This is a genomic window from Massilia eurypsychrophila (assembly GCF_002760655.1).
In the GTDB taxonomy this organism is placed as follows: domain Bacteria; phylum Pseudomonadota; class Gammaproteobacteria; order Burkholderiales; family Burkholderiaceae_D; genus JAFCUW01.
Genome location: NZ_PDOC01000018.1, coordinates 1 through 55014, shown reverse-complemented (window position 1 = coordinate 55014; position 55014 = coordinate 1). Strand labels below are relative to the sequence as shown.

Genomic DNA, 55014 nt, shown 5'->3' with positions numbered 1-55014 from the left:
GCTCGGCGTCGGCGTACTGTCGGCGGCGCTGAAAAAAGACGCGCTCGGCGCGGACGGCTACGCCGCGATGATCGCCAACACCACCAAGCTCAACAAGCCGGGCATGGCGCTGGCAAAGCTGGATGGCGTGCACGCGCTGACCGATGTAACCGGCTTCGGCCTGCTCGGCCACCTGCTCGAACTGGCGCGCGGCGCCAAACTGACGGCGCAGCTGGACATGTCGACCATTCCGCTGCTGCCTGGCGTCGAGCAACTGGCGCACGACGGCTTCTTTACCGGCGCGTCCGGCCGCAACTGGGATGCGTACGGCAAGGACGTCGAGCTCGCCGCCGGCATCAGCCCGGCGCAGCAGGCATTGCTGACCGATCCGCAGACGTCCGGCGGCTTGCTCGTCGCGTGCGATCCGGGCAGCGTCGACGAAGTGCTGGCGCTGTTCGCGCAAGGCGGCTTCGGCGACGCCGCGGTCATCGGCCGCATGCATGCTGGCGCGCCCAAAGTCACCGTCCGCGCCTGACGCTAACGAGTGAGCTCGTGATATACTCGCCCGCATGAAAACCCCACGTTCAATCACACATCGTTGGTGGCGCGCCTGACCTTGGCGGCCCGTTTTCATACGCACGATTTTTAACGTGATGCCGCCGGTCCAGGCGGCATTGTTGTTTCTACGACATGCACGCAACACCGGCGACGTCCAGGCCCTTACTCGGAGTCACGATGTCCAACGCTTCCCCGCAACCGATCATCCTCACCGGCGACCGCCCTACCGGTCCGCTGCACCTCGGCCACTACCTCGGCTCGCTGCGCGCGCGCGTCCAGCTGCAGCACGAAGCGAAGCAATACCTGCTGCTGGCCGACGCCCAGGCCATGACCGACAACGTCGGCAAGCACCAGAAAGTGACCGACAACGTCATCGAAGTCGCGCTTGACTACCTGGCAGCCGGCATCGATCCCGAGAAGTCGACCATCTTCATCCAGTCGCAGGTGATCGAACTGGCCGAGCTGACCCAGTACCTGATGAACCTGGTGACGGTGGCGCGCCTCGAACGCAATCCCACCATCAAGCAGGAAATCGTGCTGCGCGGCTTCGAGCGCGACATTCCGGCCGGCTTCCTGGTCTACCCGGTCAGCCAGGCGGCCGACATCACCGCCTTCAAGGCGACCTTGGTGCCGGTAGGCGACGACCAGTTGCCGATGATCGAGCAGACCAACGAGCTGGTGCGTAAATTCAACGCCACCGTCGACCGCCAGGTGCTGGTCGAATGCAAGGCCGTGCTGTCGGCCGTGACGCGCCTGCCCGGCATCGACGGCAAGGCCAAGATGAGCAAGTCGCTCGGCAATTCGATCGCCCTCGGCGCCACTCCGGACGAGATCAACAAAGCCATCAAGATGATGTACACCGATCCGAACCACCTGCGCGTGGACGACCCGGGCCAGGTCGAAGGCAACGTCGTGTTCTCGTTCCTCGACGTGTTCGAGCCGGACACGGCCAAGCTCGACGACCTGAAGGCGCACTACCGCCGCGGCGGCCTGGGCGACAGCGTGCTGAAAAAGATGCTCAACGAACGGCTGCAGGAAGTGCTGGCGCCGATCCGCAGCGAGCGCGAGCGGCTGGCCAAAGATCGCGGCGAGATGCTCAGCGTCATCAAACGCGGCACCTACAAGGCGCGCGAAGCGGCAGCGCAGACGCTGTCGGAAGTGAAAGCGGCGTTGGGATTGAACTACTTCGGTTGAGTGCGCAACGAACTGCTAGACGCGCCGCTTGGGGCGCCGCAACCGCACGCGCGAATGTGGCCGCGGTTCGGTCTCGATATCGTCGGGACCGTGCGGCATGTAGCCACCAGCCGCGCGCACCTTGTGGAACCCTTCACCATTCGGTGTGTGCTTGAGTCTGTACCAGATCAGGCCGACAGCGACGAGCAAGGTCAGATACAAGATGAAGAGCACCAGCTTGATTGTGTCGGTGTCCATTGATCGGCCCTTCGGGATATTTTCTTCGTAGCAACGGATTGTAGCAACGTCAAGGGTCGCCGTCTACAGTGTTGCTACTTAGCTACCATTTATCATTGGCACTGCCAATCCTTTTTTCGACGCCCATGACCGCACCACTGACCAGCCCCATCCCCCTCGCCGATCCCGGCGTCTACCGTACCTTGCTCGAATCGACACGCGCGATTCCCTGGCGAATCGACTGGGCCACGATGCGTTTCACCTACATTGGCCCTCAGATTGAAGAGCTGCTCGGCTGGAGCCCGTCCAGTTGGCTGTCGGTGAACGACTGGGCCGACCGCATCCATGAGGAAGACCGCCAGAAAACGGTCGATTACTGCGTTGCGCAGTCGCAGCAAGGGATCGACCATGAGGCCGACTACCGCGCCCTGACGCGCGATGGCGACCATGTGTGGATCCGCGACGTCGTGCATGTAGTGCGTGGCGAGGTTGGCAGCGTCGATTCGCTGGTCGGCTTCATGTTCGACATCACCGCGCGCAAACACAGCGAGGACAAGATCCTGCAGTTGCAGCGCGAACTGGAGGTGCTGTCCTACCGCGACAGCCTGACCAACGTGGCCAACCGCCGCATGTTCGACACGCTGTATCCGGTCGAATGGGCGAAGGCGCGCGTGACCGCCGAGCCGCTGTCGATCGTGGTCATCGACATCGATTACTTCAAGCAGTACAACGACCACTACGGCCACATGCAAGGTGACGAATGTCTGCGCCGCGTCGCCCAGGCATTGGATGCTGGCGCCTCCCGCTCACGCGACTTGTGCGCCCGCCTCGGCGGTGAAGAGTTCGTGCTGCTGCTGCCGGCCACGGACGAGGAAGCGGCCCGCAACGTGGCCGAACGCTGCCGCAAGCTGCTCGGTCAAAGCGCCATTCCGCATGCCCGTTCCGGCGTTGGCCGCCTGGTCACCGTCAGCATGGGCGTGGGCACCATCGTCCCCGGCGCCGAAGACAATCCCGACGTGTTCATGGATCGGATCGACCGGCGCCTGTACCAGGCCAAGTCCGCCGGACGCGACCGGATCTGCGACGCCGAAGCCTGAAGATCACCTCTCGCACGGGTATTTTCGACCACCTTTGTAATTACGGCAGGCGATCGTGAACTATCCAACGTCAAGCGTTTCATGCCGCGCGCATATTTGTTTATCTAGTGCAATTCTTCGATGCCTTACGGTAAGATCGAACGAAAAGCTGGTTTAACAAACAAAAACGTTCGGAGACGACAGAATGATGGTTTTAGGGCCGCTCAAGTCGCAGATCAATGCGTTCGCGACACAATTGCACACACAACTGCCGGGCGCCATCACGGTTGACCACGCGGCCACTGTCGCCATCAACGGTACGCCGACCCCGGTACTGCGCAGCGGCAGGACGGCCGGCATCTGGGGCTTGAGCGCGCACGCACCTGCGGCCGACGTCGCGGGGCTGCGCTGGCGCTACCTGCTCGGCATGCTTGGCTCGCTGGTGGTGCTCGGCGCCGTCATCGACCAATGCATGCGACGCCTGGTGACCCAGCCGCTAACCGTTGCCCGCGAAGCAGCCACACTGATGGCGTCGGGCGACCTTTCCGCGCAAATGCACGTGGCGCGCCGCGACGAGATCGGCCAGCTGATGCAGGCGATGAATGGCGTCAGCCAGGGTCTAGCCGACCTGGTCGGCAAGGTGCGCAACGGCTCCGACAGCATCACCATTGCGACCCGCGAGATCGCCTCCGGCAACGCCGACCTGGCCACGCGCACCGAAACGCAGGCGGCCTCGCTGGAAGAAATCGCCGCCAACGTCGAAACGATCGTGGCGGCAGGCCGCGCCAACGCCGAGCGCTCGGCCCACGTGACGACATTGTCGACCTCGGCCTCCGACGAGGCGGCCGCCGGCGGCAAGGCAGTCTCCGAGGTGGTGGGCAAGATGACGGCGATCCGCGAGGCATCGTCGAAGATTGCCGACATGATCGGCACCATCGAAGCGATCGCGTTCCAGACCAACCTGCTGGCCTTGAACGCCGCGGTCGAAGCGGCGCGCGCCGGCGAACACGGCCGCGGCTTCGCGGTTGTGGCATCCGAGGTGCGCGCTTTGGCGCAGCGCAGCGCCACGGCCGCGCGCGATATCGGCGCCGTCATCGGCGTGTCGGTCGCCGAGGTCGACGGCGGCAGCAAGCTGGCCGACCAGGCCGGCGCCGCGATGACCAACTTGCTGACGTCAATCAGCAGCGTGGCGGGCGTCATGGCCGAAATGAGCGGCGACAGCCGCAGCCAAAGCCTCGTCATCGACGAACTGAATCAGTCGATCGGCAACCTCGACGACATGACCCAGCAGAACGCTGCGCTGGTCGAGGAAGCGGCCGCAGCGGCCGAGAACGTCCACCGCCGCGCCGACGAGCTATCCAGCGTCGTGCAGGTGTTCAAGCTGAGCCGCTGACGTTCGACGCGTCAGCTGTTGGCCGCATGCCGGTGGCACACCACTTCGATGTTGTGCCCGTCCGGGCCGATAACGAAAGCCGCATAGTAATTGGCGTGATACTGCGGACGAAGCCCTGGCGCGCCGTTGTCGGTGCCGCCCGCCTCCAGCGCCGCCTGGTGGAACGCCGCCACTTGCTGGCGAGTATCGGCGACGAAGTCCAAGTGAAGGTGCGCCGGCTTTTCTTGTGTCTCGAACAGGCACAATGAAACTTTGCCGTCCTGACTAAGCTCGACGCCGTAAGACGGCTCGCCCTCCGATACAATGGCAACGCCGAGCGGACCGAGCGCCTTCAGGAAGAAGGCTTTGCTCGCCTGATAGTTGCTGACGCCGAATTTGACGTGGTCAAACATGGGGGACTCCAACGGTGCGCTGGCCTGCTCGCCCGTCTCTCTGGGGTGGCGTCCGTGCCAGCTAGCGCGAAGCACCACAGGTAGTGGATTACTTGGACTTGCGGCGACGCGCGGCGGCAAAGCCGAGCAGGCCCAGGCCAACCAGCAGAGCGCTGGCCGGCTCAGGCACTTCGGCAGCCCGGACAGCTTCAAAGTTAAACGTCGTCGACTCGCCATTAAAACCGAATGTGACGTTGTCGACGAAGCCGTTGAAGGAGCCGCCCCAGCCCGACCCGATGCCGAACTCGATTCCCAGAACTGCGGAGTTCGCGGTCAGCAGGTCCGAGGTGGCAGGACGCCCAGCGCTCATCCATTCCTGCAACGGAATGTAATTATCGACGTTGGCACCAGGGCTGAACTGACGCTGCCAGTAGTTGCCTGCAAGGATATTGCTGCTGTTCCATGTGTCCAGCACCATGCCGCCGCCGTTATAGACTTGTTCCCAGATCAGGTAGCCACGGTCGCCCAGCGTACTGGCGTCGCCGTCGGCATCATAGGTCAAGCGCATCGCCGGCTGCAGGTGAGTGTCGGAGGTGCCGCCGCTGCTGCGATACCAGTCATAGCTGAGCGCGCTGAGCGTACCGAGCGTACGGGTCGAATCGAAGCCCCAGGCATAGGCGAAGTCGGCCTTGCCACTGGCGTCAGTGAGCGACATTTGCACCGAGCCGTTGCCGCTGCGCGGATTGACCGTGTTGATGGCGGCAACGGTGGTCGAAGTGTGGCCGGTGCTAAGGCCTCGATAGTTGGCGAGAGTCCACGAATTGACGCCGGCGTTCATGTCCGCCGGGGTGACGACGACGACACCCGCACTGGCGTGACCAGCGGCCGCGATCACGGCGAGTGCGAGGCTCTTGAGCAAAAGCTGTTTCATTGGATACCTTTGTAGGGTTTTAGCTGAGAACCGACTTATAAGCAACTTTTGTGCCCAACTAACCACTAACTAACATATTGAGCGTAATCAATCAGTTACACTCAGCGTAGATGTAACACGCGGACTAGGTGTAAAGGTGCTCGACAGGAAGGGCATCGTCGAAGATCGCCGACATGATCGGCACCACCGAATCCATTGCGTTCCAGACCAACCTGTTGGCGTTGAACGCCGCGGTCGAAGCGGCGCGTCGGCGAACACGGCCGCGGATTCAGTTCGACGACGAGGCTCTGGTAGCGGCCGACGCCGCTCATCTCGGCGATGATGCCGGTCACACTGAACCCGGTTGAGCAGCTCGTCATCGCAGCACAGGCCTGGTCCGCTAGCTTGCTGCCGCCCTCGACCTCCGCGTATTGTACGCTGGGGGGGGTGGACTTCCACGCAGCTAAACTTCGCTCACTGACTCCTTTGCAGCGATGGACTAAACCGCACGCCTTCGGTTAAGTCTGGGAATCCGCCAATCCGTCCCCATCTGATAAGGTCCCTGCACTACAACGGAACCGACATGCGATTTTTTCTACGCGCCCTCGTGGTCGCCGTCGTGCTGACGGTGGGCTACATTTTTCTGGAGCCGACCATCGACCGGGCGCTGTACACGATGCGCCTGGCCGCGATGCCCAAGCCGGAGGCACTCCCGGTTCCGGTCGAGGGCGTGAAAACGCGCGCGCTGCGCGACACCTGGAACGGTGCCCGCAGCGAAGGTCGCAAGCACCAGGGCATCGACATCTTCGCCAAGCGCGGCACGCCAGTGATATCGAGTACCGAAGGCATCGTCATGCAGGTGGGCACCAACCGACTCGGTGGCTTGGTGGTGTGGGTCATGGGTCCCGGCCGCCAGCGTCATTACTACGCCCACCTCGATGGCTATGCGGAAGACGTGGAAGTCGGCATGCGCATCGAGGCTGGCCGGGTGCTGGGTTACGTTGGCGACACTGGCAATGCAAAGGGAACGCCGCCGCACCTGCACTACGGCGTGTACGACATTGGCGGTGCGATCAATCCATTTCCGCTGCTGCGCGCCAATACGGATGCCGTGGCGGCGGCGAACAAGGAAAAGCCCAAAAGTTAAGCCTGCACTTCAATGAAGCTGCGCTCGGCCGACAGAGCCTGCGCAGTTTCGGCAGAACCACTGTCATTCAATGCGGCTTGGCTTCCGCCTCGCTCAAGTTGCGCAACACATACTGCGTCATGCTGTTTGCCAGCTCGTGCTCGCCGACAAACACCTTGCCAGCATGCTCGCCGCGCAACAGCTCAGCCTCGCTCTCGCTATGCGTGCGCACCACCGTCTTGATCGACGGATTGAGCGCGCGCGCCGTCTCGATCATGGCGCGCACCCGGAACGTGTCCGGCGTCGCGACCACCAGCATCGAGGCGCGCGCGATGTGCGCCTGGATCAGCACGGCCGGCTCGCCAGCATCGCCCGCCACTGCCGCAAAGCCCTGCTTGCGCAGTTCCTCGACCAGCTCGCGGTTCTGCTCGGCCACGACGAAGTGCACGCCCTGATTGGTCAGGTCGTGCGCGATGCGCCGGCCGACGCGGCCGTAGCCGACCAGCACTACCTGCCCGCTCAGCTTGGCGTGATCGGTACTCATCGGCAGCTCGGCGAGCGGGTCTTCGGCACGTTCCATGCGCCGCGCCAGTTCGGACTTCGAGCGGATCCAATTCTGCAGCGGCTCGACGGCCTTGAACAGCAGCGGGTTGACGGCGATCGAAATGATGGCGCCGGCCAGGATCAGGCTCTGCCCTTCGGCCGGCAGCAGCTTGAGTTGCATGCCCATGCCGGCCAGGATGAACGAGAATTCGCCGATCTGCGCCAGGCTGGCCGACACCGTCAGCGCCGTGTTCAGCGGGTAGCGCAGCATCAGCACGAGGGCGAACGCGGCGAGCGACTTGCCAAAGATGATGACGGCCACCACCGCCAGCAGTTGCAGCGGGCTTTCCACAATGACCATCGGATCGAACAGCATGCCGACCGAGACGAAGAACAGCACGGAAAACGCGTCGCGCAGCGGCAGCGATTCTTGGGCGGCGCGGTGGCTCAGCTCGGACTCGCGCAGCACCATGCCGGCGAAGAACGCGCCCAGCGCGAATGACACGCCGAAAATTTCGGATGAGCCATACGCGATGCCGACCGCCGCCGCAATCACGCACAGCGTGAACATTTCGCGCGAGCCGGTCTTGGCCACGCGCCACAGCAGCCAGGGAAACAGCTTGCGCCCGACGATCAGCATAAAGGCGACGAAAGCGCCGACCTGGCCGAACGTGATCGCCAGCGTCTGCCACAGCGGCCGGTTGGTGTCGGCGCCGGCGCCGCCGAGCGAACCGGCCACTGCCGGCAACAACACCAGCACCAGCACGGTCACGAGGTCCTCCACCACCAGCCAGCCGACCGCGATGCGCCCGTTCAGCGAATCGAGAATGCCGCGGTCTTCCAGCGCGCGCAGCAACACGACGGTGCTGGCCACCGACAACGCCAGGCCGAACACCAGGCCGGCGCCAAGACTCCAGCCCCACCAGTGCGCCAGGCCAACGCCCATCGCGGTTGCCACCGCGATCTGCAAGACCGCGCCGGGCAGTGCGATGCGCTTCACATCCATCAGGTCCTTGATCGAGAAATGCAAGCCGACACCGAACATCAGCAACATGACGCCAATTTCCGCCAGCTGGGCCGAGATGGCCGCGTCGGCAACGAAGCCCGGTGTGGCCGGCCCGATCAGCACGCCGGCGGCCAGGTAACCGACCAGTGCGGGCAGGCGCAGCTTCAGCGCGAGCATGCCGAACAGCAGCCCGAAACCCAGGGCGGCAGCGAAAGTGGTGATCAGGCTGATGTTATGGGGCATGCTGGACGTGTCCTCCGTGTGAATTATCGATGAGTCAAGTCCCTGATTTTACAGGCGATTCGCCGTAACCGTACGACTCTGGCAATGACCAGGCCGGCGTTTCCAACTTTTCTATGCTGAAACAAAACAGATGGTTATAATTCAACGCAATTAATTGAACACCTTCCATACCAAGGCACACATGGCAGACCAGGAAATAGCAAAGCACACTAAATCGCTGTGGCGAATCATGACCGCCGAGCATGGCTTCTGGCATAAGGCGGGCGAGATGCTGCTTGAAATTGTCATCATTGTCTTCGCGGTGAGCCTGAGCATCTGGCTGCACTCGGTCGGCGAGCACCGGCACGAGCAAAAGCAGGTGAAGACCTTCTTGCTCGGCCTGAAGCGCGACATCCAGAGCGATCAGGCGCAGGTCAAGCAGATCGTCGCATTTCACCGCGCGTCCGACCAGCGCTACGCCTACCTGGCGGCGGGCGATCCGAAGGAGTCGCCGGACGGCGAAAAGTTCGACGAAGCGTACCGCCACCTGCCAATGAACAACTTCCTGGTGCCCCGACTCGGGCGCTACGAGGGCTTCAAGTCGAGCGGCAAGCTGACCAATATCGAGAACGAGGCGCTGCTCGAGAAGATCGTCAACCTGTACCAGTACGACCTCCCGAAGGCGGACCTGTCCTCGGATGGGTGGAAGGGACACCAAAAGAAGCTGCTCGCCTATGCTGAGCAGCAGACGGAGGAGGACGACGGCCTGGCCGCGCGCTACAAGATGGCCACCTCCGCCGCCGGCAAGCGACACCTGCGGCAGATGGTGACGTATCCCCAGCTCTACGATCGCTATCAGAGCATCGTCGATGGCGGCAATGCCATCATCAAGGACATCGACCAGGCGTATCCGGACCAGGCGCAGCCGTTGTAGGAATAGGGCCCGCGCGTTCGCGAGGGCGACAGTTTTTCGGTCAACATTGCACACCGGCGCAACGCGATGCTTGACAAGCCGGCGCCGTGTCCCTTACAGTAAGTCCATGTCTTTCCCCTTGCATCTGTCCACTTCCCTACCGCTCGCTCGCGCACTATCGCTAGCGACGCTACTAGCTGCACGCGCGTAATCCACCCGCAGTGCGCCGCCCGGCAACCCGCCCAGGCGTTGGTAATACCCAGGAAAGTTAGGCCCAAGATGTTTTCTACCGCTCAATCCGCAATGTTCGTCGTGTCGACCCCGCCATCCATGGCCGGCGGTGTTCCCGCGCTTGCGCTACTGCTGCTATCGCTACCGACCGGTTGCCTGGCCTAGCGCAACGTGGCCGCCCGGCAGCCTGCAGCCACACCGCGCCGACCCCGGCCATTTCCCATTCGAATCCAGGAGCACCCCATGATGTTGCAGAATCCAGCCGCCAAATACCGCGCTTTCCCGCCCGTCCAATTGACCGACCGCACCTGGCCGGACCGCGCCATTACTCACCCGCCAATCTGGATGAGCACCGACCTGCGCGACGGCAACCAGGCGCTGATCGAGCCGATGAGCCCGGAAAAGAAGCTGCGTTTCTTCGAGATGCTGGTCAAGATCGGCATCAAGGAAATCGAAGTCGGCTTCCCGTCGGCGTCGCAGACCGACTTCGATTTCGTCCGCAAGCTGGTCGATGAGAACCGCATTCCGGACGACGTCACCATCATCGTGCTGACCCAGTCGCGCGACGAACTGATCCGCCGCACGGTGGAGTCGGCGGTCGGCGCCAAGCGCGCCATCGTGCACCTGTACAACTCGGTGGCGCCGGTGTTCCGCCGCGTGGTGTTCAACATGTCGCGCGAGGAAATCATTCAGATCGCCGTCACCGGCACCGCGCTCGTCAAGGAACTGGTCAAGCAACATCCGCAAACCGAATGGGGTTTCGAGTATTCGCCGGAATCGTTCTCGACCACCGAGCTCGATTTTTCGCGCGACATCTGCGACGCCGTCAGCGCCGTGTGGCAACCGACGCCGGACAACAAGATGATCTTCAACCTGCCCTCCACCGTCGAGTGCAGCACGCCGAACGTATATGCCGACCAGATCGAGTGGATGTGCCGCAACCTCGCGCGGCGCGATTCGCTGGTCATCAGCGTACACCCGCACAATGACCGCGGCACCGCGATCGCCTCGGCCGAGCTGGCCGTGATGGCCGGCGCCGACCGCGTCGAAGGCTGCCTGTTCGGCAACGGCGAGCGCACCGGCAATGTCGACCTCGTCACGTTGGCGATGAACCTGTACACCCAAGGCGTGCATCCGGGCCTGGATTTCTCCGACATCGACGCGGTGCGCCAGGTCGTCGAGGAATGCAATCAGTTGCCGGTTCACCCACGCCATCCGTATGCCGGCGACCTGGTGTTTACTGCGTTTTCCGGCTCGCACCAGGATGCGATCAAAAAGGGTTTTGCCAAGCAGAAGGCCGATGAAATCTGGGAAGTGCCGTACCTGCCGATCGATCCGGCCGACCTCGGCCGCAGCTACGACGCCGTGATTCGCGTCAACAGCCAGTCCGGCAAGGGCGGCATGGCGTACCTGCTCGAGCAGGAATTTGGCTTGCAGTTGCCGCGCCGCTTGCAGATCGAGTTCAGCCGCGCGGTGCAGGCGGTGGCCGACGCCAGCGGACGCGAGATTGCCGCGCGCGACATCCACGACATTTTCTGCCGCGAGTATTTCGACCAAGTGGCGCCGTATGCCTACAGTTCGCACAAGATGGTCGAAGACACCAGCAGCGACGAGCCGGTGCAGATCGACATCGCCCTGACCCACCGCCAGCAGCGGATGCAGCTGCAAGGCGGCGGTAACGGGCCGATCGACGCGTTCGTCAATGCGCTCGGGCTCGATATCAAGCTGATGGATTATCACGAGCACTCGATCGGCTCGGGCGCGAATGCGCGCGCGGCCTGCTATGTCGAGCTGCGCCTGGCCAACGGGCCGACGTTGTTTGGCGCCGGCATCGACAGCAACATCGTCACGGCGTCGTTCAAGGCGGTGCTCAGCGCGGTGAACCGGCAGCTGGCGTTGGTCAAGAGCGAGCCGGTATCGGCTGTCGTGGCATAGCGACTCAATCGCGGCCAGACCAACTTCAATCGGGGTCAGACCTGGGTCTGGCCCCGATGCCCTTGCGCCAGTTTGCATAATCACCCCCTACCAACCTTGCAACGCCAATTCCACTACAATCGATCCCATCGATAAATTGGCAAGGAAGCGCATGCAAGCGGTCATCTCAGTCCAGAAACTCTCGAAAACCTATTCGGGCGGCTACCACGCCCTCAAATCGGTCGACCTCGAGATCCGCCGCGGCGAAATCTTTGCCCTGCTCGGCCCGAACGGCGCCGGCAAGACCACGCTGATCAACGCCATCTGCGGCATCGTCAATCCCACCAGCGGCACCATCCTTGCCGACGGCCACGATGTCGTCAAGGACTACCGCGCCGCGCGCGCCAAGATCGGCCTCGTGCCGCAGGAGCTCGCCACCGACGCCTTCGAAAGCGTGTGGGCCACCGTCAGCCTGTCGCGCGGCATCTTCGGCAAGCCGCCAAATCCCGCCCACATCGAAAAACTGCTGCGCCAGCTGTCGCTGTGGGACAAGAAGGACGCCCGCATCATGGCGCTGTCGGGCGGCATGAAGCGGCGCGTGATGATTGCCAAGGCGCTGTCGCACGAGCCGCAAATCCTGTTCCTCGATGAGCCGACCGCCGGCGTCGACGTCGTGCTGCGGCGCGACATGTGGGAAATGGTGCGCGGCTTGCGCGACCAGGGCGTGACGATCATCCTGACCACCCACTACATCGAGGAAGCCGAAGAGATGGCCGACCGCATCGGCGTCATCCGCAAGGGAGAGATCATCCTGGTCGAGGACAAGTCGGCGCTGATGGAAAAGCTCGGCAAGAAGCAGCTGACCCTGCACCTGCAACACCCGCTGGCGGCGATTCCGCCGGCGCTGGCCGGCATGCCATTGGCGCTATCGGCCGACGGCACCGAGCTGGTCTACACCTTCGACGCCCAGAGCGAACAGACCGGCATCGCCGACCTGCTGCGCCGGCTCGGCGAGCACGGCATCGACTTCAAGGACTTGCAGTCGAGCCAGAGCTCGCTCGAGGACATCTTCGTCAACCTGGTAGGGTAAGCAGACATGAACTTTTACGCAATCCGCTCCATCTACATGTTCGAGATGGCGCGCACCTGGCGCACGCTGATGCAGAGCATTGCCTCGCCGGTGATTTCGACGTCGCTGTATTTCGTCGTGTTCGGCGCCGCGATCGGCTCGCGCATGGTGCAGGTCGACGGCGTGCCGTACGGCGCCTTCATCGTGCCAGGCCTTATCATGATGTCGCTGATGACCCAGAGCGTGGCCAACGCCTCGTTCGGCATCTACATGCCCAAGTTTTCCGGCACCATCTACGAGATCTTGTCGGCGCCCATTTCCGCCACCGAGATCGTGCTCGGCTATGTCGGCGCGGCTGCCAGCAAGTCGGTCATCCTCGGCCTGCTGATATTACTGACGGCACGCCTGTTCGTGCCGTTCGAAATCGTCCATCCGGTGTGGATGCTGCTGTTCCTGGTGCTGACCTCGGTTGCCTTCAGCATGCTCGGTTTCATCATCGGCATCTGGGCTGACGGTTTCGAAAAGATCCAGATCGTGCCGATGCTCATCATCACGCCGTTGTCCTTCCTCGGCGGCAGTTTCTATTCGCTGAGCATGTTGCCGCCGTTCTGGCAAAAGGTCGCGCTATTCAACCCCGTGGTGTACCTGATCAGTGGCTTTCGCTGGAGTTTCTACGGCGTTTCCGACGTCAGCGTCGCGCTCAGCGCCGCGGTGGCAATCGCCTTGCTGGCCGTGTGCATGGGTCTGATCTGGTGGATCTTCAAAACCGGCTACCGCCTCCGCGCCTAAAAAATATCAAAAGGGGTCTGACCCGGTCTTGGGGTCAGACTCCGGTTTAGCCGGCGTCCGCAACCCGTGGTCCGGCGCCTCACCTAAGTATCTTCATGAGCATCTCCCCCGCCATAAACCCAACCCCCGCCGCACCAGTCACCGTCATGCGCATCCTCGGCGCAGTCGCCTTCGTCCACCTCCTCAACGACCTGATCCAGGCGGTGCTGCCGGCCATCTACCCGATGCTCAAGGAGCAGTTCGGCCTGACCTTCACCCAGGTCGGCCTGATCACGCTGACGTTCCAGTGCACCGCGTCGCTGCTGCAACCGTGGATCGGCCTGTACACCGACCGCCGTCCGATCCCGTTCCTGCTGCCGATCGGCATGTGCTTCACCTTGCTAGGCGTGCTCATGCTGGCGGTGGTCGATACCTTCCCTACCCTGTTGATGGCCGCGGGGCTGATCGGCATCGGCTCCTCGGCCTTCCACCCGGAGGCCTCGCGCGTGGCGCGCATGGCGTCCGGTACGCGCTACGGTTTTGCGCAGTCGCTGTTCCAGGTCGGCGGCAATGCCGGCAGCGCGCTCGGCCCGCTGCTGGCGGCCGCCATCGTCGTCGGCCGCGGCCAGGGCAATATCGCCTGGTTCGCGCTGGTGGCGGTACTGGCGATCAGCGTGCTGTATGGCGTGTCGCGCTGGTACAAGAATCACCTGCTGACGTTCCAGCGCAAGACCGGCGCGGGCCACGGACCTCAGCTGTCGCGCAAGCAGATCGTCCGCGCGCTCATGGTGCTGGCATTCCTGGTGTTCTCGAAGTACCTGTACATGTCCAGCCTGACCAGCTACTACACGTTCTACCTGATCGAGAAATTCTCGCTGTCGGTCGCCAGTGCGCAGATCTATCTGTTCCTGTTCCTTGCCGCGGTGGCGGCCGGCACCTTCCTCGGCGGGCCGATCGGCGACCGCATCGGGCGCAAGCGCGTCATCTGGATTTCGATCCTCGGGGCCGCGCCGTTCACCCTGGCGCTGCCGTATGCGAACTTGTTCTGGAGCGCCGCGCTGACCGTGATCATCGGCTTCGTGATTTCGTCGGCGTTCTCGGCGATCGTGGTGTTTGCGCAGGAACTGGTGCCCGGCAACGTCGGCATGATCGCCGGCATCTTCTTCGGCCTGATGTTCGGCATCAGCGGCATCGGCGCCGCGGCGATGGGAAAAATGGCGGACGTCTACGGCATCGCCTTCGTCTACCAGATCTGCTCGTACCTGCCGCTGCTGGGCATGTTGACTGTCCTGTTGCCCAATATCGAAAGACGTGCAGCGAAATAGGAAACCCGCTTGACTTTTACTTCGCTACGCTTAGTCTGGATACACCGTTAAAACGATGTGTATCGAATCACTCCAGGAGGCAGAATGCAAGTTGCGAAGTGGGGTAACAGTCTCGCGGTACGTCTTCCGTCGAGCGTGGTGCAGGCTTTGGATCTGAAAGAAGGCGACACTATTTCTATCGAGATCGCCGGCGAGCGTACTTTCGAAGTCATCAAGAGCCCAACACGCTCTGAACTTATTGCTCGTCTGCGGGCTCTGCGCGGTACGATCCCAAGCGACTTTAAGTTTGATCGCATTGAAGCGAATGAGCGCTAAGTGCTTTCTAGATACAAACACGCTAGTCTATATTCTCCAAGGGAAGGAGCCGCTGCCCGGCGCGAAATTATCGCAAGCTGAAGCGGAGGCCAATCGCAAAGGGGAAATCACTCTTCGCCTGCTTCAGAGCAGCGACATTGCCATAGGAGTACAAGTCTGTAACGAGCTTTGCAATATCGCCTTGCGTAAAGGATTCAACTGGCTGAAAACAAAGGAGATGCTGTCGGCTCTTCAATTGCTAAGTGCCGATATTCTGCCTTTGACGTTAGCTGTCCACAAGCGAGGAATTTTTCTGCACGATAAGTATCGGTTTCACTTTTACGACGCGTTGTTGCTGGCTGCGGCCATCGAAAGTGGGTGTGCTGTCTTCTATTCTGAGGATATGCAGCATGGTCAAATCATAGAGAACCGGCTGACGATACAAAACCCCTTCAAGGTGTAGCGATCCTTAAGCATCGGGACGCGTCGCCGCGTCCCCGGCTGCATCGCCTTCAGAAATCTCCGGAATCCCGTCCCAATCCTCCAGCACCCAGTCCGCCATCGCGGTCAGGTTCTCGGTCACCACCGTCGGCGTCGCGCCCAGCACGTCGAAGGCGCCGAGCGTGCGGTTGACCCAGCAAGTCGGATAGCCGAACAGGCTGGCGCCGCTCGCGTCCCAGCCGTTGGCCGAGACGAACAAAATGTGCTCGCGCGAATGCCCCATGCGCCGCGCGGCCAGTTCGTACACTTTCGGATGCGGCTTGAACACCTGCACATCCTCCACGCTGATCAGCTCGTCAAAGGCCCAGCCCATGCTCGAATTGTTCACCACCTGGGCAATCGATTTATGCGACCCGTTCGAGATGATCCCGAGCGGGATGCCGGCATCTTTCAGACGGTGCAGCGTCGCCGGCATTTCCTCGTGCGGCAGCAACTGCAGGTACAGGTCGCCGAGCACGCGCGCCATGTCTTCTTCCAGCGTCAATCCGAGCGCGGTGCAGGTGAAGCGCAGCGCGTCGTCGGTCAGCGCTTCGAAGTTGACGTAGCGATCCATCAAGCTGCGCAGCCAGGTGTATTCGAGCTGCTTCTGGCGCCACAACTGGGAGATCGCCGCGCCCTTGCCGGGAAACGCCTGGTCGCAGATGCCAGCGACGGAATGGACATCGTACAGAGTACCGTACAGGTCGAAGACAATGCTGCGGAAGGGTTTCATGGCTACTTTGCTAAGTGGAATTAGTGGCGACTTTAACATCACCGCCGCGAAGCGCGCGCACAAACCGTTCAGGCGAAAAAAAAGCTCGCCGAAGCGAGCTCTGTTCCAATGTATTACCAATGCTTTAATCGTGTCTCAGGCGCCCATGCTATCTGCGTGGTGCGTTGATATGTAAATCGACCAACGTATTCGGAATTACAAACCCAGTCTTTTGCGACTATCTACGAATCACAGCATTACACGTGCCGTTATCGAGGCGCAGCGCCTGGGGCGTGGTGCAAATCGCGAACGAACTGCAGCACAAAACGAAGTGTATCACTATTTTGTGCGCCGCAGCAAATTATTTTTCGGGATAGGTCTGCATCGGCTCCGGCTCCTCGTCCATCTGGTCCTTCCCTGCCCGCTCGTATTCGGAGATCACCTGGGCGCCGAGCAGCAGCAAGGTGGCGCCGATTTCCAGGCTGAACATGACGACGATGGCCGTCGTCATCGAGCCGTACACCACGTTCACCTGCGACAAGGTGGAGAAATACCAGACCAGCACGCGCCGCGCCACTTCCCACAGCAGCGCCGCGGTGATGCCGCCGATCAGCGCGTGCGACAGCGACAGCCGGCCCACCGGCATCACCATGTAGATTGACGTGAGCACGAGGATTTCGCCGCCCAGCCCCAGCAGGTACAGCAGCGCGCCGGACACGCCGCCGAGCGACCAGTTGTAGCCGAACAGACGCACGCTCTCCGTCCCCATCACCTGCAGACTGCCGGCCACCAGGGTGACGAGCATGATGCCGGCGCCGAGCGCGACGATGTAGCAGTAAGGCAGCACCGCCGACACCAGGAAGTGACGGCGCCGGATCGCCACCCGATGGATGAAGATCACGCTCATCGCGTTTTCCAGCACCGTGAAGGCGAGCGAACTGAAAAACAGCATGGTGCCGCCGAGCACCCAGGTAATCAGGTTGCGGTTCTCGAGGAAGTGCGCCACCTCGGCGGTGATCGACTCCGACTGTCCCGGCACCAGGTACTCGAGATAGCGGCGCAGCGTGAGCAGCAGTTCGGCCTGGTCGATGAAGTGCGACAGCGCCACCACCACCAGCATCAGGAACGGCACGATCGACAGCAAGGCGTAATACGCCACCGCGCCGGCCAGCAGCAAACCCTGGTTGGCGCGGAAGCCCTTCAGGACCTGCCACACGAACGCGAGCGGATGGGCGAGGATGTAGGCGTTGGCGCGGCGGTTGAGAATCTCGATCTGCGGCAGGTGGACGGTCATTATTTAGCGAGTCGGATGCCGGTAAATTGCCAGCGTGCGCCGGCAGGGAAAAAGTTGCGGTAACTCGCGCGCGCATGGCCCGGCGGCGTTGCCTTGGAGGAGCCACGCAGCACGTACTGGTTGAGCATGAACTTGCCATTGTATTCCCCCAGCGCGCCAGGGGCCGTCGCGTAGCCTGGATAGGGGGAATAACTGCTGCTGGTCCACTGCCAGCAATGGCCGAACATCTGATGCAAGCCCCTGTCTGCGCCGCGCGCGGCCAGTTCCCATTCCGCTTCCGTGGGCAGGCGCGCGCCGCGCCAGTGGGCGTAGGCGTTCGCTTCGTACAGCGACAGGTGCACCGCCGGCAGATCGGGCGCCAGCGGCCCCATGCCGTGCAAGGTGAATTCGTGCCACGATCCGTGCGCGTCGCGCCGCCAGTACAGCGGATGGGCAAGCGACAGCGCGCACACCTGGTCCCAGCCTTCGGACAGCCACAGGGCCGGGTCGCGGTAGCCGCCGGCGTCGATGAATTCGAGGTATTCGGCGTTGGTCACCAGCCGCGCCGCCAGTGCGAACGGCAACACGTACTGGCGGTGGCGCGGCAGCTCGTTGTCGAAGCAGAAGCCGTCGCCGTCGTGGCCGATCTCGGTCAGGGCGCCGGCAAAATCGACCCAGCCGGCGGCCGGCGGCGTGTCCGGCGCCGCCGGCGACGCCGACGAATATGTCGGATACAGCGCGTTTTGCGCCAGCATGTGCTTGACGTCGGTGAGGATCAGCTCCTGGTGCTGCTGCTCATGCTGCAGGCCCAGTTCGATCAGCGCGGCGAGCGCCTCGTCGTCGGCATGTTCGGCCAGCAGGCGGGCGATGCGCTGGTCGACGTTGGCGCGGTAGGCGCGCACTTCCTGCAGCGACGGTCGCGTGAGCAGGCCGCGCTGGGCGCGCGGGTGGCGCTCGCCGATGCCGTTGTAGTAGGAGTTGAACAGCACCCGGAAGGCCGGATGAAACGGCGCGAACTGCGCCTCCATCGGCTCGAGGATGAAGGTCTCGAAAAACCAGGTGGTATGCGCCAGGTGCCACTTGACCGGACTGGCGTCGGGCATCGACTGGGCGCCGCAATCTTCGCTCGACAAGGGCTCGGCCAGCATCAGCGAGCGTTTGCGCACGGTCTCGTAATGACGGCGCCAGGTGAACTCGTTGGTCGGCTTCATCGCGGCCTGCGCTTCAGTCGGCAATGGCGCGCGCGTGGATCACCGCGAACCAGCCGGCGGCGTCGGTCCACACGCGGGTGGCCTGGAAGCCGCCCTGCTCGAGCAGACCGACCGCATCGCTCTGGCGGTACTTGTAGCTGTTCTCGGTGTGGATACGCTCGCCGCGGGCAAACGCGCGCTCGCCGCCGTGCCAGCGCACCGACAGCGCCTCGCGCGCTTCGAGGTGCATTTCGATGCGCTGCTCGGCGCCGTTGTAGGCGCCGCTGTGGCGCCATTGCCGCACGTCGAAGTCGGCGCCGGCCAGGTGGTTTATGTGGCGCAGCATGTTCAGGTTGAACGCGGCCGTGACGCCCAGCGCGTCGTCGTAGGCCGCGTCCAGGGTGGCGCTGTCCTTGACCAGGTCGATGCCGATCAGCAGGCCGCCATCGTCGTCGCATTCGGCGCGCGCGCGGCGCAAAAAGGCGCGCGCCTGTTCGGGCGCGAAATTGCCGATCGACGAACCGGGGTAGAAGAACAGCCGCTTTTGCTGGCGCACGGTGTCGGGCAGTTCGAGTGCGGTGGAAAAATCGAGACCGAGGCCGGTCATTTCAATATGCGGGAAGCGCTGCTGCAGGCGCTCGATCGACTCGCGCAAAAAGTCGGCCGAAATGTCGATCGCCACGTACTGCGACGGGTGCAGCAGCGGGAACAGGCGCGCCGCCTTGGCGCAGTTGCCGGCGCCAAGGTCGATCAGGGTGGCGCCGGCGCCGATCGCGCGCGCCATCTCGGCGCCATGGCGCTCGAAGATAGTTGCCTCGGTGCGGGTCGGATAATATTCAGGCAGTTCGCAGATCGCCTCGAACAGGCGCGAGCCGAGTGCGTCGTACAGGAATTTGGGCGAGATGCAGGCGCTGGTGGCGCGCAGGCCGGCATCGAGTTCGGCTAATACAGCCGCGCTGGCGTGGGGGCGTTTCGATTCGGTCAGGCATGACGTCGACATGGTTTTTCATTCGCGCGCGGGCAAGGCGCAGTAATCGAGCTGTCTGAATGGGATGGCTGTGTTTTTGTTATGATATCTGAATATTCAAATTTTCAGCGCCACCATAGTCTTCAGCGTGGCGCCCGAATCCTGTCAACTTCCCAATGAAAGGCCATATGCGCCACTTCTCACCGCTTCGCATGTTCAAAACGATTCTTGGCGCCACCGCCGCTGCTGGCCTGATGTTTGCGGCCATCACCGCTGCAGCCCAGAATACGCCTGGCGTGCTGCGCGTGTCGGCCATTCCGGACGAAGCGCCAACTGAACTGCAGCGCAAATTCAAGCCGCTCGGCGATTACCTCGCCAAAGCCACCGGCCTGAAAGTCGAATTCACGCCCGTCACCGACTACGCCGCGTCGGTCGAGGGCCTGATCAACAAGAAGATCGACATGGTCTGGTTCGGCGGCTTCACCTTCGTGCAGGCCAACGTGCGCAGCAAAGGCCAGGTCACCCCACTGGTGCAGCGCGCCGAAGACGAGAAATTCCGCTCGGTGTTCATCACCACCAACAAGGACATCAGCAAACTGGAAGACCTGAAGGGCAAGACGCTGTCGTTCGGCTCCGAGTCGTCGACGTCGGGCCACCTGATGCCGCGCTCGTTCCTGCTGGGCGCCAAGGTCGATCCGGACACCGACCTGAAACGCATCGCTTTCTCCGGCGCGCACGATGCCACGGTGGCAGCGGTCGCCGGCGGCAAGGTCGATGCGGGCGCGCTGAATATCTCGGTGTGGGAAAAGCTGGTCGCCGAAAAGAAGGTCGACCCGGCCGTCGTGCGCGTGTTCTACACCACACCTGGCTACTTCGACTACAACTGGAGCGTGCGCTCGGACATGAACCCGGCGCTGAAGAAGAAGATCGCCGATGCCTTCCTGGCACTGGACAAGTCCACGCCTGAAGGCAAGGAAATTCTCGACCTGCAGCGCGCCACCAGGTTCATCCCGACCAAGGTCGGCAACTACGCCGACATCGAGAAGGCCGCAACCAGCGCCGGTCTGCTGAAAGAAGGCAAGTAAGCACTGCCATGACGTATCAGCTCGACAAACTGACGGTGCGCCACCATGCTTCCGGTGGCGGCGCGCCCGCACTGCACGAGATCGACCTGGTTGTCGCACAAGGCGAGCAGCTTGCCATCATCGGCCCGTCGGGCGCCGGCAAGACCACCTTGCTGGCCACGCTGGCGCTGACGCAGCGCCCGTCCGGCGGCGTGTTCCACGCCTTCGGCCAGGATCCGTGGGCGCTGCCGGACGCGCAGCGCCACCTGCTGCGCGCGCGCCAGTGCCTGGCGCCGCAAACGCCGCCGCTGCCGCCGCGCCAGCGCGTGGTGACGGCGGTGCTGGCGGCGCGCCTGCCGCAATGGACGCTGTGGCAGGCGCTGGTGTCGCTGGTAAAACCGGCCAATCCCGAGGCGGCCTACGGCGCGCTGCTGCGCTTTGGCCTGGGCGACAAGCTGTATGCGCGGGTCGACCGGCTGTCCGGCGGCGAGCGCCAGCGCTGCGGCCTGGCGCGCCTGCTGCTGTCGTCGGCGCAGGCGTTCCTGGTCGACGAGCCGCTGTCGGCGCTCGATCCGGCGCTGTCGCAGCTGACCTTGTCGACCTTGCAGCAGGAAGCTGCCACCCGCAACGCCACCCTCATTTGCAGTCTTCACCAGGTCGACATCGCGCGGGCAAACTTTGCCCGCATCGTCGGCCTGCGCGCCGGGCGCATCGTGTTCGACCTGCCGCGCGAGCAGGTCACCGACGCCATGATCGAGGCGCTGTACCAGAACGAATCGGTACCGCCGGTCGTGCCGGTGCTGCACGAAACGCCGGAACGGCTCGCCGTCGGCGCCTGCTTCTAACCCATGAAGAGCACGCCCCGCATTCCCGCCGACCCGGCCTGGCGCACGCGCGTCACCGCCACCATCGTCGGCCTGGCGATCCTGTGGCCGGCGCTGGTGTTCAGCGAATTCAAGCCGTGGATCCTGTTCGACATGCAGAGCCTGAGCGCGGCCGGCCGCTTCCTGTCGGACTTCCTCACGCCGGCCCATTCGCCCGATTTTTTGCTGATGGTGCTGCGCGAGACGTGGCAGACGGTGGCCATTGCCACCGCCGGCCTCACGCTCGCGCTGCTGGGCGCCATTCCCGCTACCTTGATCGTCACCGAACGACTGTCGATCTCGCGCCTGGGCAGCGGGCGCATGCGCCCTGCCGCGCGCCTGCTGAGGCAAAGCGTGCGCTGGATCCTGGTACTGCTGCGCAGCGTGCCCGAGCTGGTATGGGCGCTGCTGTTTGTGCGCGTGGTCGGCCTCGGCCCCACCGCCGGCGTGCTGGCCATCGCCCTCACCTACTGCGGCATGCTCGGCAAGGTGTACGCCGAGATCCTCGAATCGTCCGACGCGCACGCCACCGACAGCCTGCTGGCCAACGGCAGCGGGCGCCTTCCCGCCCTGCTATACGGCGCGCTGCCGGAATCGGCCTCGGAGCTGGTGTCGTACACGGTGTACCGCTGGGAGTGCGCGATCCGCGGCTCGGCGGTGATGGGCTTTGTCGGCGCCGGCGGGCTTGGCCAGCGCATGGACGAGTCGACCCGCATGATGGCCGGCGGCGAGGTGTCGACCATGCTGATCATGTTCGTCGTGCTGGTGGCGCTGGCCGACGTGGTGTCGAAACTGCTGCGCCGGAGGCTCGGATGATGCCCGTCGCGCCGCCGCGCTCGAAGTCCGGCTGGCTGCTGGCGCTGGCCCTGGTGGCGCTGGTGGTTGCCAGCTTCGCCTCGATGCCGCTGCAGCTGGCGGCGTTTTTCAGCGCCGAGGCGCTCGCCACCACCAGCGAATTCCTGCAAGGTTTCGCGCCGCCCGAACTGGGCACGAAATTCCTGCTCAAGTGCCTCAACGCGACCGCCGAGACGCTGTCGATGTCGGCGCTGGGCACCTTGCTGGCGGTGTTCGGCGGCCTGGCGCTGGCGCTGCCGGCGGCCGGCCGCTTCGGCCGCGCGCCGCGGGCGCTGACGCGCGCCGTGCTCAACGTGCTGCGCTCGATTCCCGAACTGGTATGGGCGTCGCTGCTGCTGGTGGCCGCCGGCCTGGGCCCGTTCGCCGGCACGCTGGCGCTGGCCGCGCACACCAGCGGCGTGCTCGGACGGCTGTTCGCCGACGCGCTGGAAAACGCCGAACCGCTGCCGGAACAGACCTTGCGCACCAACGGCGCGGCGCCGATGGCGGCGTTCTTCTACGCGACCTTGCCGCAAACGCTGCCGCAGATGATGTCGTACACGCTGTACCGCTGGGAGAACAATATCCGCGCGGCGGCGGTGCTGGGCGTGGTCGGCGCCGGCGGGTTGGGCCAGATGCTGAAATACCACCTGTCGCTGTTCCAGATGCAGAACGCCGCCACCGTCGTGCTGTGCATGCTGCTGCTGGTGGCGATGGTCGACGCCATCAGCTTCGCCATGCGGCGCGCACTAACCCGATAGGACACCATGCTCGAACTGCGCAACCTGACCAAATCGTACAACGGCCGCACGGTGCTGCATGCGCTGTCGCACCAGTTCGCGGCCGGCGAATTCGTCGCCATCATGGGCGAATCCGGGGTCGGCAAATCGACCTTGCTGAACCTCGTCGCCGGGCTCGACGCGCCCGACAGCGGCGAGGTGATCGTCGACGGCCAGCCGATGTCGGCGCTCGACGACGACGCCGCCACCGGCCTGCGGCGCACCCGCATGGGCTTCATCTTCCAGGCGTTCCACGTGCTGCCGCACCTGACCTTGCTGCAGAACGTGGCGCTGCCGCTGCTGCTCAATCGCGCGGGCCTGGCGCGCGCCGGCGAGATGCTGGCGGCGGTCGGCCTGGCCGGGCGCGGCGACGACTTCCCGCGCCAGCTGTCGGGCGGCGAAATGCAGCGCGTCGCCATCGCGCGCGCCCTGGTGCACCGCCCTGCGCTGGTACTGGCCGATGAACCGACCGGCAACCTCGACCCCGAAACCGCCGCCGGCGTGCTCGAACTGCTGCGCGCCGAAATCAAGGCCAGTGGTGCTTCTGCCATCATGGTCACACATTCTCACGCCGCCGCCGCCCAAGCCGACAAAATCTATGTGTTGACGCGCTCAGGACTGAAACTGTCGCAAAAAGGCGTCTAGACAGCTTTATTGTGGGAATATTTACAGTTGATGGCGCAATTACGGTGTCAACGTAGTATTATTTCAACTAACCCAATTTGCATACATTGTCACTAAAAGTAACAGATTGGGCCGAGATGGCGACACAATCGATCAGCACCCAACCTCCGTGGAGGACCAGATGAACGTACGGCTAAAGAAACTCGAGATGATCGAGGCCATGAATCGCGCGCGGGCGCTCGAACCCTCGAGCTTCGTTCCGAACAAGCTGCTCGACACGCTCATCGAGAAGATGAACCTCAAGAATGACGCGGAGCTATGCCGGGTGCTGGAAGTGCAGCCACCCATCGTTAGCAAGATCCGACACCGCAAGCTGGCCGTCGGCGCCACAATCTTGCTGCGCATGCATGAAAAATCAGAGCTCAGCATCCGCGATCTGAAGGAACTGGCAAGCGCATCCATGCATTGATGGTGGCTGGCTGAATTGTTGGCGCCGCCGGCGAGAGCCGCGCGGCGTTGTCATTTGCGCTACGCACTATTGCAACATTCTCACACAAGCTCACGCATAAGCTTTAGAGATTGCTGGCGGGCTCGCTCAGGTCTTGCGCGGGCGGCCGGTTTTCAGTTGCGGCAGGCTGGCCAGCACGTTCTGCAGCGTCGCCAGGTCGAGCTGGCTGATCAGCGCGACGCCGATCCGCAGCAACTCGCTCTTCTTGATATCGAAACCGGCCTTCAGGCACGACTTCTTCACCTGGCCCAGCACCTCGTATTCGTGTTCCGGCATGGTGAAGCTGTCGCGCACCAGGCGTGACTTGCGCGCTTTCTCCCTGACCTGCTCTTCCGGCACCGCCGCCTTGGCGGCCGCCTTGCGCGGCGCTTTCGGCTTGACGGCGCTGGCCGGCGCGCTGCGCGCCGCAACCGGCGCGGCAGCTTTCTTCAGCGCCGGTTTGACTGCCGGTTTGGGCGCCGCTTTCGCCACTGGCGTCGCCGCCGCCTCGACCGCGGGCTTGGCGGCCGGCTTCACGTCCGGCTTCACGTCCGGCTTCTTGACAGCGGCCTTGGCGGCCGGCTTCACTGCTGGTTTCGCAGCCGCTGGCGCGGCCCGTTTGGCCGGTGCGGCCTTGCTTGTGCTTGTTGTTTTCACGGCTGCGGGTTTGCGCATCGATTACTCCAAAAATTAACAGGTTAAACAATATATACCATTAAAACCATCCGTGCGGTTCAGGCGCTCGTTTTGACGCTGAAGTCGACGCCCACCTCGTCCCACCACTCCTGCTCCTTTTCGATCCAGTAGGAGACGGTCGGATGGTGCGCTACCCACTCGCGCTTGATATCGAGTTCGATGCGGTTCTTCATGCGCAGTTTGAGTTCGCCGAAATCGGCCTCGATGCGGGCATGCATCAGCAGGATTGCCAGCCGCAGCGCCAGCACCGCCTTGGCGAAGTCGGCGTCCGGCAGCGAATCGGCGATCTTGCGCAGGTTGCCCTTCTGGCCGAGGATCAGCCTGGCCATCGCCTTCTGCTCGCGCGCCGTAAACCCGGGCAGGTCGGCGTTTTCGATCATGTAGGCGGCATGCTTGTGGTAGCCGGTGTGCGACACCACCATCCCTATCTCGTGCAGCTGGGCGCTCCAGTACAGCAGCTTGGCGTAGGCGTCGCCGGCCGGCTTGAGCATGGCGTACAGCGCCGCCGATTCGTTGGCGACGCGGCTGGCGCGCGCCTGGTCGACGTGGAACTTCTCGCCCAGCAGGCGCACCGATTCCTCGCGCCGGTCGCGCTGCATCGAGCGCGCGTACAGGTCCCACATGACGCCCATGCGCAGCCCCGCCTCGACCGGCATCAGGCGCTCGATGCCCAGTTCGGCCAGCAGCGCAATCAGGATCGCCAGGCCGCCGATGACGGTGGAGGCGCGGTCGGCCTTCAGGCCCGGCATGTCGATGCGGCTGACGTGGCCCAGTTCAATGAAGCGGCGCTTGACAGCGTCGAGCGCGGCCGGCGTGATGCCGTCGCCAAAGCCGTTGCGCTCGACGACTTCGCCGATCGCGCGGATCGTGCCGGACGAGCCGTAGGCGGTGCGCCAGTGCTGCGGATGGTACGGCGGCGCGGCGTCCTCGAAGTGACTGCGCGCCGACAAAATGGCCGCTTCGAACGAGCCGGCGTCGATGCGCCCGCCGACAAAGAACGACAGGCTTTGCTTGACGGTGCCGACGCTGAACGATTCGACCCGCTCGATGTCCAGGCCGCGCCCGAGTATCAGTTCGGTCGAGCCGCCGCCGATGTCGAGCACCAGGCGCCGCTCGCCCGGGGTGGCAAGCGCATTGGCCACGCCCATGTAGATCAGGCGGCCTTCTTCTTCGCCGGAGATGATCTCGATCGGGTAGCCGAGCGCCTGCTCGCAAGCAGGAAGGAATGCGTCGGCGTTGCGGGCGACCCGCATGGCCGAGGTGGCGACCACGCGCACCGCGTCGAGCCGGTACAGCGCCAGCGCGGCGCGAAAGCTGCGCAGGCAGGCCAGCGCCGACTGCATCGCCGCCTCGGTCAGGTTGCCGGCGGTGTCGAGACCGGCGGCGAGCCGGATCGGCTCGCGCATGCTTTTAACGACCCGGATCGCTTCGCCGTCGTGTTTGCCCACGTGCAGGCGAAAGCTGTTCGATCCCAGGTCTACCGCAGCATACATAGCTTCTTTCTCGTTGATTGTCATGTCGCTCCAGCGCCGAAAAAATCGTACCACAATAGCGCCGCGGTATTACACGCGAATGACATGCGCCCTGTGGCCGCCAGGTTAAGGCGCCGCGCTGACAGCGTGCGCTTCGACGACGCGATTGCGCCCGCCCGCCTTGGCCGCCTGCAGAGCGTCGTCGGCGCGCTTGAACAGGCTGACGGTGGTGTCGTCGGCGCGGATGGTGGTCACGCCGAAGCTGGCGGTCATGCCGATCATCGCGCGCTCGCCCTTGACCGGGCTCGACTCGATGGCGATGCGCATGCGCTCGGCCACCAGCGCCGCTTCCGGCAAGGCGGTGCGCGGCAGCAGGATGGCAAACTCAACGCCGACCATGCGGCCGAGCTGGTCGCTGTCGCGCATGTGGCGCTTGCATACCTCGACGACGGCGCGCAGCACGTTGTCGCCGGCCGGATGGCCATAGCTGTCGTTGACGCGCTTGAACTGGTCGAGCTCGAACAGCACCAGCGCGGTCGGCAGGCCGGGCCGGCGCGCCAGCGACAGCCAGGGCGCCAGCGCGATGAAGAAGCCGCGCCGGTTGGGGCAGTCGGTGAGCGCGTCGACCACCGCCAGGCGCTCGATCTCGGACTGCACCTGCTCGCGCGTGAGCAGCAGGTAGCCGAAGCCGTTCCCCAGCATCAGCAGGTAGAAGGCGGCCGAGGACCACAGCTGCAAGATGGTGTTGCTGATCCAGCCCCAGCCGCCCGGCATGGTCAGCACCATCACGCCGCGCGCGGCCACCAGCAGCGCCAGCAGCGCGGTGGCGATGGCGACGAAACGGCGCAGCATCGTCGCGTCGCGCCAGCCCAGCGCCAGCGCGGCGGCGCCGGACAGGTAGAAGGCGCCGAGGATCAGCGAACTGGCCACCGTGCGCAGGCCCGTCTCGTCGATGATGTAGCAGGCGATGAACACGCCGATGGCCAAAATCAGCAGCCACAGGGTGGGCCGGCGCCAGCGCGTGCGCTCGGCCGCTTCCCACATCGCGCCCGCTTCGAGCGCCACGCCGACGAACAGGATCGAATAGCCGAGCGGGATCGAGATCGGGTCGGGCACCACGCCGCTGCCGCGGAAGTACAGCAGCAGCCAGGCCGCTGCCTGGCACTGCTTGGCGACCGACCAGGTCGACAAGGTCAGCGATTTTTTGCGCTCGTACTCGAAGAAGAACAGCGCGGCGCACAGCGACAGGTTACCCAGCGCCAGCGCAAACACCATGGTAGTGATATCCATCCGGGCGCTCGCCTCAGACTTCGTGTTCGACGTTGCTGCTGCCGTCGCCGATCTTGCTGGCCCAGGCGTGAACGAAATACCCCTTTTCGGCGTCGCTCGGGGCGTCGCTCCAGAACACGATCAGCGTGCCCTTGTGGTCGTGAATCTGGGAGACCTTCTCGACGAAGCGCTCGCAGGCGCCGCCGTCAGCCAGCGCCATCACGTACCCATACACGCGGCTGAGCCGGTCGAGGCGGTCCGGTTCGGTCAGGCTGTTGGTCGCGGTAATGGTGGGGTGATCTAAAAACATGGGGTCTCCGTGAGCGATGGATCAGCTTATCAGAAACCTGTGCTGGGAAACAAGGTATCTGCCCGCGCGACAACGCTCGCCTATACTGGCGCCATGCCCGCGATTCCTGCCCCGTCATCCGCCCAGTCGCTTTGCTCGCCGCCATCGCCGCCCCTGGTGCGCACGCACGGCGACGTGCGCACGCTCGAATTCACGCCGGGCAACGTGCAAAGCGAGATGCGGCTGTCGCGCCCCAGCCGGCTGATGCTGGCCTATTCGCGCGCGATGATGTGCTTTGCGCTGTTCGTGCCGCGCCCGCGCCACATCGTGCTGGTCGGCCTGGGCGGCGGCTCGCTGGCCAAGTTCTGCTACCGCCACTTCCCAGGCGCGCGCATCAGCGTCATCGAACTGCGCGCCGACGTCATCGCGCTGCGAGCGCAGTTCAGCGTGCCGGCCGACGACGATCGCTTTCGGGTGGTGCATGCCGACGCCGCCGTCTGGATCGCGCAGGCCGGCGCCGGCAGCGTCGACGTGCTGGTGGTCGACGGCTTCGACGAGGCGGGCCTGCCGCCGGCGCTGGGCAGCTCGCGCTTCTATGCCCACTGCCGGCGCGCGCTGCGCCACGGCGGCGTGCTGGTGGCGAACATCTTCAGCTACGATCCGCAGTACCAGGCAATGCTGGGGCGGCTGCGCCTGATGTTCGGCGGCCAGGTGTGCTGGCTCGACCGGGTAGCGGGCAACAACTGCATCCTGTTTGCCGTCAAGGCGCCGCTCGACCTTGATGCCGGCGCCACTGCGGACACGGCGGCGGCGCGGCGCGCGCTGCGGCTGCGCCGGCTGACGGGCCGCCGCCACGGCACTGGCATCGGCGCCTTCAACCGGCTACTGGTGCGCGCGCTGGTCGCTTACCTCTCGCTGCGGCACAATGTTTCAAAGTGACAACGTATTCCGCACTATCTGTTGCTACCAAACAATTTATTTGCGCAATAGAACGAGGATGTGACACACTACCGTCTCCATGAGAAGCCAACCCGGCTTCTTGCCACCAAAGGAATGCCCGGGACAATGCCGCGCCGCCCGCAGTTTTCGCTCGCTGTCGCCACTGCCCTCACGCTGGGCGGCGGGCTGGCCGCGACCGCCGCGTTGTTCATCGCCGTCAGCCATCTCGAGTACGACAAGATCAACCTGGCGTTCGAACAGCGCGCCAACGTGCGCATCGGCGCCATTCGCGCCGGCCTCGACGCTGCCGTCGAAGTGGTGCAGGTGACCAACCAGCTGTTCGCCACGGTCGAACCGGTCACGCGCCACCAGTTCCACGACTACACCACGCCGCTGCTGCAGCGCTACCCGTTCATCCGCGCCTTCAATTACCACCGCGTCGTCAGCGACGCCGAGCGCGCCGGCTTCGAGTCCAGCCTGCAGACGGTGCGTCCGGGCAGCGGCATCGTCGACATCGTCGACGGCAAGCCGGTGCCGGCGCCGCGCCGCGCGCGCCACGTCGCCGTCGAGTTCGTCGAGCCGCTGGCCGGCAACGAATTCACCTTTGGCCTGGACGCCTCCGCCAGCCGCGCCATCGTCGATACGCTCGAGCGGGCCATCGACAGCGGCCGCCCCGGCGCCACGCGACTGATCAGCCTGCTGCGCGACAAGCAGCCGCAGGCCGGCTTCATGGTGATCATGCCGGTGTATCGCCATGCAAGGCCGACGGCGACGGCGGCCGAACGGCGCGCCGCGCTGGTGGGCGACACCGCCGTCATCATCCGCGCCGAAGAGCTGGTGCACAGCATCCTGATCAGCAACGGCTTGCTCGACGACGACAAGCTGCGTCTGGTCGCGTATGCGGGCGGCCCCGGCGGCGCGCTCATTTCCGTGTTCGACAGCGCCGGCGGCGGCTCGCCGGCGGCGCCAGCAACGCTGGTGGCGGCGCCGGCGGCCGACTCGTTGCTCGCCAGCATGGCGCGCTGGGTGGCGCTCGATCAGCACCCCAGCTTGGCGCGCAACCTCGACATCGCCGGCCAGCCGTGGCGCATCGACGTGCGCGAGCAGCCGCGCCCGTTCCTGGGCGAACATTTCGGCTCGCTGCTGGTACTGGTCGGCGGCCTGCTGATGACGTTTCTGATGAGCGCGCTGGTGCAGGGCATGGTGCAGCGCTCGCGGCGGGTGCAGCGGCTGGTGCAGGAGCGCACCGCCGACCTCGAGTTGTCGAACCAGCGCCTGATCCACGACGTGCTCGACCGCCGGCGCACCGAAAAGGCGCTGCAGGAAAGCGAGCAGCGCTTCCGCCAGCTGGTGTCGATGTCGTCCGACTGGTACTGGGAGCAGGACGAGCAGTTCCTCTACACGGCCATTACCGGCGGCTTCGGCGAAAAGGCCGGCGTCGCCGCCGAGCGGCTGCTGGGCAAGACGCGCTGGGACGGCGTGCCCAGCATGGAAGAATCGGAGTGGGGCCAGGCCCACATTGCGCAGCTGCGCGCGCACAAAAATTTCACCGACCTCGAGTACCCGATGGTCGACGACCAGGGCGGCGTGCGCTGGTTCTGCGTCAACGGCGAGCCGGTGTTCGACGAGCTCGGCGTGTTTCGCGGCTACCGCGGCACCGGCACCGACATCACCGCGCGCAAGCTGTCCGAGCAGCGCATCCACCACGTCGCCCAGCACGATGTGCTGACCGGCTTGCCCAACCGCAGCCTGCTGCAGGACCGCCTCGGCCAGGCGATCGCCTATTCGATGCGCTCGCTGCACCCGGTGTGGGTGATGCTGATCGACCTGGACCGCTTCAAGTTCGTCAACGACAGCATGGGCCACAAGGCCGGCGACGTGCTGTTGATGACGGTGGCGGCGCGGCTGCGGGGGGCGCTGCGCGACACCGACACGGTGGCGCGCTTGTCGGGCGACGAATTCGTCGTCATCCTTTCCGAACACGTCGACCAGAGGCTGTCGGTCGACATCGTGCAGCGCCTGATGGATTCGGTGGCGCAGCCGGTCATGCTGGGCAGCAAAGAATTCTTCGTCACCTGCAGCATCGGCGTGGCGGTGTACCCGACCGACGGCGCCCCGGCCGACAGCCTGATCGAGCACGCCGACATTGCGATGTACCGCGCCAAGAAGCTCGGGCGCAACAACTTCCAGTTCTACACGCCGTCGATGAACGAGGACGCGATGGAGCGGGTGCGCATCGAAGGGGCGCTGCGCAACGCGCTCGAGCGCGACGAATTCGTGCTGCACTACCAGCCGCAGGTGGACCTGGCGACGGGCGAAATTGTCGGCATGGAAGCGCTGCTGCGCTGGCAGCATCCAGAGATGGGCATGGTGGCGCCTTCCCGCTTCATCGGCGTGGCCGAAGAAACCGGCCTGATCGTGCAGATCGGCGCCTGGGTGATGCGCGCGGCGTGCCAGCAGAACCAGACCTGGCAGGACGAGGGACTGGGCAAGCTGCGGGTGGCCGTCAACCTGTCGGCGCGCCAGTTCGGCGCCGCCAACCTGATCGCCGACATTCGCCGTGTGCTGGCCGAGACGGGACTGGCGCCGGCCTGCCTCGAGATCGAGCTGACCGAGAGCCTGTTCATGAGCGACGTCACTCTGGCGGTCGAACTGCTGCACGGCATGAAGGCGCTTGGCGTGAACCTGTCGATCGACGACTTCGGCACGGGCTACTCGAGCCTGTCGTACCTGTCGCGCTTCCCGATCGACGTGCTCAAGATCGACCGCTCGTTTGTTGCCGAGATCACGCGCGACTCGAACGACGCCGCCATCGTGGCGTCGATCATCGCGCTGGCGCACAACCTGAAGCTGGCGGTCATTGCCGAAGGCGTCGAGACCGAGGAGCAGCTCGACTACCTGCGCCGCCACGGCTGCGACGAGATGCAGGGCTACTACTTCAGCCGGCCGCTGCCCGCTGAAGAATTCGAGCAACTGGTGCGCCAGCAACGGCGCCTGCCGCTGCTCGACGCGATGGCGCCCGAGATCCTCGTCGCCTGAGCCCGCTTAAACAATTGGGGTCAGACCCGTTTGTTGTTCGGCCAAATCGCAAACAATGTCTATAAAGTCGGGGTCTGACCCCAATTTTAGTGCAGCCGACATGTGCGCCTTGAGAGCTTCTCCTCCCGCTATGAAGGTCGCACTATCGCCGCTCGATTGGGGTGCCGCGCCGGGGCATCCACGCGGCGCGTAATTGTTCGGTGGGAGCCGGCGAATGGCGGCGAAAAAACGGGTCTGACCCCAATTGTTGAAGTGTGTCCAAATAGCAAATTTTCTTATGGTGAAATCGACATCATTCGATGTTTTTGGTTTATCATCCTTGCATAACGCAAAATGATCCGTCAGAGACATTCCAGCGCAGTCCACCATGGAAAAACTAGAGAAACTATGAACCATCCTCGCGCACAACTTAACCGGCACGACATCAAGCATCCGCGCACCGATTTCCGGACCCGCGATGTCGTCAACCAGGCCATCGCATCCATTCCGTCGGTCGGCCTGCAGCGCGCCGCTGAATTCCTGTCGGCGATGAACGTGCCGGCGGAAGTGGCGATCCGCACCCTGGTCTACCCGAACCGCCGCCGCCCGTAAGCACCGGCGTCCCGGCCGACCATGGCCGGGACGCCCCTACCCGCACTCCGCGGGCGCCACACGGCGCGCCGCGGCGCTGGCGTCGACACCGTCGGCGGTGCGGATGATGGTCGATTCGGGACACGACCGCCAAACAAAAAACCGGGCATCGCCCGGTTTTTTTCGTCCATTACTTCAGTTTATCCTGGGCCTCGATATCGGCCAGCGATTCGCGCCCCTTGTCGGTGACGTCGTAACCGCCCTCTTCGCGCGCAATAATGTGCGACTTCTTGCCGAGGAACGCGGCGACATCGGCATCGAGCTTGGCAGCCGGATCGGCCGACACGGCGCGCAGGCCGCCGATGCAGCGGCGCAGGAACAAGGTCTGCTGCCCCTTGTCGGTCAATGTCAGCCGGCCATCTTTGCCGTACTGGATCATCTTCAGGCCCGACAGCCGCTTGACATTGCGCCCGACGCAGGCGTTTACCTTGTCGTGCGCGGCGCCGCGCTCGACGTGGCCGAGTGCGTCATATTCATCCGTAGTCAATTTCTCGTTCTTCATTACCGCTTTCATGGTTAGCCGTTGCGGCGCCCATGGTACCTGCCCATTCCCGACAGGGCAACCGGCAATCGCCGTCGCGGCATCCTTATTTGAAGCTGCGCACCGCCAGCCAGGCCAGGCCGATGCTGGCGGCCAGCGTCAGCGCGAGGATCACGCGCATCCGCCGCGAGGCGTAGAACGGGGTGCGGCCGAGGTAAATCTTGTTGTGTAACGAATTGCCCATGACGCTCTCCCGAACAAATAAGACTCTGATGAAGCAGTATAGAAAGCTTACGACATTCAACTATGTGACGGCAAACACATTAGCAATATATGTAGAACGGAAGCAACACAATGGCAACGTCATACTGCGCGACAGCGGCCGAGCGACGCTGATACGATCCACCGATCGCACCACAGCCCCCAGGAGACGCAGCATGAACCAGACACCCGCCCCAAACGACCCTAGAACCGCCCGTCCGATGCTCGACGAAGCCGACATCGGCAGCGGCGAGAAAACCCCGGCGCAGAAAGAGACCGAGGAAATCATCCGCCAGATCCCGCCGCTGCCGGCCGACAAGTCCGGCGCCGACGACAATGCCAAGCCGGCCGCGCCAAACCGGCCATAACGCTTTTTACATCATCAGGCCCGGGCCTGGTGCCGCTGCCGCCTTGATCGGCGGCTCCGGCAAGGTCGGTTCCTTGACCGGTGAATGGGCTGGCGGCGGCACATCGTCCGGGTTCGGATTCGGCCCCGGCGGCTGCGACCCCGGATCATCCGGGTCCGGCGTCGAATGCGCACCGATGCTGCTGATGCCGCGATCCCATGCCTGCTCGTTGTTCGGATCGATGGTGCTCATGCTGTGCCTTTTCTGCCCAATGTTTTGGGCCAAATAAATATCGTAGCGATTTGCGCCGCTGCAATTTTGTCTAAAATCAAGCGCCGGCGGCGTCTGCCCGACGGCAGTCGCGCCGGCGCCACGCTCGCTGTCGCCGGGCGCGTCAGGAGGCCAGCAGGTTGTCGATCTCGGTGCGCGCCACTGCGATGCCGGCAAAGCGCGCCACGTCCGCGGTCGCATAGCCGCCCACCGTTTTCGAGCGCGCCCGCGGCTCGCCGCCGGCCAGGCTGGTGATGGTGTACTCGAAATCCCACAGGTCGCTGCAGTCCTTGATGGGCTCGACGTCGATGCGGTAGCCACGGTATTCTTCTGCTGCTTGCTGCATAACATTTCTCCAATAGTTTTTGGCAGACTAGCATGAAGGCCATGAATGCCCTGCCGCCCCCGCTTCAATCGTGCGGGCCCAAAGCGGCGCTTGCCGCATACCGCCCACCTTGTATATAGTTCAGCGCTAATCCTTGACGAGATGCCAATATGAAACCCCGCCTGCGCACCCTGCTAGCCGCCCTGCTGTGTTCTTTCGGTGGCGCCGCCACCGCCGCCGCGCCGATGAAGCTGGCCGACTACCTGGCGTTGAGCGGGCCGGCGCCGACGGCAAAGATTGCCTACGGCAGCGCGCCGTCGCAGTATGTCGAGCTGTTCCGTCCGGCCGGCGACGGGCCGTTTCCGGTCGTCGTGCTGGTACATGGCGGCTGCTGGACCATCAAGTTCGGCGGCATCGAGCAGATGCGCAACCTGGCCGGCGCGCTGGCCGCGCAAGGCATCGCCGTCTGGAACGTCGAATACCGACGGGTCGACGAAGACGGCGGCGGCTACCCGGGCACCTATCAGGACATGCATGGCGCGCTCGAGCTGCTGGGCGAACACGCCGGCCGTCACAAGCTCGACCTTGAACGCATCGTCGCGGTCGGCCATTCGGCCGGCGGCCAGCTGGTGCAGTGGATCGCCGGGCGCGCCAGGATTGCCCCGTCGAGCCCGCTGTTCCGGACCCAGATCCTGCCGGTGCGCCAGATCATCAGCCTGGGCGGCCTGGCCGACCTGCGCCACGAGGCAGCCCTGATCAAATCGAGCTGCGGGCGCGACACAGTCCAGCTGGCCGGCGTGGCCAGCAGCGCCAGGCCGGACATCTTTTCCGACACCAACGCCGCCGACCTGATGCCCAACGGCAGCAACACCGTGCTCATCACGGGCGAATTCGACACCGTCTCGCCGCCGCGCGTGGCCACCGACTATGCCGCCCGCGCCCGCGCCGCCGGCGACAGCGCCAGCGTCATCGTGCTGCCCGGCGCCAGCCACTATGACGAAGTGGCCGCCGGCTCGCCGGCGTTCCAACTGGTGCTGCCGGCAATCCGCAAGGCGCTCGGCCTGCCCTAATTCAGCTGGCCGCGGCAAAGCCGGTCTGCGCGGCCCACAGGACAGTCGCGCGCGCCAGCAACACCGCCTCGGCGTCGGCCAGCCAGTCGTCGGCGTCGGCGATCGACCACATCGCCTTGAGCAGGTGACGGCGCAACTGCGGATCGGCAATCTCGCCGAGCACGCCATCGATCAGCCGCGCATCGATCCGGACGTCGCCGTGCTCCGCCGTCGTCAGCAGGTCCTCGCACAGTTCCTGCAACAACTGGTGGAAGTCGTCACGCTCAAGGTCGACGTAACGCAAAATCCGCGTGCGGTCCATGGCAATCAATTCGCTTTGCGCCAGATTGCCGTCCACTACCATTGTCAGCGCCAGCACGCGAGCCGCTGCCTGTCCACTATTGAGTTCATACGAGCGCATTCCAGTTCCCCTTTACGTTGCGGTGAGTGATACATGTTGCGATGTTGCCAATGACGCGCGACCCGAACGCCGGGCCACGCGCTTGCTTACTTCGTTGCGTCGTCCTTGCGGGCAACCACCAGGCTGGCGATACAGCTGGCCGCGATCAGCACCGCCACCACCGTCAGCGACGCCTGCACCGGCACGTGGTACCACGGCATGATCAGCATCTTGACGCCGATGAAGGTGAGCACCATCGCCAGGCCATACTTGAGCAGGTGGAAGCGATCGGCCACATCGACCAGCAGGAAGTACAGCGCCCGCAGTCCCAGGATGGCGAACAGGTTCGACGTGAACACGATGAACGGATCGGTCGTGATGGCAAAGATGGCCGGGATCGAGTCGACCGCGAACACCAGGTCGGTCACCTCGATCAGGATCAGCACCAGGAACAGCGGCGTCACGTAACGCACGCCATCCTTGAGCACGAAAAAGCGCTCCTGGTGGTCGCCCTCGGCGACCCGCAAGTGGCGCCGCGCAAAGCGCAGCACAGGATTGTTGGCCACGTCGGGCTCCTGGTCGGCTGCAACGAGCATGCGCATGCCGGTGAACAGCAGGAACGCGCCGAACACGTACAGCACCCAGCTAAATTCGCTCACCACCCAGGCGCCGGCCATGATCATCACGGCGCGCATCACGATGGCGCCCAGCACGCCGTAAATGAGCACGCGGCGCTGGTACTGCTGCGGCACCTGGAAGGCGGTGAAGATCAGCAGGAACACGAACACGTTATCGACCGACAGCGTCTTCTCGATCAGGTAGCCGGACAGGAACTCGAGCGCCTTCTGGTCGGCCACCTCGGCGCCCATCGTGCCTTTCAGGTACCACCACAAGCCGCCGTTAAACAGCAGCGCCAGGCTGACCCAGATCAGCGACCAGATGCCGGCTTCCTTGACGCTGACCTTGTGCGCCTTGTTGCCGCCGAAAACGAACAAGTCCAGCGCCAGCATCAGCAGCACAAAGGCGATGAAGCCGGCCCACATCGGTCCGGTGGCGATACTTTCTAAACTATTCATGTGAATCTCCTTGTCACGAAGCTGTTTGGTGAAATCATCATAAAGAGGATGAAAGCATCGAACAACTCGAATATAATTGCCTATCTAATCGAAAAACTCGATGCTTCACGGAGCTGTCAATGGCCGCACTCAATTTCAAGCACCTGCGCTACTTCTGGATGGTGGCGAAGACCGGCAGCATCGCCAGGGCCGCCGCGCAGCTGCACCTGACACCTCAATCGATCTCCGGACAGCTCACGGAGTTCGCCGAAACGCTCGGCGTCGAGCTGTTTCGCAAGGCCGGGCGCAACCTGGAACTGACCGACACAGGGCGGCACATCCTGCGCCATGCGGAGGAAATCTTCAGCGCCGGCGACGCGCTGCTGGAGGTGGTGCGCGACACCACGCGCAGCACGACGATCGCGTTTCGCGTCGGGTGCGCCGACTCGGTGTCGAAACTGATCGCCTGCCGGCTGGTCGAGCCGGCGCTGCAGCTGGCCGAACCGGTGCGCCTGATCTGCCGCGAAGGCCGGCTCAACAGCCTGATCGCCGAGCTGGCGGTGCACCGGCTCGACATGGTCATCGCCGACCGGCCGATGCCCAGCCACCTGAGCGTGCGCGGCTACAACCATTTGCTGGGCGAAAGCGGCATGACGGTGTGCGCCACGGCGGCGCTGGCGGCGACCCTGGCGCCGCAGTTTCCGCACTGTCTGGACGGCGCCCCGCTGCTGCTGCCGGGCGAGGATTTCGCCATCCACCACCGCCTGCTGCAGTGGCTCGAGTCGGTGCAGGTGCATCCGCGCATCGTCGGCGAATTCGACGACAGCGCCATGATGAAAGCGTTCGGCCAGTCCGGCGCCGGCGCGTTCTTCACGCCGACCGTGATCGCCGCCCAGGTGTGCGAGCAGTACCGCGTGGTGCAGCTCGGCCGCGTCGACACGCTTGTCGAGCAGGTCTACGCCATCACCACCGAGCGGCGCCTGAGCCATCCGGTGACGGTGGCGATCAGCCAGGCGGCGCGCACCAGCTTGTTCGCCTGAGCCGGTCGCCTGCTGATTGTTACCGCTAAACAACAACAAATAACAGCGCTGCAAGCAATCTCCCGCTCCGGCTCGAAGCGCTTTGACATTTCCATGGGGCAAGTGTAACGTCAGGTCTGGCCGCCGGATATTGTGCGGCAACCGGACAAGCTTCAAGTGCAGCGCTATTGCCCCACCCCCGCGGTAGACCCTTGAGTGAGTATCCTCGCCTTCAACTCGAACAGGTCAATCACATGTTACAAACTCACTCAGCGGACGCCGCCGTCCGCAATCGCCAGCCACACGGCCACGATGAAACCGGTCACGAATTTCTCGCCTTCACGATGGGCGAGGAAGAATACGGCCTCGACATCCTCAAGGTGCAGGAGATCCGCGGCTATGAAGCGGTGACCCGCATCGCCAACGCGCCGGAGTTTTTCAAGGGCGTCATGAACCTGCGCGGCGTGATCGTGCCGATCGTCGACATGCGCATCAAGTTCAACCTCGGCACGCCGACCTACGATGAATTTACCATCGTCATCGTGCTCAGCCTCGGCGGCAAGACGGTCGGCATGGTCGTCGACAGCGTCTCCGACGTCACCACCCTGACCGCCCAGCAGATCCGCCCGGCGCCGGACATGGGCGGCGTGTTCGACAGCGACTACCTGATTGGCCTGGGCACGCTCGACGAGCGCATGCTGATCCTGGTCGACATCGACAAGCTGATGTCGAGCGCCGAGATCGGCATCCTCGGCACCTTGCCGACCTGATCACAGTTCACGCTGTTGACTGCAAAGCCCGCCGCGCGCGGGCTCTGTTGCGTTTTGGCACCCGGATTGGCGCGCAAGAGGCCTGCATCGCCTTAGTACGCTGCCGCACAGACCGTATATCTGGGAGGAACTAATCTCGCTGTACCAACCATAGCGACACAGGATACCCATTGAAAACAGCTCACACCGTCTTGGCCGCCTGCCTCACCGCCGCGTTCAGCCTGCCTGCATTTGCCGCCGCCGCGGCCCCTGCTGCCGCCCCCGGCGCCGCCGCAGCCGCCCCTGCCGCCGCCGCCCTCAGTCTCGACAGCGTCAACGCTGCCGGCAAGAGCGAAACGACCGGCAAGGTCGCCAAGCCCGGCAAGGCCGACATCCTGCGCGCCCAGATCATGCTCGACCGCGCCCACTTTTCTTCCGGTGAAATCGACGGCGCCGCCGGCTCGAACCTGCGCGCCGCCATTGCCGGCTACCAGAGCGCCAAGGGCATCGGGTCCACCGGCGCCATGAATACGGCGACCTGGGCCGCGCTGAACGCCGACAGCGCCGACGCGCTGACGACCTACACGATCCTTGATGCCGACGTCGCCGGCCCATTCGAGGCGATTCCGGAAAACATGGCCGACAAAGCCAAGATGAGCGCGCTCGGCTACACCAGCGCCGAGGAAGCGCTGGGCGAAAAATTTCACGCCAGCCCCGCCCTGCTCAAGCGCCTGAACCCGGGCAAGGACCTGTCCCGGGCCGGCGAGCAGATCGTCGTGCCGAACGTGCTCGACACCGAGCCGCTGCCAAAAGGCGGCAAGATCATGGTCGACAAGTCGGCCCGCACGCTGACCTTGTTCGACACGGCCGGCAAGGCGATCGCCCAGTTTCCTGCCTCCACCGGCAGCGAGCACGATCCGCTGCCGGTCGGTAATTGGAAGGTCAAGGGCATCGCCAAAAATCCGGTGTTCCACTACAACCCCAAACTGTTCTGGGATGCCGAAGCCGGCGAGAAAAAGGCGAAGATTCCTGCCGGCCCGAACAATCCGGTCGGGGTTGCCTGGATCGACCTGTCGAAGCCGCACTACGGCATCCACGGCACCCCGGTGCCGGCATCGATCGGCAAGACCCAGTCGCACGGCTGCATCCGCCTGACCAACTGGGACGTCGCCGCGCTGACGGCCTCGGTCGGCGCCGGCACCGACGTCGTGCTGCAAGACTAACAAGACCGATACTATTTCGCTTTCGCGCCCGGCGTGCCGGGCGCGTGTCGTACCTACAAGGAGAATCGAATGAAATGGCTGTTGACCTTACTGGCCGGCGTGCTGCTCGGCGCCGGCGGACTGTTTATGTTCCTGCGCCAGGTCCCGCATGATGCTCCCGTCGCTCCCGTCGTCGCCGTCGTCAGCGCGCCTGGCGCCACCGCTGCCGGCGCACCGGTCACTCCGACCGACCCGATGGCCGCGGCGCTGCCGCCGGCGCCGGTCGTGTCGACCGACCTGACCGAAGCGGACCTGCCGCTGCGCCCGACGCAGCAGGAGATCCCGATGCCGAGCGACGTCGTCAGTGAAGGCGCGGCCAAATCGTCGGCCAAGCTGATGATTCCGGTCGAAGGCATCAAGCTGAGCCAACTGTCGGACAACTTTGACCAGCCGCGCGGCAAGGAGCGTCATCACGAAGCGCTCGACATCATGGCGCCGAAAGGCACCAAGGTCATCGCCGTGGCCGACGGCAAGGTCGTCAAGCTGTTCAACAGCAAGCCGGGCGGCCTGACCGTCTACCAGTTCGACCCGACCGAGAAGTACGCGTATTATTACGCCCACCTCGACCGTTATGCGGACGGGGTCAAGGAAGGCACCGTGCTCAAGCGCGGCGACCTGGTCGGCTATGTCGGCGTGACCGGCAACTCCGATCCGAAAGCACCGCACCTGCACTTCGCCGTCGTTGAACTGACGCCGAAGAAAGAGTGGTGGAAAGGCATTTCGGTCAACCCTTACCCGATGATGGGCGAATAAGACCGCGTCACCCTAACGAATAAAACAACAAGAAAGATCACCATGAACAGCACCAGAATCATCGGCATCATCCTCATCGTCGCCGGCGTGGCGGGCCTCGCCTTCGGCGGCTTCAGCTTCACCAAGGAAACCCACAAGGCGAGCCTGGGCCCGATCAACCTGTCGGTTGCCGAAGAAAAGAGCGTCGACATCCCGTTGTGGGCGAGCATCGCCGCGATCGTCGCCGGCGCCGCCGTGCTGGTGGCGGGCGGCTCGAAGCGCTGATCGGCAACACCGATCGAGCGGCTACGGCCGAGATGAAAAGCCCTGCGGTTCGCGGGGCTTTTTTACGACGGTACCGCAGGCGGCGCCCTACTCGTCGATATCGGCGCCGACGTTGATGGCCGCATAGGCGCGCTGCACCGCCTTGTCTTCCTTGCTGCCGACGCCGTACAGTTCCCGCGCCGACTGCAACATCTTGCTGCGCGCGTCGGCGTAGTTGGTGCTGGCGGTAAACTTGGTGGTGTTGGCCTTGAACCAGATGCGAAACGCCTTGTCGGTGCCGATCCCGGTCATCGCCAGCGGCGTCTTGACCAGGTAGGGGCTGCCGAATTCGCTGCCCTTGCCGGCGTTCGAGCCTTGCGACAGGAAATAGAACATCCGGTTGTTCGGCCCGCTGCTGTAATGCACGTCGAGGTTCTTGAGCGAAATGCTCCACGCGTCCGGGCTGCTGCCGTCCTTGCTCGGCTTGTACATCCAGCGCAGCGGCGTGCCGGTGCGGCTGATTTCCTTGCCGGTCTGCCAGTCGTTGCCGGCATTCGGAATCGAGGCGCCGGTGCCGCCGGCGCGCGCATACGACTCGACAACGTCGCCGGTGATGTCCGACGACGATTCGTTCAGGCCGCCTGATTCGCCCGAATAGATCAGGTTCGATGTCGCCGCCGTGACGCCGTGGCCCATCTCGTGGCCGATCACGTCGATCGAGCCGAGGTTGGTGAAAAACGAGCCGTCGCCGATGAACATGCACTTGCAAGTGTCGCTGTAATAGGCGTTGTCGTAGGCGGTGTTGACGTGCACGGCAATGTAGGTGGAGGTGTTGTGACCGTCCAGCGACAGCCAGCCGAGTGCGTTCTTCAGCGTGTCGTAGGTGTTCATCAAGCCCCACAGCGCATTGACCGCGGCGGTCTGGCCGTTGGCGCTGGTGGTGCTGGTGCCCTCGACGTACTGCTTGCCGTCGCCCCATTCATTGGTCGGGTTGCTGTAGACGGCGCCGGGCGAGGTGCTGTGGTTGGCGTTGGTAATGGCCATCGCGCCGAACAGGCCGCCGGTGCCGCGCTCCGGGTCGACCATCACGTACCTGGCGCCGGACATCGAGGTGCTGATCGGCACGTTGCCGTTGTACTGGCTGCGGCCGATGCCGGTCGCCGTTTGCAACATGCTCCACTGGTGGATGATGCGCCCGTCGAGCGCGCTGACGACGGTGTCGTGGTAGACCGGCTTGCCGCCGACGAGCATGCGCGTGTGCACCAGGTAGGACAATTCGTAGCTGGCGACGACGTCTTCGACGTCGAGCGCGTTGAGTTCGTCGTCGGGCTTGTTGACGGCGGCCGGCACGCGCTCGGTTCTCATGATCGGATAGATGATCAGCTCGGCGCTGGGCGGCGTGACATGGGTGGCGCCGACCGGCAGCGAGCGCAGCGCGGCGTCGATCGCCGCTTTGGTGCTCAGCGTCGGCGTCACGCCGAACTCGGCCGTCGCCGCGCCGAGGCGGTTGGCGCTGCCCTTGCCCAGGAACAGGCGGCGGTCCGACCCCGCTTCGCTGACCAGCTTGCCGCTTGGGTCGGTGACGACGACCGATTCGGAGCCGAAGATGCGCACTCCCTTGTAGGTGTGGTCGATACGGGTGACCTGGGCGCCGCCCTCGCCCGGATGCTGGCGGCTGACGGCGAAGCCGTGGTCGGCGTCGAGGCCGTGGGCGGCGCGCTGCGCCGTCAAGCTTGCCACCAGCGCCGCGGTCGCCTGCGGCGTCGGCGCCTTGGATGGACTCATCAGCGGGGCGGCGGCGGCGCCGGCGAGCGCGGCGGCACTGACCGCGGCGGCCAGCAGGGTTTTGCGGATGTTCATCTCTTCTCCAATAAAGTGGACCGCCCCGGGTAGCGAACTGGGCACTAAGATATTGGTCGAGGATTTGGCGCAGGCTGTTGAACAATCGCAAAGGCGATGTCAATGCAAACACCCCCGAAACCACCATGCCCAAGGCATAGCGTGTTCGGGGCCGTCCTGCCGCAGCGCATTGAAGCTCGTCCAATGGGTAGTCGCAATTGGAAGGGTGGCAGCAGCAGCGGGTATTTGTTGAACACATTGGGGTGGGCGCGCGCCAGCGCATAGACAGTGCAGTAACCGACAGCCTGGGTGCGATCGACTTGGCAGCTTTCGCCGACGCGCCGCGGAGCACCGCAGGCCCATCGATCAGGTCGTGCTAGTTTTGAGCTTCAGATACAACGGCGGCGCGAAGCGGAACGGGCGTTGATGTGATCGCGGCCCGGTAGCTGGCACAAGATCAACCAGAAAGGCTTTAATCAAGTTGTCCCGATTAGCGGGCCATGTTTCAGGCAAGCTGCTTTCGTTTAGTTCGTCGGCCCGCTGTTCGATTAGCCTATCGATGGCAGGGATATAGGCGGTGGTCCTTTCCTTGTATGAGCGTTGAATCAGTGCGTCGACTATGCCGTAGTGGGTTTCAGTGTGCAATTTTGGCGGCAGCAGCCGGGGGGATTTTGCGATCTCGTCATGTTGAACGACGGCGAGCATACGCATGGCCCTATCGCCGACTATTTGACATAGTGCTTGGTAGCCTGACGGTTCAAGCTGGCTCATCGGCCATTGAATCAAGTTTAGCCGCTCGCTATCGTTGCGCGTAATGACTAGCGTCGGCTCGCTGTTTTTGTTCACTAGCCTGATGGTTATGTTGGGTAGCATGAGGATTATCGGTTTGAAAGTTGTAATCTTGGTGTCGGCGCGACTACTCCTAGGCGGGAGGCAATGTCTCACGCAACATCGCCCAAGAGTCGGCCAACCCGGTCTTCGGGAAAGCGCTGAAAAAGGTTGTCGAGCGCCTGTGTGTAGGCACTGGTTTCGTCTCTGCCCGCGGGGTATAGCAGCAAAATCGCCAATCGATGCGGGTCGTGGTGCGGCAGTGGCGGCAGCAGCCGCGGGTATTTGTTGAACACGTCGGGGTGGGCGCGCGCCAGCGCATAGACCGTGCTGTAGCCGACAGATTGGCACAGCTTATGGAAACGTTCACGCTCGACGTGGCCGAGGTCGTGGTGCACGCTGTTTTGGACTTTGGTATTTTCAAGTCGAACCAGAATGCCGCTTGCCGGCGTCGCTGGCGGTCACAGATATGATTTGGATTTAAGGTGCTACGTGCTCCAGGCGCCCCATACCCCAATCCCCAATACCCCAGGACTACTGTCGACCTGTCCTTACAGGGGCCACAAAAAAAATCGTAAGCCTGGGTGCGATCGACTTGCCGGCTGTCGCCGGCGCGTCGCGAAGCGCCACAGGCCCATTGTCGATCAGGTCGCGCTGTGTCGCATGAAGGAACTTCGCAGCGTCGGCCATTGCTCGGGCAGGCTGGTCTTTTCCAGCAGATCGGCGTTGGACTTGAAGATGGCGTCCAGGGCTGGCACGTAGGAGCTGGTCTGCTCCCTGACAGATCGCCGGATCAGGGTTTGCACCAGCTGGATGATTTCCTCCAGCTCGGTGAGCATGTCAGGCGGTTTGAGCGGCGGGTGCGGCTCCAGCAGCTCAGGGTGGGCGGCGTGCAGCAGCCTCCAGACCGCGTTGCCGACCCGGTCGCATGCAGCCATGTAGCCCGCCGGCGCGAGCATGACAAGCGGCCAGGATACCGAGCGGATATCCTTGGGTTGGGCGTCGTCGGCATCGGTTCGGCGAACCTCGATGCTGGTGCGGCCGTCCTTTGTCGTCAGGGCGACGATGATGCGTGGTTCTTCGATCATGGGTGGCTCCTTTTAGGGGGCTTTGTGCTCGCCGTTGCCGGTTTGCTCTTTGGCGGTACGGATACGTGCCGTTTGACGTTCAATCGCGCGGGTGCTGCCGACAAGATAGTCCCTGTAGTCGATGCTCTTGAGCCTCAGATACAGGTCGAGCTGGTCCATCTCGGTATTGTCGATCCGCTCGCAGATGACGATCAACTGCTCCAGGGTCTTGCCAGAGAGAGTGGAGTCGGGGCCGCGCTCATTGTCCCGCTGTTCCTGACCATTGGTGCAGAAGACACTGGCGTTGTTGCACCAGGTCTGCGGAAACCACGGCGTGCGGGCTGGCAGCCGCTCCGGTTCTCCACCGATGACCGGCAGACCGCCTCTGCCGCCACATTCAACCGTCCACGCATTGATCGGCCGGCAGCCGACTGTCTCAGTTTCTTCCGGCTGCTCTGGGCGCTGGCCTGTGATGACGACCACCTGGCACATGTTCTGGCCGGCGGAGTTGAGGCATGGGTCGCCATCGCCATTGTCATTGCCGGATGGGTATTCGCAGTTGAACTGGCAATCGTTAGTCGCAGGGGTGGCCGGGATCGGATCGTAGTTCCCACCGCCGCCGCCACCGCCGCCGTCACCTCCGCCTCCACCGCTCTCGTAGCTGCCGCCGACGCAATCGTCGCTGCCTTCGTCGTCGTAGCTGCAAGTGATGCCGCCACCGCCCCCGCTGCCGCCGTTGCCGGCGTCAACCAGGCTGGCGGTGGCTCCAACGCGCACCGAGGTTTGACCTGGCCGCGGCGCATACGACACCTCCATCGGTTGAAGTGCTTCACCTGCTTTCTCGTGCGAGCGAGGAAGTGGGCGACCACGTAACGCATGCGCTTGGGCTCTACCTCCACGCCCGGCGTGATCTTGAACGTCAGGATAGGCTCGCCCTTTGGCCCACGACGCGCGCCGACCTCGATGTCCTTCATCAAGGCGGTGGGTGCGATTGGAGCGCAGGCGACCAGGTGGCGGCTGGGGGAGCACAGGCTGTAGTATTTATGCCCCTTGGCGATCCAACTTGGGGATTTGGCAACCAGGGTGGTTGGGATCATCTGGCTGACCTTGCCCGCCTGGCTTGCTGCCGCAGCACCCTCGGCCTCAATGGCGCCGGCGCCACCACAGTTTTCTTGATGGGAAACGTCACTACGGGCGCGGGTATGCTTTTCTTGACGGGAACCGCCACTACGGGCGCGGGCTTGCTCTTGATGACGACCGGCGCGGCCGGCGCGGTCAACGTGACGCTTTTGGTGGGTGGAGCTGCTAGTGCCGGTGTACCGAGGCTGGCGCACAGGGCGGCCATGATTATTGCGGAGAGGGAGGTTCTCACGTCAGACCTTTCAAGTATCAAAAGACCAACGTAGATCGCACTTTGTTCAATCTTTCACATTGCGAGGTATCATGGATCGGCACGTCAAGCCGGTATTGGTTGGCATTGCTATGTTGTCGGGTTGTCCAAGTCGAGGCCATCCCTGCGGACGCTATTTCACGCCAATTCGCCCACCTCGGAAGCGATCAAGGCTTCGAACTGGAGCGCCATGAACTCGGCCTGGTCCGCTGAGCACCTTTGAAATGTCTTGGCCCGAATGTGGCCGCTGCCGATATTTCGCTGGTTGCTGCCGCCTCCCGCCTATCCGGCGACGTAGATCAGTCAGCCGGCTGGCAGGTCGGTCGACAGTGCGCTGCCCGTTCAGAACGTGAACGCGTGTTGAAGCCGCTTCAAGCAGTGGCTGCGCCGGTTGCGTTGCGAGCCGCTATTTGTCGAACGATCTAGTCTGACGCCGGGCAATCGACGCCGATCGGATCGGTTCGCCCGAGATCTGCTGCTGAGAGCGGCGCTCGGCGCGCCCCCCCGAGTTGGCGATGGCATAGCCAACGCAAACAGCCCCGAAAACGCTATGCCGGCGGCATAGCGTATTCGGGGCTGTCGTGCCGCCGCGCCGGCAAAGGCGTGGCGGCATGCTGACTGCATCGTTAGCGCATCAACTGTTACTCGGCAATGTCGAGGCCGACATTGATCGCCGCGTAGGCGCGCGTGACCGCTTTCGCTTCCACGCTGCCGACACCGTACAGTTCCTGCGCGGCCGCCAGCACTTTCAGGCGCGCATCGGCGTAGTTGGTGGACGAGGTGAACTTGGTGGTCAGCGCCTTGAACCAGATGCGGAACGCCTTGTCGGTGCCGATGCCGGTCATCGCCAGCGGCGCCTTGGTCAGGTAGGCACTGTGGGTGTCGCTGCCGACGGTAGCGCTGGAGCCCTTGGCCAGGAAGTAGAACATGCGGTTGTTCGGGCCGCTGCTGTAGTGCACGTCGAGGCGCTTCATCGAGCTGCTCCACGCGTTCGGGCTGGAGCCGTCCTTGCTTGGCTTGAACATGTAGCGCAGCGGCAGGCCGTTCTTGGCGATTTCGGTGCCCATCTTCCAGTCGTTGCCGGTGCTCGGAATAACGCTGCCGGTGCCGCCGGCGCGCGCATACGCTTCCACCGCTTCGCCCTGAATGTCCGAGGCCGACTCGTTCAGGCCGCCCGACTCGGCGCGGTAGACCAGGTTCGACGTCGCCGCCGTGACGCCGTGGCCCATCTCGTGGCCGATCACGTCGATCGAGCCGAGGTTGGTGAACGAGGCGCCGCCGTCGCCGATGTACATGCACTTGCAGGTGTCGCTGTAGTAGGCGTTGTCGTAGGCGGTGTTGACGTGCGCGGCGATGTAGGTCGCCGTGTTATTGCCGTCGAGCGACTGCCAGCCGAGCGTGTTCTTGAGCATGTCGTAGGTGTTCATCAGGCCCCACATGGCGTTCACCGCCGCGGTCTGGCCGTTGGCATTGGTGGTGCTGCCGCCGTTGATGTACTGCAGCCCGTCGCCCCAGGTGTTGCTGGTGTTGGTGTAGACCGCCCCGGCGCTGGTGGTGTGATTGGCGTTGGTGATGGCCATCGCGCCGAAGGTGCCGCCGACGCCGCGCAGCGGGTCTTTCATCGAATAGGTGGTGCCCGACAAGGTCGTACTGAGCGGCACGCTGCCGTTGTACTGGCTATTGCCGGTGCCGACGACGGTCTGCACCATGCTCCAATGGTCGAGCACGCTGCCGTCGCGGGCGCTGACGACGGTGTCGTGGAAGACCGGCTTGTTGCCGACCGTCATGCGGGTCGATACCAGCCAGGCCAGCTGGTAGCTGTCGACCACTTCCTCGAGGTCGAGCGCGTTCAGGTCCGCTTCGGCCTTGTTGGCGGCGCCGGCCACGCGCACTTCCTTCATGACCGGGTAGATGATCAGTTCAGCCTTGGGCGCCTGCAGATGGGCGCCGCCCGGGGCGACCGCGCCGACGACCTTGTCGATGGCATGCCTGGCGGCGACCGACGGCGCCACGTCCATGTCTTTTTGCTTCAGGCCGGCGCGGCGGTCCGACACCGATTCGCTGATGATGGCCCCGCGCGGGCCGCTGACGACCACCGATTCGGACTGGAACACGCGCACGCCCTTGAAGGTATGGTCGGCGCGGCTGATGGTGGTGCCCTCGACGCCCGGGTGCTGCTTGGCGACGACGAAGCTGTGGCGATTATCGAGACCGAGCTTGCCGCGCTGCGAGTTGAGCTGGGCGACCAGGTTGGCTTTGTCTTGTTGTGATTGCACGGCAGGCGCTCCCATCAACTGCCCGGCACTGGCCTGGCCGCACACCATCAGAGGGAGGGCCGCGATCGATACCGCCAGCAGCGTTTTACGAAGATTCATCATATCTCCAATCGGTAGTTCGTCTATGTTCGGTTTACCCCAATTGCCGGGGATAAAGCCAACATAGTCCCACCGAACTGGCGAAGTCAAGAATGTCGAAGAATCGGACACGGCCGCGTCAAGTGTCCCATTTTAGACATGTTCAGCTGCAACTTTTCCAGATAGCATTACTGCAGCCCCGGATGTGGTACCCTGCACCGGCGCCGGCTGATCCAGCGGCGCGCGTCACGTTCCACACGGCTTCGCCGTTACCTTCTTTGAGCCGAGGCTGGCGCTCAGTCTTATCCAAGCCCAGGTTTCTCATGAAAACGATTTCCAAGCGGTCGGTCGACCGGCTATCGCTGGCCGGCTTCGGCGCTTCCGCCGCCGGCCTGTTCGTCATCGGCATTCTTGCCATGCGCGCCAATGCCGAGCCGCTCGACGCCGTGCCGGTGCTGGTTGTCAGCGCCCTGCTGTTTGTCGCCTTCCTGGTCATGGTGGTGCTGAGCCTGAAACTGCGCGTCGTGTCGGCCGAGCCGGTTGGCAGTCCGCTACCCCTGATCAAGGCCGGCGCGCTGCAAAACGCCATCTTCAACAGCGCCAATTTCTCCAGCATCGCCACCGACGCCCAGGGCGTGATCCAGATTTTCAACGTCGGCGCCGAACGCATGCTCGGCTACCTGGCCGCCGACGTCGTCGACAAGATCACCCCGGCCGACATCTCCGACCCGCAGGAAGTGATCGCCCGCGCCAAGACCTTGACCGCCGAACTCGATACGCCCATTTCGCCCGGCTTCGAAGCGCTCGTATTCAAGGCCTCGCGCGGCATCGAAGACATTTACGAGCTGACCTACATCCGCAAGGACGGCAGCCGCTTCCCGGCGGTGGTGTCGGTGACCGCATTGCGCGACGCCGAAGAAACCATCATCGGCTACCTGCTGATCGGCACCGACAACACCGCCCGCAAGGAAGCCGAAGAAGCTTTGGTGCGCGCCGGCGCCCTGCAGACGGCCATTTTCAACAGCGCCAACTTCTCCAGCATCGCCACCGACGCCCAGGGCGTGATCCAGATTTTCAACGTCGGCGCCGAACGCATGCTCGGCTACACCGCCGCCGACGTCGTCGACAAGATCACCCCGGCCAACATCTCCGACCCGCAGGAAGTGATCGAACGGGCCGAGTCGCTCAGCACCGAACTCGGTGAAGCGATTTCGCCCGGCTTCGAAGCGCTCGTGTTCAAGGCCTCGCGCGGCATCGAGGACATTTACGAGCTGACCTACATCCGCAAGGACGGCAGCCGCTTCCCGGCGATCGTGTCGGTCACCGCGCTGCGCGACGCCCAGGGCACCATTATCGGCTACCTGTTGATCGGCACCGACAACACCGCCCGCAAGCAAGCCGAAGAAGCTTTGGTGCGCGCCGGCGCGCTGCAGACGGCCATTTTCAACAGCGCCAACTTCTCCAGCATCGCCACCGACGCCCAGGGCGTGATCCAGATTTTCAACGTCGGCGCCGAACGCATGCTCGGCTACACCGCCGCCGACGTCGTCGACAAGATCACCCCGGCCAACATTTCCGACCCGCAGGAAGTGATCGAACGGGCCGAGTCGCTCAGCATGGAGCTCGGCGAAGCGATTTCGCCCGGCTTCGAGGCGCTCGTGTTCAAGGCCTCGCGCGGCATCGAGGACATCTACGAACTGACCTACATCCGCAAGGACGGCAGCCGTTTCGCCGCGATCGTGTCGGTCACGGCGCTGCGCGACGCCCAGGGCACCATCATCGGCTACCTGTTGATCGGCACCGACAACACCGCGCGCAAGCAGGTCGAGGCGGAACAGGCGCTGCTCGACCAGAGCCTGCGCGACCAGCAGTTCTACACTCGCTCGCTGATCGAATCGAACATCGACGCCTTGATGACGACCGACCCGCGCGGCATTATCAGCGACGTCAACCACCAGATGGAAAAGTTGACCGGCTGTACCCGCGACGAGCTGATCGGCGCGCCGTTCAAGAACTATTTCACCGACCAGACGCGCGCCGAGGCCGGCATCAAGCGTGTGCTGCGCGAAGGCAAGGTCACCAACTACGAACTGACCGCGCTGGCGCGCGACGGCAAGGAGACGGTCGTGTCGTACAACGCCACCACCTTCTACGATCGCGACCGCAACCTGAAAGGCGTGTTCGCCGCCGCGCGCGACGTCACCGACCGCAAGCAGTTCGAGCACACGCTGCAGATCAACAACGTCGAACTGGAAAGCGCCAAGGCGGCGGCGGAAAAAGCCAACCTGGCCAAATCGGAATTCTTGTCGAGCATGAGCCACGAACTGCGCACGCCGCTCAACGGCGTGCTCGGCTTCGCCCAGCTGATGCAGTCCGAAACGCCGCCGCCGACGCCATCGCAGCAGCGCTCGATCCAGCACATCCTCAAGGGCGGCTGGTATCTGCTGCGCCTGATCAACGAGATTCTCGACCTGGCGATGATCGAATCGGGCAAGGTCACCATTTCGTCCGAGCCGATGTGCCTGGCCGAAGTGCTGCAGGATTGCCGCGGCCTGATCGGCGCGCAGGCAGACAAGCGCGACATCGCGCTGGTGTTCCCGGCTGTCGGCACGCCGGTCTACATCTACGCCGACCTGACGCGCGTCAAGCAGGTGATGATCAACCTGCTGTCGAACGCCATCAAGTACAACCGCCCTGGCGGCATGGTGACGGTGCGTTGCCTGGCCGTTGGCGACAACCGCGTCCGCGTCTATGTCAAGGACACCGGCGCCGGCCTCGCCCCCGCGCAAATCGCCCAGTTATTCCAGCCGTTCAATCGGCTCGGACAGGAAGACAGCACCGAGGAAGGCACCGGTATCGGCCTGGTCGTCACCAAGCAGCTGGTCGAGTTAATGGGCGGCCAGATCGGGGTGGAGAGCGCGCCTGGCGTGGGCACCGAATTCTGGGTCGAGTTCGCCGCCGCGCATGAGCCGGCGCTCAGTACGCTGGCCGTCGCCGCGCCGGCTGAAGGCGTCAACGCCCCGTTGCCGGCGCTGACGCCATCGGCGCAGCGCACCTTGCTGTACGTGGAAGACAACCCGGCCAACCTGGCGCTGGTCGAGCTGCTGATCGAACGGCGCACCGACCTCAAGCTGCTGACCGCCATCAACGCCCACCTCGGCATCGTGTTGGCGCGCACCTGCCAGCCGGACCTGATCCTGATGGATATCAACCTGCCGGGCATGAGCGGCTATGGCGCGCTGAAGGTGCTGCAGAGCGATCCGGCCACGGCGCACATTCCGGTGATGGCGCTGTCGGCCAACGCGGTGCCGCGCGACATCGAAAAAGGCATCGACGCCGGCTTCTTCCGCTACCTGACCAAGCCGATCAACGTGGTCGAATTCATGGACGCGCTCGACGTCGCGCTGCATCGCGCTGCCCAGCACGGCCTGGGCGAAGAAATCGACGCCGCGCTGTAGGCTGCTGGCGTCAACGCCGCGCAGCAGCCCGCAGATCCAGGTAATCAGGCCGTCACATAGCCTGCGTACGATGTCCTTGTTCGCGGCCCTGAGACGGCGCTGCGGCAGCTTTGTCCGGTCAGCTCAAGCATCGGCACCAACAACCCCGCAGCCGGCGTCTCTTCCAGCCGGAAATAGCCTACCAACGCCGAAAGTTCCGCCGCCTGGTCATGCAGCGCCTCGGTGGACGCGGCCGCCTGCTCGACCAGCGCCGCATTCTGCTGCGTCACCGCATCCATGTCGACGATCGCGCTGTTGATCTGTTCGATGCCGGCCTCCTGCTCCATGCTCGAGGCGCTGATGGCGCCGATGATTGCCGTCACCCGTCCCACGCTGCGCACGATTTCGTCCATCGTGTTGCCGGCCGCCTGCGTCAGGCGCCGGCCGCTGTCGATCTGCGCCACCGAATCGCCGATCAAGGTCTTGATCTCGCGCGCCGCCACCGACGAGCGCTGCGCCAGGTTGCGCACTTCGCCCGCCACGACGGCAAAGCCGCGCCCCTGCTCGCCCGCGCGCGCCGCCTCCACCGCGGCATTCAAGGCCAGCAGGTTGGTCTGAAACGCGATGGCGTCGATGACGCCGGTGATGTCGACGATCTTGGCCGCAAAGCCGCTGATCGCCGCCATCGTATCGACCACATCGGCAACTGCCTTGCCGCCCTTGTCGGCTACTGCCGAGGCGTGCAGCGCCAGCTGGTTCGCTTCGCCGGCGTGCGCGCTGTTCTGCCTGACGGCCGCCGTCAGTTCTTCCATCGACGACGCCGTTTCTTCCAGCGCGCCGGCCTGTTTCTCGGTGCGCGACGACAGGTCGGCATTGCCGGTGGCGATTTCGGCCGACGCCACGTCCATCGCCAGCGCGCCGCCGCGCACCTGCGCCACGGTGGCGGCCAGGCGCGCGGTCATCTCGCCGAGTGCGGCGAGCAGCTGGCCGATCTCATCGGTCCTGGCGCTGGCGCCGGCCGCGGTCAGGTCGCCGCCGGCAACACGGACGATCTGCGCCACGGCGGCGCGCAAGGGCTTGACGATGCTGCGCGTGAGCGCCGACGCCAGCACGGCGCCGGCAACCAGCGCGAACACGCCCAGCCCCAGCATCAGGAACTTGCTGGCGGTGAACTGGCGGCCTGATTCGGTGGCGACCATCGCTGCCTGCTGTGCCTGGTAGGCCAGCAGGCTTTCGAGTGCGCCGGCATGGCGCTTGAACGACGTTTCGAGCGCGCCGTCGGCCAGCGTGGCGACATCCTGGGTGCGGCCCATGTCTTTCAGTTTGAACAGTTGCGTGCGCGCAGCCACGTAGGCGCTCCTGGCGGCGGCCGCGTCGGCCAGCAAGCCCTGCTCGGCCGTGTCGGGCGCCAGCGCGGCCAGCTGCGCCTCCAGCGCGATCTGTGCCTTCTCGCCGCCGGCCAGCTGCGCCTGGAAATAGTCGGTCACTTCAAGACTGTCGCTGCGCGCGATGGCCGCGACCCGGGTGCCGTTCAGGCGCGACAACGCCAGCACTTCCGACGTCAGCTGTCGCTTCGCCAGCTTTTCGCGCACCAGGCTCGATGTCGTGTCGTCCGCCGCTTGCAGACGCCACAGGGCGACCGCCGTCATCGTCGCCATGATCAGCAGGACCACGGCGAACGACAGCATGACGCGCGCGCCGGTGTTGAATCTTGTTATTTTCATTGATCGCATTCGGAGTTAAAGGATGCACCACGGATGATTCTGGGGAGCAACCAATTTTGACTCTAAAATGCTTCAGGATGATGACACGCGATGCAAACACAAAGCTCCCGATCGGGAGCTTTTTTGGCTGCTATGTGGCGTTAGCGCCGGCCATCCCAGCGGTGATCGCCGCGGCGGTGGTCGTCGCGCCAATGGTTGTGGCGCCATTGCTCGCGCCGCCACTGTTCGCGGCGCCATTCTTCGCGCCGCAGCCATTCCTGGCGCCGCATTTCCGCGGCGCGGCGGGCGCGCCAGTCGTGACGGCCGCGCCAGGCCGGCTCCGCGTAGCCGTAGCTGCGTGGCGCCGCGTAATAACCGGGCGGATGGCCGTACATCGGCTGGGCGCGGTATGAATAGTGGTGAACCGGCGGGCCGGCATGAATGCCAATCCGCACCTGCGTCGATGCCGACGCCGCCTGTGAAATGCCCAGCGCAAACGCGCCTGCCAACAATGCCTTCAAGTAAATATTCATGTTGTCTTCCTCTCGTGCTGCCCGCCGATGGCAGATGACGTCACTGTAGGACGGCAGAGGCGCGGGCGGTGCTAGCAGCTGGCAACATTTGTAACAGCCGGTAAATCGAGGGTCAAATTTAATTCCGGAAACTAGGCCCATTTTCCTACATCTTCAGCAGTAGAGTTCCTATTCGCAAATTGTGACATGCGGGTCATGATTTGTTCACCGGCTGTGTTCGTTGGCGTCAATCCCGGCGACCGCAGCCTCCAACAACACAGGAGAACAGACATGAGCAACCAACACCAGAGCGGCAAGGATTCCGACCACAGCGAGAGCGTGCGTAGCTCGCAAGGTTCGGGCGGTCCGCAGAAGTCCGGCAACCAGGGTTCATCGTCCGGAGGCAAAGACGGCAATCAGCAGTCGCAGACGCCGAAAGACGGCAACACCGACGGCGCGCAGCAGCCATCTGGACCAGGCAAGACCTGATCATTGTGCGTCCCGCGTAGCTGAGCATTAAAGAAACAAAACGCCCGTGCGCCGAACGGCCCGCGGGCGTTTTGCTGTGCGACCCGCTCTTGCCAATTCACACCAGCGGGGTCAGTGCCGGCAAACGTACACGGCCTCGTGCGTTAACGCGCTTTTCCAGCGGGGTCAGTGCCGGCAAACGTACACGGCCTCGTGCGTTGGGGCGCTTGCGCGGATCAGCTCGTGTACGATTGCCGGCACTGACCCCGCTGGAAGTTGGAATCGGCATAGGGGACGGCCCGAAGGCCGCTCCCCTGCCACACCACCCGGCATGCGGGTCCGCACCGGGCGGTTGGAACCGTTGACGTCATGGCACCGAACCCGGCGCGCCATGCCTGCGTTCATCTGTGTTCAACCCGGTCGATCGAGTTCTTCACTGTCGTGGAAACCATCGGCTTCACCTTGGTCTCCTGTTGACGAGCCCCGT

At 64.0% G+C, this 55014-nt stretch carries 56 protein-coding genes and 1 pseudogene (1 of these 57 only partly in view); 31 read left to right on the top strand and 26 right to left on the bottom strand.

Going from position 1 to position 55014, the window contains the following annotated elements; translation table 11 throughout:
• Together selD and trpS are read left to right on the top strand one after the other, a co-directional pair.
• Positions 1 to 514, top strand: partial view of a selenide, water dikinase SelD gene (gene selD, locus CR105_RS21645; RefSeq protein WP_099792084.1) — the end only. The gene continues 545 nt to the left of window position 1, outside the view; 514 of the gene's 1059 nt are visible here — the last part of the coding sequence; its start codon lies off the left edge, out of view; its stop codon occupies positions 512 to 514.
• Between the two features lie 200 nt (positions 515 to 714).
• Positions 715 to 1731, top strand: a complete 1017-nt coding sequence (gene trpS, locus CR105_RS21640; RefSeq protein ID WP_099792082.1) for a tryptophan--tRNA ligase — start codon at positions 715 to 717, stop codon at positions 1729 to 1731.
• Positions 1732 to 1746: 15 nt separating this feature from the next.
• On the opposite strand, the gene CR105_RS21635 is transcribed toward trpS, so the two are convergent.
• Positions 1747 to 1968 (bottom strand): hypothetical protein, encoded by a 222-nt coding sequence (locus CR105_RS21635; RefSeq protein WP_099792080.1) that lies wholly within the window; start codon positions 1966 to 1968, stop codon positions 1747 to 1749.
• A gap of 125 nt (positions 1969 to 2093) precedes the next feature.
• On the opposite strand from CR105_RS21635, the gene CR105_RS21630 reads away from it, so the two are divergent.
• Positions 2094 to 3044 (top strand): sensor domain-containing diguanylate cyclase, encoded by a 951-nt coding sequence (locus CR105_RS21630; protein WP_099792077.1) that lies wholly within the window; start codon positions 2094 to 2096, stop codon positions 3042 to 3044.
• Positions 3045 to 3228: 184 nt separating this feature from the next.
• Complete coding sequence (locus tag CR105_RS21625) at positions 3229 to 4416, top strand: methyl-accepting chemotaxis protein (protein ID WP_099792075.1); 1188 nt, start codon at positions 3229 to 3231, stop codon at positions 4414 to 4416.
• 11 nt (positions 4417 to 4427) lie between these two features.
• Here the strand turns inward: CR105_RS21625 and CR105_RS21620 are convergent, their stop codons facing one another.
• Both CR105_RS21620 and CR105_RS29055 read right to left on the bottom strand, forming a co-directional pair.
• Complete coding sequence (locus tag CR105_RS21620; RefSeq protein WP_099792073.1) at positions 4428 to 4808, bottom strand: VOC family protein; 381 nt, start codon at positions 4806 to 4808, stop codon at positions 4428 to 4430.
• Between the two features lie 88 nt (positions 4809 to 4896).
• Complete coding sequence (locus CR105_RS29055; RefSeq protein ID WP_229414057.1) at positions 4897 to 5718, bottom strand: PEP-CTERM sorting domain-containing protein; 822 nt, start codon at positions 5716 to 5718, stop codon at positions 4897 to 4899.
• Between the two features lie 188 nt (positions 5719 to 5906).
• Between CR105_RS29055 and CR105_RS21610 the strand changes: the two are divergent.
• Together CR105_RS21610 and CR105_RS21605 are read left to right on the top strand one after the other, a co-directional pair.
• Positions 5907 to 5991: pseudogene (locus CR105_RS21610) on the top strand (methyl-accepting chemotaxis protein); the annotation flags it as partial.
• 289 nt (positions 5992 to 6280) lie between these two features.
• The gene (locus CR105_RS21605; RefSeq protein WP_099792069.1) at positions 6281 to 6844 is read left to right on the top strand and encodes a M23 family metallopeptidase; all 564 of its coding nucleotides are present in this window, start codon (positions 6281 to 6283) and stop codon (positions 6842 to 6844) included.
• 67 nt (positions 6845 to 6911) lie between these two features.
• Here CR105_RS21605 and CR105_RS21600 read toward each other — a convergent pair whose 3' ends face one another.
• Positions 6912 to 8615 carry a cation:proton antiporter domain-containing protein gene (locus CR105_RS21600; protein WP_099792067.1) on the bottom strand — a complete coding sequence of 568 codons (1704 nt, stop codon included), beginning with the start codon at positions 8613 to 8615 and terminating at the stop codon, positions 6912 to 6914.
• Positions 8616 to 8844: 229 nt separating this feature from the next.
• Here CR105_RS21600 and CR105_RS21595 point away from each other — a divergent pair, with 229 nt between their 5' ends.
• The 7 genes from CR105_RS21595 to CR105_RS21565 all read left to right on the top strand — a co-directional run bounded on the left by CR105_RS21595 (position 8845) and on the right by CR105_RS21565 (position 15571).
• Positions 8845 to 9528 carry a hypothetical protein gene (locus CR105_RS21595; RefSeq protein ID WP_099792065.1) on the top strand — a complete coding sequence of 228 codons (684 nt, stop codon included), beginning with the start codon at positions 8845 to 8847 and terminating at the stop codon, positions 9526 to 9528.
• A gap of 453 nt (positions 9529 to 9981) precedes the next feature.
• Positions 9982 to 11673, top strand: a complete 1692-nt coding sequence (leuA, locus tag CR105_RS21590) for a 2-isopropylmalate synthase (protein ID WP_099792063.1) — start codon at positions 9982 to 9984, stop codon at positions 11671 to 11673.
• A 151-nt stretch (positions 11674 to 11824) separates the two neighbouring features.
• Positions 11825 to 12742 carry an ABC transporter ATP-binding protein gene (locus CR105_RS21585; RefSeq protein WP_099792061.1) on the top strand — a complete coding sequence of 306 codons (918 nt, stop codon included), beginning with the start codon at positions 11825 to 11827 and terminating at the stop codon, positions 12740 to 12742.
• Positions 12743 to 12748: 6 nt separating this feature from the next.
• The gene (locus CR105_RS21580; RefSeq protein WP_099792059.1) at positions 12749 to 13510 is read left to right on the top strand and encodes an ABC transporter permease; all 762 of its coding nucleotides are present in this window, start codon (positions 12749 to 12751) and stop codon (positions 13508 to 13510) included.
• Positions 13511 to 13605: 95 nt separating this feature from the next.
• Positions 13606 to 14814, top strand: a complete 1209-nt coding sequence (locus CR105_RS21575; protein ID WP_099792057.1) for an MFS transporter — start codon at positions 13606 to 13608, stop codon at positions 14812 to 14814.
• Positions 14815 to 14898: 84 nt separating this feature from the next.
• Positions 14899 to 15129: an AbrB/MazE/SpoVT family DNA-binding domain-containing protein gene (locus CR105_RS21570; protein ID WP_099792055.1), complete on the top strand. Its 231-nt coding sequence runs from the start codon at positions 14899 to 14901 to the stop codon at positions 15127 to 15129.
• On the top strand, positions 15119 to 15571 hold the full coding sequence (locus CR105_RS21565) for a PIN domain-containing protein (RefSeq protein WP_099792053.1): 453 nt from the start codon (positions 15119 to 15121) through the stop codon (positions 15569 to 15571). Before CR105_RS21570 ends, CR105_RS21565 begins: the two co-directional genes overlap by 11 nt.
• Positions 15572 to 15577: 6 nt before the next feature.
• On the opposite strand, the gene CR105_RS21560 is transcribed toward CR105_RS21565, so the two are convergent.
• The 4 genes from CR105_RS21560 to egtD form a co-directional block, all read right to left on the bottom strand.
• Positions 15578 to 16321: a haloacid dehalogenase type II gene (locus CR105_RS21560; protein ID WP_099792051.1), complete on the bottom strand. Its 744-nt coding sequence runs from the start codon at positions 16319 to 16321 to the stop codon at positions 15578 to 15580.
• Positions 16322 to 16661: 340 nt separating this feature from the next.
• Positions 16662 to 17594, bottom strand: coding sequence for a YihY/virulence factor BrkB family protein (locus CR105_RS21555; protein WP_099792049.1), 933 nt, complete (start codon positions 17592 to 17594; stop codon positions 16662 to 16664).
• A complete protein-coding gene (egtB, locus tag CR105_RS21550) occupies positions 17594 to 18784 on the bottom strand; it encodes an ergothioneine biosynthesis protein EgtB (RefSeq protein ID WP_099792142.1) in 1191 nt (396 codons plus the stop codon). Before egtB ends, CR105_RS21555 begins: the two co-directional genes overlap by 1 nt.
• A gap of 13 nt (positions 18785 to 18797) precedes the next feature.
• Positions 18798 to 19763, bottom strand: coding sequence for an L-histidine N(alpha)-methyltransferase (egtD, locus tag CR105_RS21545; protein WP_099792047.1), 966 nt, complete (start codon positions 19761 to 19763; stop codon positions 18798 to 18800).
• A 155-nt stretch (positions 19764 to 19918) separates the two neighbouring features.
• Between egtD and CR105_RS21540 the strand changes: the two genes are divergently transcribed.
• The 6 genes from CR105_RS21540 (at position 19919) to CR105_RS21515 (ending at position 24363) form a co-directional block, all read left to right on the top strand.
• Positions 19919 to 20815 carry a putative selenate ABC transporter substrate-binding protein gene (locus CR105_RS21540; RefSeq protein ID WP_099792140.1) on the top strand — a complete coding sequence of 299 codons (897 nt, stop codon included), beginning with the start codon at positions 19919 to 19921 and terminating at the stop codon, positions 20813 to 20815.
• Between the two features lie 8 nt (positions 20816 to 20823).
• Positions 20824 to 21639 (top strand): phosphonate ABC transporter ATP-binding protein, encoded by an 816-nt coding sequence (locus tag CR105_RS21535; protein ID WP_099792045.1) that lies wholly within the window; start codon positions 20824 to 20826, stop codon positions 21637 to 21639.
• Positions 21640 to 21642: 3 nt separating this feature from the next.
• Positions 21643 to 22473, top strand: a complete 831-nt coding sequence (locus tag CR105_RS21530; RefSeq protein WP_099792043.1) for a PhnE/PtxC family ABC transporter permease — start codon at positions 21643 to 21645, stop codon at positions 22471 to 22473.
• Positions 22470 to 23252 (top strand): phosphonate ABC transporter, permease protein PhnE, encoded by a 783-nt coding sequence (gene phnE, locus CR105_RS21525; RefSeq protein ID WP_099792041.1) that lies wholly within the window; start codon positions 22470 to 22472, stop codon positions 23250 to 23252. The genes CR105_RS21530 and phnE overlap by 4 nt, the downstream gene beginning before the upstream one ends.
• A 6-nt stretch (positions 23253 to 23258) precedes the next feature.
• Positions 23259 to 23915, top strand: coding sequence for an ABC transporter ATP-binding protein (locus tag CR105_RS21520; RefSeq protein WP_099792038.1), 657 nt, complete (start codon positions 23259 to 23261; stop codon positions 23913 to 23915).
• A gap of 160 nt (positions 23916 to 24075) precedes the next feature.
• A complete protein-coding gene (locus CR105_RS21515; protein ID WP_099792036.1) occupies positions 24076 to 24363 on the top strand; it encodes a hypothetical protein in 288 nt (95 codons plus the stop codon).
• A gap of 126 nt (positions 24364 to 24489) precedes the next feature.
• Here CR105_RS21515 and CR105_RS21510 read toward each other — a convergent pair whose 3' ends face one another.
• The 4 genes from CR105_RS21510 to CR105_RS21490 form a co-directional block, all read right to left on the bottom strand.
• Positions 24490 to 25056, bottom strand: coding sequence for a hypothetical protein (locus CR105_RS21510; RefSeq protein WP_180288264.1), 567 nt, complete (start codon positions 25054 to 25056; stop codon positions 24490 to 24492).
• Positions 25057 to 25115: 59 nt separating this feature from the next.
• Positions 25116 to 26570, bottom strand: coding sequence for a Ppx/GppA phosphatase family protein (locus CR105_RS21500; RefSeq protein WP_099792138.1), 1455 nt, complete (start codon positions 26568 to 26570; stop codon positions 25116 to 25118).
• 105 nt (positions 26571 to 26675) lie between these two features.
• The gene (locus CR105_RS21495) at positions 26676 to 27839 is read right to left on the bottom strand and encodes a GGDEF domain-containing protein (RefSeq protein WP_099792032.1); all 1164 of its coding nucleotides are present in this window, start codon (positions 27837 to 27839) and stop codon (positions 26676 to 26678) included.
• 13 nt (positions 27840 to 27852) lie between these two features.
• On the bottom strand, positions 27853 to 28128 hold the full coding sequence (locus tag CR105_RS21490; protein WP_099792030.1) for a hypothetical protein: 276 nt from the start codon (positions 28126 to 28128) through the stop codon (positions 27853 to 27855).
• Positions 28129 to 28221: 93 nt separating this feature from the next.
• On the opposite strand from CR105_RS21490, the gene CR105_RS21485 reads away from it, so the two are divergent.
• The 3 genes from CR105_RS21485 to CR105_RS21475 all read left to right on the top strand — a co-directional run bounded on the left by CR105_RS21485 (position 28222) and on the right by CR105_RS21475 (position 32676).
• Positions 28222 to 29046, top strand: coding sequence for a spermine/spermidine synthase domain-containing protein (locus tag CR105_RS21485; protein WP_099792028.1), 825 nt, complete (start codon positions 28222 to 28224; stop codon positions 29044 to 29046).
• Positions 29047 to 29172: 126 nt separating this feature from the next.
• Positions 29173 to 32085: a bifunctional diguanylate cyclase/phosphodiesterase gene (locus CR105_RS21480; RefSeq protein WP_099792026.1), complete on the top strand. Its 2913-nt coding sequence runs from the start codon at positions 29173 to 29175 to the stop codon at positions 32083 to 32085.
• A gap of 387 nt (positions 32086 to 32472) precedes the next feature.
• Entirely contained in the window at positions 32473 to 32676 is a 204-nt protein-coding gene (locus CR105_RS21475) for a hypothetical protein (protein WP_099792024.1), read from the top strand.
• A gap of 169 nt (positions 32677 to 32845) precedes the next feature.
• Here CR105_RS21475 and CR105_RS21470 read toward each other — a convergent pair whose 3' ends face one another.
• Entirely contained in the window at positions 32846 to 33217 is a 372-nt protein-coding gene (locus CR105_RS21470; protein WP_099792022.1) for a hypothetical protein, read from the bottom strand.
• A gap of 85 nt (positions 33218 to 33302) precedes the next feature.
• A complete protein-coding gene (locus CR105_RS28460) occupies positions 33303 to 33440 on the bottom strand; it encodes a hypothetical protein (protein ID WP_180288263.1) in 138 nt (45 codons plus the stop codon).
• A gap of 193 nt (positions 33441 to 33633) precedes the next feature.
• Here CR105_RS28460 and CR105_RS21465 point away from each other — a divergent pair, with 193 nt between their 5' ends.
• Positions 33634 to 33825: a hypothetical protein gene (locus CR105_RS21465; protein ID WP_099792020.1), complete on the top strand. Its 192-nt coding sequence runs from the start codon at positions 33634 to 33636 to the stop codon at positions 33823 to 33825.
• 6 nt (positions 33826 to 33831) lie between these two features.
• Here CR105_RS21465 and CR105_RS21460 read toward each other — a convergent pair whose 3' ends face one another.
• Positions 33832 to 34056: a hypothetical protein gene (locus CR105_RS21460; RefSeq protein WP_099792018.1), complete on the bottom strand. Its 225-nt coding sequence runs from the start codon at positions 34054 to 34056 to the stop codon at positions 33832 to 33834.
• Positions 34057 to 34198: 142 nt separating this feature from the next.
• Positions 34199 to 34420 (bottom strand): hypothetical protein, encoded by a 222-nt coding sequence (locus CR105_RS21455; protein WP_099792016.1) that lies wholly within the window; start codon positions 34418 to 34420, stop codon positions 34199 to 34201.
• A 149-nt stretch (positions 34421 to 34569) separates the two neighbouring features.
• On the opposite strand from CR105_RS21455, the gene CR105_RS21450 reads away from it, so the two are divergent.
• Positions 34570 to 35469: an alpha/beta hydrolase gene (locus CR105_RS21450; protein ID WP_099792014.1), complete on the top strand. Its 900-nt coding sequence runs from the start codon at positions 34570 to 34572 to the stop codon at positions 35467 to 35469.
• A gap of 1 nt (position 35470) precedes the next feature.
• On the opposite strand, the gene CR105_RS21445 is transcribed toward CR105_RS21450, so the two are convergent.
• Both CR105_RS21445 and CR105_RS21440 read right to left on the bottom strand, forming a co-directional pair.
• Positions 35471 to 35869 carry a TerB family tellurite resistance protein gene (locus CR105_RS21445; RefSeq protein ID WP_099792012.1) on the bottom strand — a complete coding sequence of 133 codons (399 nt, stop codon included), beginning with the start codon at positions 35867 to 35869 and terminating at the stop codon, positions 35471 to 35473.
• 86 nt (positions 35870 to 35955) lie between these two features.
• Positions 35956 to 36924 (bottom strand): TerC family protein, encoded by a 969-nt coding sequence (locus CR105_RS21440; RefSeq protein WP_099792010.1) that lies wholly within the window; start codon positions 36922 to 36924, stop codon positions 35956 to 35958.
• A 119-nt stretch (positions 36925 to 37043) separates the two neighbouring features.
• Between CR105_RS21440 and nhaR the strand changes: the two genes are divergently transcribed.
• The 5 genes from nhaR (at position 37044) to CR105_RS21415 (ending at position 40950) form a co-directional block, all read left to right on the top strand.
• Complete coding sequence (nhaR, locus tag CR105_RS21435; RefSeq protein WP_099792008.1) at positions 37044 to 37943, top strand: transcriptional activator NhaR; 900 nt, start codon at positions 37044 to 37046, stop codon at positions 37941 to 37943.
• A 233-nt stretch (positions 37944 to 38176) separates the two neighbouring features.
• The gene (locus CR105_RS21430; RefSeq protein ID WP_099792006.1) at positions 38177 to 38692 is read left to right on the top strand and encodes a chemotaxis protein CheW; all 516 of its coding nucleotides are present in this window, start codon (positions 38177 to 38179) and stop codon (positions 38690 to 38692) included.
• A 170-nt stretch (positions 38693 to 38862) separates the two neighbouring features.
• On the top strand, positions 38863 to 39894 hold the full coding sequence (locus tag CR105_RS21425; protein ID WP_099792004.1) for a L,D-transpeptidase family protein: 1032 nt from the start codon (positions 38863 to 38865) through the stop codon (positions 39892 to 39894).
• Between the two features lie 69 nt (positions 39895 to 39963).
• Entirely contained in the window at positions 39964 to 40686 is a 723-nt protein-coding gene (locus tag CR105_RS21420; protein ID WP_099792002.1) for a M23 family metallopeptidase, read from the top strand.
• A 42-nt stretch (positions 40687 to 40728) separates the two neighbouring features.
• On the top strand, positions 40729 to 40950 hold the full coding sequence (locus tag CR105_RS21415) for a hypothetical protein (RefSeq protein ID WP_099792000.1): 222 nt from the start codon (positions 40729 to 40731) through the stop codon (positions 40948 to 40950).
• Positions 40951 to 41037: 87 nt separating this feature from the next.
• Here the strand turns inward: CR105_RS21415 and CR105_RS21410 are convergent, their stop codons facing one another.
• From CR105_RS21410 to CR105_RS21380, 6 genes are all read right to left on the bottom strand, one after another.
• The gene (locus CR105_RS21410) at positions 41038 to 42789 is read right to left on the bottom strand and encodes a M4 family metallopeptidase (protein WP_099791998.1); all 1752 of its coding nucleotides are present in this window, start codon (positions 42787 to 42789) and stop codon (positions 41038 to 41040) included.
• A gap of 345 nt (positions 42790 to 43134) precedes the next feature.
• Positions 43135 to 43479 carry a hypothetical protein gene (locus tag CR105_RS21405; RefSeq protein WP_131021763.1) on the bottom strand — a complete coding sequence of 115 codons (345 nt, stop codon included), beginning with the start codon at positions 43477 to 43479 and terminating at the stop codon, positions 43135 to 43137.
• Between the two features lie 230 nt (positions 43480 to 43709).
• A complete protein-coding gene (locus CR105_RS21400) occupies positions 43710 to 43994 on the bottom strand; it encodes a hypothetical protein (protein WP_099791993.1) in 285 nt (94 codons plus the stop codon).
• Between the two features lie 246 nt (positions 43995 to 44240).
• Positions 44241 to 44684 carry a hypothetical protein gene (locus CR105_RS21395; RefSeq protein WP_099791991.1) on the bottom strand — a complete coding sequence of 148 codons (444 nt, stop codon included), beginning with the start codon at positions 44682 to 44684 and terminating at the stop codon, positions 44241 to 44243.
• A 12-nt stretch (positions 44685 to 44696) separates the two neighbouring features.
• Positions 44697 to 45479, bottom strand: a complete 783-nt coding sequence (locus CR105_RS28455) for a hypothetical protein (RefSeq protein ID WP_099791989.1) — start codon at positions 45477 to 45479, stop codon at positions 44697 to 44699.
• 1215 nt (positions 45480 to 46694) lie between these two features.
• A complete protein-coding gene (locus tag CR105_RS21380) occupies positions 46695 to 48428 on the bottom strand; it encodes a M4 family metallopeptidase (RefSeq protein ID WP_099792136.1) in 1734 nt (577 codons plus the stop codon).
• A 302-nt stretch (positions 48429 to 48730) separates the two neighbouring features.
• On the opposite strand from CR105_RS21380, the gene CR105_RS21375 reads away from it, so the two are divergent.
• On the top strand, positions 48731 to 51865 hold the full coding sequence (locus CR105_RS21375; RefSeq protein WP_229414055.1) for a hybrid sensor histidine kinase/response regulator: 3135 nt from the start codon (positions 48731 to 48733) through the stop codon (positions 51863 to 51865).
• Between the two features lie 44 nt (positions 51866 to 51909).
• On the opposite strand, the gene CR105_RS21370 is transcribed toward CR105_RS21375, so the two are convergent.
• Positions 51910 to 53568, bottom strand: a complete 1659-nt coding sequence (locus CR105_RS21370; RefSeq protein ID WP_099791985.1) for a methyl-accepting chemotaxis protein — start codon at positions 53566 to 53568, stop codon at positions 51910 to 51912.
• Positions 53569 to 53708: 140 nt separating this feature from the next.
• Entirely contained in the window at positions 53709 to 54080 is a 372-nt protein-coding gene (locus CR105_RS21365) for a hypothetical protein (protein WP_099791983.1), read from the bottom strand.
• A 270-nt stretch (positions 54081 to 54350) separates the two neighbouring features.
• Here CR105_RS21365 and CR105_RS21360 point away from each other — a divergent pair, with 270 nt between their 5' ends.
• Positions 54351 to 54548 (top strand): hypothetical protein, encoded by a 198-nt coding sequence (locus CR105_RS21360; RefSeq protein WP_099791981.1) that lies wholly within the window; start codon positions 54351 to 54353, stop codon positions 54546 to 54548.
• Positions 54549 to 55014: the final 466 nt, after the last annotated feature.

What these genes read in the sequence shown, in the direction of transcription:
- phnE (WP_099792041.1), top strand. Translation starts at nt 22,470, where the DNA reads ATGATGCCCGTCGCGCCGCCGCGCTCGAAGTCCGGCTGGCTGCTGGCG.
- CR105_RS21365 (WP_099791983.1), bottom strand. Translation starts at nt 54,080, where the DNA reads ATGAATATTTACTTGAAGGCATTGTTGGCAGGCGCGTTTGCGCTGGGC.
- CR105_RS21530 (WP_099792043.1), top strand. Translation starts at nt 21,643, where the DNA reads ATGAAGAGCACGCCCCGCATTCCCGCCGACCCGGCCTGGCGCACGCGC.
- CR105_RS21630 (WP_099792077.1), top strand. Translation starts at nt 2,094, where the DNA reads ATGACCGCACCACTGACCAGCCCCATCCCCCTCGCCGATCCCGGCGTC.
- CR105_RS21450 (WP_099792014.1), top strand. Translation starts at nt 34,570, where the DNA reads ATGAAACCCCGCCTGCGCACCCTGCTAGCCGCCCTGCTGTGTTCTTTC.
- trpS (WP_099792082.1), top strand. Translation starts at nt 715, where the DNA reads ATGTCCAACGCTTCCCCGCAACCGATCATCCTCACCGGCGACCGCCCT.
- CR105_RS21495 (WP_099792032.1), bottom strand. Translation starts at nt 27,839, where the DNA reads ATGGATATCACTACCATGGTGTTTGCGCTGGCGCTGGGTAACCTGTCG.
- CR105_RS21445 (WP_099792012.1), bottom strand. Translation starts at nt 35,869, where the DNA reads ATGCGCTCGTATGAACTCAATAGTGGACAGGCAGCGGCTCGCGTGCTG.
- CR105_RS21635 (WP_099792080.1), bottom strand. Translation starts at nt 1,968, where the DNA reads ATGGACACCGACACAATCAAGCTGGTGCTCTTCATCTTGTATCTGACC.
- CR105_RS21490 (WP_099792030.1), bottom strand. Translation starts at nt 28,128, where the DNA reads ATGTTTTTAGATCACCCCACCATTACCGCGACCAACAGCCTGACCGAA.
- CR105_RS21465 (WP_099792020.1), top strand. Translation starts at nt 33,634, where the DNA reads ATGAACCAGACACCCGCCCCAAACGACCCTAGAACCGCCCGTCCGATG.
- CR105_RS21440 (WP_099792010.1), bottom strand. Translation starts at nt 36,924, where the DNA reads ATGAATAGTTTAGAAAGTATCGCCACCGGACCGATGTGGGCCGGCTTC.
- CR105_RS21560 (WP_099792051.1), bottom strand. Translation starts at nt 16,321, where the DNA reads ATGAAACCCTTCCGCAGCATTGTCTTCGACCTGTACGGTACTCTGTAC.
- CR105_RS21405 (WP_131021763.1), bottom strand. Translation starts at nt 43,479, where the DNA reads ATGCGTATGCTCGCCGTCGTTCAACATGACGAGATCGCAAAATCCCCC.
- CR105_RS21430 (WP_099792006.1), top strand. Translation starts at nt 38,177, where the DNA reads ATGTTACAAACTCACTCAGCGGACGCCGCCGTCCGCAATCGCCAGCCA.
- CR105_RS21480 (WP_099792026.1), top strand. Translation starts at nt 29,173, where the DNA reads ATGCCGCGCCGCCCGCAGTTTTCGCTCGCTGTCGCCACTGCCCTCACG.
- CR105_RS21360 (WP_099791981.1), top strand. Translation starts at nt 54,351, where the DNA reads ATGAGCAACCAACACCAGAGCGGCAAGGATTCCGACCACAGCGAGAGC.
- CR105_RS21410 (WP_099791998.1), bottom strand. Translation starts at nt 42,789, where the DNA reads ATGAACATCCGCAAAACCCTGCTGGCCGCCGCGGTCAGTGCCGCCGCG.
- CR105_RS21570 (WP_099792055.1), top strand. Translation starts at nt 14,899, where the DNA reads ATGCAAGTTGCGAAGTGGGGTAACAGTCTCGCGGTACGTCTTCCGTCG.
- CR105_RS21470 (WP_099792022.1), bottom strand. Translation starts at nt 33,217, where the DNA reads ATGAAGAACGAGAAATTGACTACGGATGAATATGACGCACTCGGCCAC.
- egtD (WP_099792047.1), bottom strand. Translation starts at nt 19,763, where the DNA reads ATGTCGACGTCATGCCTGACCGAATCGAAACGCCCCCACGCCAGCGCG.
- leuA (WP_099792063.1), top strand. Translation starts at nt 9,982, where the DNA reads ATGATGTTGCAGAATCCAGCCGCCAAATACCGCGCTTTCCCGCCCGTC.
- CR105_RS28460 (WP_180288263.1), bottom strand. Translation starts at nt 33,440, where the DNA reads ATGGGCAATTCGTTACACAACAAGATTTACCTCGGCCGCACCCCGTTC.
- CR105_RS21605 (WP_099792069.1), top strand. Translation starts at nt 6,281, where the DNA reads ATGCGATTTTTTCTACGCGCCCTCGTGGTCGCCGTCGTGCTGACGGTG.
- CR105_RS21625 (WP_099792075.1), top strand. Translation starts at nt 3,229, where the DNA reads ATGATGGTTTTAGGGCCGCTCAAGTCGCAGATCAATGCGTTCGCGACA.
- CR105_RS21380 (WP_099792136.1), bottom strand. Translation starts at nt 48,428, where the DNA reads ATGAATCTTCGTAAAACGCTGCTGGCGGTATCGATCGCGGCCCTCCCT.
- CR105_RS21575 (WP_099792057.1), top strand. Translation starts at nt 13,606, where the DNA reads ATGAGCATCTCCCCCGCCATAAACCCAACCCCCGCCGCACCAGTCACC.
- CR105_RS21600 (WP_099792067.1), bottom strand. Translation starts at nt 8,615, where the DNA reads ATGCCCCATAACATCAGCCTGATCACCACTTTCGCTGCCGCCCTGGGT.
- CR105_RS21580 (WP_099792059.1), top strand. Translation starts at nt 12,749, where the DNA reads ATGAACTTTTACGCAATCCGCTCCATCTACATGTTCGAGATGGCGCGC.
- CR105_RS28455 (WP_099791989.1), bottom strand. Translation starts at nt 45,479, where the DNA reads ATGGAGGTGTCGTATGCGCCGCGGCCAGGTCAAACCTCGGTGCGCGTT.
- CR105_RS21455 (WP_099792016.1), bottom strand. Translation starts at nt 34,420, where the DNA reads ATGCAGCAAGCAGCAGAAGAATACCGTGGCTACCGCATCGACGTCGAG.
- nhaR (WP_099792008.1), top strand. Translation starts at nt 37,044, where the DNA reads ATGGCCGCACTCAATTTCAAGCACCTGCGCTACTTCTGGATGGTGGCG.
- CR105_RS21540 (WP_099792140.1), top strand. Translation starts at nt 19,919, where the DNA reads ATGCGCCACTTCTCACCGCTTCGCATGTTCAAAACGATTCTTGGCGCC.
- CR105_RS29055 (WP_229414057.1), bottom strand. Translation starts at nt 5,718, where the DNA reads ATGAAACAGCTTTTGCTCAAGAGCCTCGCACTCGCCGTGATCGCGGCC.
- CR105_RS21485 (WP_099792028.1), top strand. Translation starts at nt 28,222, where the DNA reads ATGCCCGCGATTCCTGCCCCGTCATCCGCCCAGTCGCTTTGCTCGCCG.
- CR105_RS21475 (WP_099792024.1), top strand. Translation starts at nt 32,473, where the DNA reads ATGAACCATCCTCGCGCACAACTTAACCGGCACGACATCAAGCATCCG.
- CR105_RS21510 (WP_180288264.1), bottom strand. Translation starts at nt 25,056, where the DNA reads ATGCGCAAACCCGCAGCCGTGAAAACAACAAGCACAAGCAAGGCCGCA.
- CR105_RS21375 (WP_229414055.1), top strand. Translation starts at nt 48,731, where the DNA reads ATGAAAACGATTTCCAAGCGGTCGGTCGACCGGCTATCGCTGGCCGGC.
- CR105_RS21460 (WP_099792018.1), bottom strand. Translation starts at nt 34,056, where the DNA reads ATGAGCACCATCGATCCGAACAACGAGCAGGCATGGGATCGCGGCATC.
- CR105_RS21555 (WP_099792049.1), bottom strand. Translation starts at nt 17,594, where the DNA reads ATGACCGTCCACCTGCCGCAGATCGAGATTCTCAACCGCCGCGCCAAC.
- CR105_RS21565 (WP_099792053.1), top strand. Translation starts at nt 15,119, where the DNA reads ATGAGCGCTAAGTGCTTTCTAGATACAAACACGCTAGTCTATATTCTC.
- egtB (WP_099792142.1), bottom strand. Translation starts at nt 18,784, where the DNA reads ATGAAGCCGACCAACGAGTTCACCTGGCGCCGTCATTACGAGACCGTG.
- CR105_RS21420 (WP_099792002.1), top strand. Translation starts at nt 39,964, where the DNA reads ATGAAATGGCTGTTGACCTTACTGGCCGGCGTGCTGCTCGGCGCCGGC.
- CR105_RS21415 (WP_099792000.1), top strand. Translation starts at nt 40,729, where the DNA reads ATGAACAGCACCAGAATCATCGGCATCATCCTCATCGTCGCCGGCGTG.
- CR105_RS21515 (WP_099792036.1), top strand. Translation starts at nt 24,076, where the DNA reads ATGAACGTACGGCTAAAGAAACTCGAGATGATCGAGGCCATGAATCGC.
- CR105_RS21500 (WP_099792138.1), bottom strand. Translation starts at nt 26,570, where the DNA reads ATGTATGCTGCGGTAGACCTGGGATCGAACAGCTTTCGCCTGCACGTG.
- CR105_RS21535 (WP_099792045.1), top strand. Translation starts at nt 20,824, where the DNA reads ATGACGTATCAGCTCGACAAACTGACGGTGCGCCACCATGCTTCCGGT.
- CR105_RS21370 (WP_099791985.1), bottom strand. Translation starts at nt 53,568, where the DNA reads ATGAAAATAACAAGATTCAACACCGGCGCGCGCGTCATGCTGTCGTTC.
- CR105_RS21520 (WP_099792038.1), top strand. Translation starts at nt 23,259, where the DNA reads ATGCTCGAACTGCGCAACCTGACCAAATCGTACAACGGCCGCACGGTG.
- CR105_RS21620 (WP_099792073.1), bottom strand. Translation starts at nt 4,808, where the DNA reads ATGTTTGACCACGTCAAATTCGGCGTCAGCAACTATCAGGCGAGCAAA.
- CR105_RS21585 (WP_099792061.1), top strand. Translation starts at nt 11,825, where the DNA reads ATGCAAGCGGTCATCTCAGTCCAGAAACTCTCGAAAACCTATTCGGGC.
- CR105_RS21595 (WP_099792065.1), top strand. Translation starts at nt 8,845, where the DNA reads ATGACCGCCGAGCATGGCTTCTGGCATAAGGCGGGCGAGATGCTGCTT.
- CR105_RS21395 (WP_099791991.1), bottom strand. Translation starts at nt 44,684, where the DNA reads ATGATCGAAGAACCACGCATCATCGTCGCCCTGACGACAAAGGACGGC.